This window comes from Mesobacillus subterraneus, from assembly GCF_000934845.1.
Lineage (GTDB): Bacteria > Bacillota > Bacilli > Bacillales > Cytobacillaceae > Mesobacillus > Mesobacillus stamsii.
In genome coordinates, this window is sequence record NZ_JXIQ01000016.1 from 1 (window position 1) to 57,671 (window position 57,671).

Sequence of the window (57,671 nt, forward strand, 5' to 3'; positions counted from 1 at the left end):
TCATTGGGCTTTAGCCCTTCCCATTCCTTGAGGATGGGAGACTTCTTTCGGAAATCCGTTAAAAATAATAAGTTATCTATACAAATATTTGATTCAGATCTAATGCAAAATCGGGAAAAAGATTGACGGATACTGTATCATCTTTTATAAAGACTCCTTGAAACTTGTATTGAGCATCGTTTAAAAGATGTATTTCTACAGAATGGTTAACTGGATCAACAAGCCAGTATTCGTTTACACCCGCTTTTTCGTAAAGCTGATATTTCTTCCAACGGTCTAACTTAACAGATGAAGGTGAGAGGACTTCGATAATCATGTCCGGAGCCCCTTTACACCCCTTATCATCCAACTTTTCTTTATCGCAAACAATTGACAAATCGGGTTGAACAACGTTATTAATATCATCGTCCTGTTTGTTATCCGCTAAAAGCCGTACGTCGAAAGGCGCAAAAAAAACTTCGCATTCTCTTTCTCGCAGGAAAACTGAAAAGGCAGTAGATAATTCTCTGAGAACCTGTTGATGCCTGCGTGAAGGAGCAGGGGACATATTGAAAATTTCCCCATCTATTAACTCAAGCCTTTCGCCTTCATCCCATGTTAGGTAATCAGCATATGAATATTTCTGGTTTTCGCTCGGAATGGTCATTAATATCATTCCTTTCACCTTATACTTCACCATATTTTATCATAATCAAAAACAAAACACATCTTGCCCTCAAAATCACTTGGGGTGAATAGCTTCCAAAAACATCTTTTAGCTTTTGCCAATAGTAATGGAGTAATCCTCGTTGTCGTATCACACTCGGCGATGTGAGAGAAATGCATGGATTTGACGGAATTCTTGGCAGTGACTTCTTTCTTGCAAATGAAACGTTAGAGTGAAAGAAGGATTATTTATACAAAAGGGGGAAATAGTAAGATACTAATTTGTACGAGGGGGTGTGAAATTGATAAGGAACGATAGGGACATTATTTTACTGATACAAGAGGATAAGTGGATGATGGAAATATTAAGAATAACTAAATCATTGAATTTACCTGATTGGTGGGTATGTGCAGGTGTTGTACGATCAAAAATTTGGGATGTGCTACATGATTTTAGCGAGAGAACCCCTTTACCTGATGTAGATGTCGTTTTTTATGATCCTACAAATCTTAATGAAACATATGAAAAAGAATTAGAGAAAAAGTTGAAGTATCGTAGACTTGATATCCCATGGTCAGTGAAAATATAAAAGAAGTAACGGAAGCAATAAGGGCATTGGCGGAGGAATTAAATAAATGAAGGCTGTGTTTTCAAAATGATTAAAGCTGTTATCTTCGACTTAGATGGTACGTTGCTGAATAGAGATGCTTCTGTATTAAAATTTATAGAGAATCAATACGAAAGATTTAATGGAGGTCTTGACCATATTCCGAAAGAACTTTACATATCAAGATTTATAGAGTTGGATTGTCGGGGGTATGTCTGGAAGGATAAAGTGTATCAACAAATGGTTAATGAATTCAATATTGGTGAAATATCTTGGGAGAGGTTGCTACAGGATTATATATCAGAGTTTTATAATAGTTGTATTCCTTTTTCCAATCTAGTAAGTACGATAGAAAGTTTAAAGGAAAAATCAATCCGATTAGGGTTGATTACAAATGGAAAGGGACAGTTTCAAATGGATAATATTAGGGCCATGGAGATTGAAGATTATTTTGATACTATAGTCATTTCTGAATGGGAAGGCATTAAGAAACCTAACCCTGAAATTTTTCAAAAAGCATTAAGAGAACTTGGTGTTTCGGCTAATGAGAGTATGTATGTCGGCGACCATCCTGAAAATGATGTGATAGCTTCTATGACTATAGGGATGGTAGGGATTTGGAAAAAAGATAATCAATGGGATCAAGTGGAAGCTGATTTCATTATCGATGATTTAAAAGAGTTACTATTAATCATTGAAGAAGTGAATAAGCGCCTTTAGTTTTTCTTAGAATAAATTTTTTTAATATCAGAATTGCGGGAAAATTTTGCGTGAATCCCAATACTCTTAAACGAATCTTTTTTGTTGATAGACCAAAGGCGGAAAACGTCTCGGGGAGTTAGTGGCAAACAGCTTACCTAAGCCTTGGGCTATGTGCTAATGTGACAAGACTAGGTTTGGGTGTGTAGAGCGAAAAGTTGTCAAGAAAACCTCGTTATTTTGACAGGTTTGGGTGTGTAGAGCGGGAAGTTGTCAAGAAAGCCCTGTTATTTTGACAGGTTTTATGTTCTTATCAAAAAACCGATCCTGTGAGGGTTTAGGGTGAAATTATTTATTTGGATGGTGTAGGCTCGGTTGCTATCGGAATAGGTTTGAGCAAAGCGACAGGAGGCTCACCTGACGCCCCGCGGAAAGTGAGTGTCTGAAGTGGAAATCGATTATCAGCCAAAACCAAATTTATCAAGAACTTTCCAATTCTTTTCAATAAAAAATTAAAAAATGAAAGGTGATGTTATATGAATCCATTACTATATGATTTTCCAGAGGAATTTGAAACAGATAGATTGTTAATCCGAATACCGAGACCAGGTGATGGAAAGACAGTATATAATTCTTTAAAGACTTCTATTAACGAATTAAAACCTTGGATGCCATTTGCACAGAAGGAACAATCGGAAATGGAAGTCGAAATAAATATTAGAGAATCATATATTAAATTTTTAAAGAGGGAGGATCTACGTTTACTTGTTTTTTTAAAGGAAACAGGGCAATTTGTAGCTTCCAGTGGATTACATAGAATAGATTGGTCGATTTCAAAGTTTGAAATAGGTTACTGGATTGATACTCGTTTCAGCGGAAAAGGATATATGACAGAGGCAGTTCAAGGTATTATGGATTTTGCAATAAATGAGTTAAAGGCCCGAAGATTGGAAATACGTTGTGATTCAAAAAACATGAAGAGTCGAGCTATCCCAGAGAGAATCGGATTTACCTTGGAAGGCATTTTGAAAAATGAAGGATTGTCAGCTGAAACGAATGAATTAAGAGATACTTGTATATATGCCAAAGTAATATAAAATAATTGGTTTAATTGATATCAATGTTGAACTTGATCATTTTTATAACTAATAGAAATGATGGGTTAAGAAATGCATTTGATGCTGTGGAAAAAGATTTGTTGGAAAGGGGGATTAAACATATCCAAATCCTAAGTGTAAAAGAAACGATTATCCTAAAAGAAGTACCGCATGATAGGATAATTTAATTTCAATGTATTCACCGAGAATGAAATACTTATTTTCATTATCGGTGATGTATTTCTGGTCTACACATACATGAATGTTAAAATAATTTTTTTTAAAAATACCCTATTTTTTCAATAAAGTCTATTCTGATAGAAATAATTTGGTTTTATTATGTCATTTTTATAAGGTTTATGAAAAATATGTAGGTTTGAGTCCCTATTTTTTTCATTATGACTTTATACTTAATAATGGTGAATAAATGTCAAAACTTGATACGGAGATATCCGCGGGCAGTTCTCTGCCGAGAAGCCAGGTATCACAAACTTTGGCATCGCCAACTGAGGCTACCATGCCCGCTACTCCGTATGTTTCAAAGGTAGATCACATCACTTATGATTACAGACATTAGATCCTAACGTAGCTCTTGGTCTACTTTCACCTTGGTTTTTTATCAGCTACGTCTAACCGATTCAACATGCCTTTTTCTTATCCTGTTTCTTCGGGTTCTTATCTGTAGTGATTTCCTTCATCAAGTGATCTTTTAACTTAGAGGCTGTTTCAGCGCCCTTTTAAGCTGAGAAGTCTCTCTTGCCATTCTTGCCTCTTACAGATTTACAGATTTCATTCCTGTTTCCTCATAACGTTCCCCTGCAGCTGCGCCTTTTGGGGCAACTTCGTCTATCCGCTGCAAATCCTCGTTCGTTAATTTTATTTGCAGGGCACCAATGTTTTCCATCAAGTAGGAGACCCTTTTGGTTCCAGGGATAGGAACGATATCTTCTCCTTGGGCTAATAGCCAAGCAAGCGCCAATTGGGAGGTTGCACAGCCTTTTTCCTCAGCCATTTCCTTTATTTTTTGTACAAGATCAAGATTTTTTTGAAAATTTTCTCCTTGAAATCGAGGAGAGAATCGGCGATAATCGTCCGGTGCCAAGTCCTCAAACTTTTGGATTGCTCCCGTCAGAAACCCTCTTCCCAAAGGACTATATGGTACAAAACCCACTCCCAGTTCACGACAGGTCGGCAGGATTTCGTCCTCTACATCTCTACTCCAAAGGGAATATTCAGTTTGCAGCGCAGTAATCGGATGAACGGCATATGCTCGACGGAGGGTTTCCGGCTTTGCCTCTGACATCCCGAGGTAACGGACCTTTCCTTCCTTGACAAGATCTGCCATTGCCCCTATCGTTTCTTCAATCGGAACCCCAGGATCAACCCGATGCTGGTAATAGAGATCAATATGGTCCACACCTAAACGCTGAAGGCTGGCATCACAGGCTTTTTTTACATAATCGGGATGACCGTTGACGCCTAGGTAGGATCCGTCCTCTCCTCTGACACTTCCGAATTTTGTAGCTATTACGACTTGACTCCGCTTGCCGGCAATTGCGCGCCCTACTAATGATTCATTCTCACCAACCCCATACATATCTGCTGTATCGAGCAGCGTGATACCTTGCTCAAGTGCATGGTGGATAGTTTTGATGGATTCGTTGTCATCCCTACCGCTATAGAAGTCAGACATTCCCATACAACCTAGTCCTAGAGCAGACACTTCTAACCCGTCTTTACCTAGTTTTCTTTTATCCATTCCGATCACATCCTTTTGTTTTTAATAAACCAATTTTCAAATTCGCTTGCTACGATCCTCTCTCCCGTAATTCCATCCGATTGCCGGGAAGCTAAGAATACTACCGGCTCTGCCATAACCATCGGATCAAGCAGCTGGAACTTCATTTCGATTTCTCTGCGCGTTTTTTCAGGAATCATTCCAGTTGCAGTAGCGCCCCCCGGCAAAAGCATGTTCACATCAATATGATATTCCTTAAGGTCCTCCGCCATAATAAGTGACAAAGATTCGGTTGCTGCCCTCGATGGACCATAGGGAACAAACCCTTTTCTTTTCATAGTCTCATGATTCATTGTTATATTAATGATTTTTCCTTTTCCTTGTTCGACCATGAGGGGGGCAAATCCTCGGGAAACTAAAAAATATCCTGTCAAATTGGTATCGATAAGATCGCGAAATCGATCGGGCATAACATTAAAAAAGGGTTGCGGCTCCGTGAGAAAGTCAGGATTGACAGTTTTCATTCCAATGCCTGCATTATTAACTAGGACATCAAGCCGTCCCCATTCCTTCTTTACCCATTGTACCGCCTCGTCCACTGACTGCTCTTGGCGGACATCTAAAGGCAATCCAACAACAGAAAATCCTTGTTGCTGGAGCTTCTGAACAGCGTCCGTCAATTTGCTTCCAGCTCTTGACGCTAAAGCAACCATAGCACCAGCTTTAGCCAGACCTTCTGCCATCGCATAGCCCAAACCGCTTGACGCCCCGGTAACAACTGCATATGTTTCCTTAAGACTTATTTTCTCTAACAAGGTAACTCCTCCTTTTGATTAGAGACAAAGGGACAGTACTTCGACTCAACCCCAACCATAAATCCGTGTTCAACACTTATGGCGGGATTTTTAAAAAAGGAGCCAAGTTTACTGCATTTTACCTCCCTCATTAATGTACCATAGTTCTAACAAAACAAAAAAACTACAGCCCACTAGACTAAATCCATATGGCTCTGTAGAAGTCGCTGCCGCACATTGAGCTTAGACACAGATTGTTTTAAAAATGGTGTGTCTGTTAGGAAAAGCAAAATGAAGAGGCATTTAAATGGAAATAGTAAAGTAAGAAAATATAAAATTTTCATAATATTAATTGATTAATTGAAAATGATATGGTAGTATTTTTCTCGGAAGGGGGATGAAAGTGACGAAGAAATCGCTGAAGGAACGATTAATGGACACGGCCATAGTTTTATTTGAAAAATATGGTTATCACGGTGTTTCAGTGGATCAGATTGTTGCAGAATCTGGAAGCTCTAAAGGTGGATTTTACCACAATTTTAAATCAAAAGATGAATTACTTTATTACATCCACGATGTTTTTATCTCCTATGTTCTCGAAAAAGCAAACGAAATTCAAAATAGTAATCAATTCAATACACCTATTTCACGCTTAGGTGCCACCATTCAATCCTGGACGAAAGTATTTGATATTTATAAGCCTCATATTACAGTTTTCTATCAAGAAAGTACGTATTTGACAGGAGAATATTCAGAACGCATAAACGAAAAACGTGATGATTATCGCAAATGGATCGTAAAAATCATTGAAGAGGGTCAGGCTAGCGGCGACTTTCGAACGGAGGTACCAGCAACCATCACGGCAATGGCCATCATTGGCATGATTAACTGGACCTATAAATGGTTTAACCAAGACGGCCCGTTATCGATGGAATCTATCGCGCAAATTTTTAATGATTTGATGCTAAATTCCTTATTAACCGAACAGGGCATGCGACAGGAAGAAGCTCAAATGTTTTTACTCAAAAAACAGAATACTCCATTAACGGTTGATTGAGGTATTTCGCCAACCAAAAAGACCGACTAGTCCGTTCTAAAAAAGCTATTTCAAAAATAAACGATTACGCTGGAGGGAAAAACATGGATTTTGAATTAACGCAAGAGCAAAAAATGTTAAAAGAAATGGTGAGCGATTTTGCTGAGCGAGAGATTAAACCGTATGCCCGTGAAGTCGACGAAACCTCTAAAATGCGGTATGAAACCTTTCAAAAGTTAGGTGAGTTAGGACTGTTAGGCATTCCGTTTCCTGAAAAATACGGTGGTGGTGGTGGAGACACGCTCTCCTACATCATTGCTGTCGAAGAAATTGGGAAGGCTTGCGGTGGCACTGGGTTGAGCTATGCAGCCAACACTAGTTTAGGAGCGAGCCCAATCTATTATTTTGGAACAGAAGAGCAGAAGCAAGAATGGCTGGTACCTATGGCGAGTGGGAAAACACTGGGTGCATTTGGATTAACGGAGCCGAATGCCGGATCTGATGCAGGCGGGACAAGAACAAAAGCAGAGCTTAATGGAAATGAATGGGTTATCAATGGAGAGAAGTGCTGGATTACCAATGCTAGTTTTTCTAGAACAATAATTGTAACCGCTGTCACGGGGAAGCGAGAAAATGGAAGGAATATCGTATCAGCGATTATTGTTCCGCCTGACACACCTGGGGTAAAGATTTCTTGTAATTATGACAAGATGGGGGTACGCGGCTCGAATACATGTGAGATTATCCTTGAAAATGTCCGTGTTCCAAAAGAAAACTTGCTTGGGGATGAGAAAAAGGGCTTCAGTCAATTTTTATACACTTTAGACGGAGGAAGAATTTCCATTGCCGCCTTATCTGTTGGAATTGCACAGGCAGCTTACGAAAAAGCCCTTCAGTATTCTAAAGAACGCGTCCAGTTTGGTCAAAGTATTTCTAAGTTTCAAGCGATTCAATTTAAATTAGCCGATATGGCGATGGAACTTGAGTTAGCTAGAAACCAAGTTTACAAGGCAGCTTGGTTAAAAGACAGCGGAAAACCATTTGGAAAAGAAGCGGCAATTGCCAAACTATTCGCATCGGAAGCTGGGTTCCGCGTGTGTAACCAAGCGATTCAAATTCATGGAGGTTCCGGTTATATGAAAGAATACGATGTAGAAAGACATTTGCGTGATATTAAATTGATGGAAATTGGGGAAGGAACATCTGAGATCCAACGAATAGTAATTGCGAAACATCTCGGTTGTTAAATAACTAAAAAATATAAGGATAAAGGAGCATTCAAAATGGATTTAACTGGAATTTTGCAAGTTGTTTCAAATAGTAAACTAGTATACCCAAATGAAGAAAAAGTACGTTCCACCTCCATTGGAAGCACAGAAGCTTTTCAAGAACTCCTTCGTCAATCACAAGAAGATCCTGGAGCCTTTTGGGATAACGCAGCACGTGAACTGGAATGGTATGAACCTTGGAAGGAAACCATTAGTGGGCAGCTCCCTGATTTTCGCTTTTTTGTAGACGGGATTAGTAACCCCTCCATCAATTTACTTGACCGACATGTAAATAGTGGTGCAGGTAACCGCACGGCGCTTATTTGGGAAGGAGAAAACGGCGATACGAAGTTTTACACGTATAATATGCTTCTTGCTGAAGTAAATCGATTCTCGAATGTCCTTCGATCATTTGGTGTGAAAAAAGGTGATTGTGTAGCTATTTTTCTTCCAAATCTGGCCGAAGCAATTATTGCCGTATTAGCTTGTTTTCGTGTTGGTGCGATCTACAACTCCATTTTCTCAGGGTATTCGGAAAAATCATTGACAGATCGACTCATCAATTTTGAGCCTAAAGTAGTGGTAACTGCAGATGCAACAGAACGGCGCGGTAAAGTGATCCATTTAAAAGAAAAGGTGGATGCTGTTGTACCTACAGTACCATCAGTTGAAGCAGTAATTGTTGTTAATCGTTTGAGTACAGAGGTTCAAATGCAAGAAGGTCGAGATTACTGGTGGCACGAACTTACAAAAAAGGCAAGCATCGTTTGTGAACCTGAAAAATTAGAAGCTAATGAAAGCGGGATTGTATTTTATACAAGTGGTACGACAGGAAAACCTAAAGGTGTGGTCCATTCTGGAATGGCTTTTGTCATTCAAAATTATATATATGCAAAATATCATTTGGATCACCACGATGATGATGTTTTCTGGTGTACTGCTGATATCGGGTGGTTGACGATGCATATTTGGGGAATTACCGGTGCTTTAGCGAATGGGGTAACAACTGTTGTCTATGAGGGGGCAGTTGATTATCCAAATAAGACTCGTTTTTATCAAATAATAGAAAAATACCGGGTGAATAAGTTATTTACCGCCCCAACCGCACTCCGAATGTTAAAAAGCATCGGAGAAAAACCATTAGAGGAATTTGATTTATCTTGTCTTGATGTCATTGCTCTTGTGGGTGAACCTTTTGATACAGAAACATGGCATTGGACATATGAAGTGTTAGGAAAGAAAAAGGTATATATCAATAATACTTGGGGTCAAACCGAAACAGCAGGATCCCCTATCGCAGGAGCAGCCTGGCTGACGCCTATGAAACCAGGTTCATCAGGTATTCCATTTTTAGGCGCAGTGTTTGATGTTGTTGATAACGAAGGAAATCCAGTTAAACCTGGTCAATTAGGAAACTTAGTGATGAAAAAACCTTTTCCCATGCTGTGCCGTACCCTTTGGAAAGAACCAGAGCGATATTATGCCTCTTATTTTAGCCAAGTGAAGGGAAGTTATTATGCCAGCGATCTTGCCTTAATCGATGATGATGGTTATTTATGGGTAGTTGGTCGTTCTGATGATGCAATGAATGTGGCGGGACATCGGTTAAGCACGATGGAAATGGAAAGTGCTGTACTCGAATGTGAGGGTGTTTCTGAATGTGCTATCATCGGGATTCCTGATGAAATAAAAGGGGAAGTTCCTTTAGTATTTGTCCGTCTGGTTGATGGTTTTGAAGGTACGAAAGAATTAGAAAAACGGATAAATGACAATATTATAAAACAAATTGGTAAGATTGCCAGTCCAAAAACGATTATTTTTACCGATGTCTTACCGAAAACAGTCAGCGGAAAAATTATGCGCCGGTTATTAAAAGAAATCATTGTATCAGGAACAGTAGCTGGTGATATTACAGGACTGGAAGATCCGACAACCGTTGCCCAAATACAAAAGAAGATTGCTGAACGAAAATCTGTAAAATAAGAGTCATAGTAGCGAAAAGTTGCATAACGAATCAACATGCTTATATAAAGAGAAGAAAGGATGGAAAGCATGTTCAAAAAGGTTTTAATTGCAAATCGTGGTGAAATCGCTTTAAGAGTAATCCGCACTTGCAAAAAATTAGGGATTGAAGCAGTTGCAGTTTATTCGGAAGCCGATGCAAACTCCCTTTTTGTGCGGGAAGCGACTGAAGCCTATTGTATCGGAAAGCCTCCTGTAAACCAAAGCTATTTGAATGCTGATGAAATCATTCGTGTAGCACAAGAAAGTGGTGCAGAAGCGATTCACCCTGGCTATGGACTTTTATCGGAAAATGCTGAGTTTGCTAGAAAATGCAGCGAAAAAGGACTTGTATTCATTGGTCCTTCTCCAGAAATCATTGCCATGATGGGAAGCAAAATCGAAGCACGCAAAACAATGAAGGAAGCCGGTGTTCCGATTATTGAAGGGCTCAATACATCGCTTGAAAGTGAAAATGAAGCCGTTATGGCTGCAGAAAAAATTGGTTACCCGCTTATGTTGAAAGCATCCGCAGGTGGAGGCGGCATCGGTATGCAGTTAGTTCACTCCGAGCAAGAACTATTTAAGGCGTTTGCAGGCAATAAAAAACGTGCAGAGTCTTTCTTTGGAGATGGAGCGATGTTCCTTGAAAAATACATTCAAGAGCCACATCATATAGAGGTGCAAATTTTAGCTGATTCACATGGGAATGTTGTGCCGCTTTGGGAACGGGAGTGTTCCATACAGCGTCGAAATCAAAAAGTTGTCGAAGAAGCTCCATCGCCATTTATTAATGAAGAAACACGAAAAAATATGCTCGATGCTGCGGTGAAAGCTGCTCAATATATAGGCTATTCCAACGCAGGGACGATTGAATTTTTAGTCGATCGTCAGCAAAATTTTTATTTTCTGGAGATGAATACTAGATTACAAGTTGAACATCCGGTAACCGAAGAGATTACGGGACTTGACCTAGTTGAAGAACAATTGAAAGTAGCAGCAGGACAACGACTTTCTTTTAAAAGAGAGGATATTCAGCGAAAAGGACACGCAATTGAAGTACGGATTTATGCCGAAGATCCAAAAACCTTTTATCCATCACCAGGAAAAATAACGGAATTTCAATTGCCGCATGGGGAAGGTATTCGCAATGAATGCTCCATTGAAGCCGGTTCACAAGTGACGCCGTTTTACGACCCAATGATAGGCAAGTTAATCGCTTGGGGAACAACGCGTTCAGAGGCTTGTGCCAGAATAAAATCAGCGTTAGAAAACTATAAAATAGAGGGAATTAAAACGAATATTCCAATGCTTATCAAAACAGTAAGTCATGAGCAATTCTTATCAGGATATACGACAACTCAATTTGTAAACGAATATTATTTACCTCAATTATCATCAACAAAGTAAAGGAGAGAAAGAAAATGGCAAAAATTGCAGCAGGTATGGCTGGGAGTGTATGGAAGGTACTAGTAAAAGAAGGGGATCCAGTAAAAGCTGGTCAGGATGTAGTCATCCTTGAATCTATGAAAATGGAAATCCCTATTGCGGTCGATGTGGATGGAACGGTGACGAAAGTAAATGTGCAAGAAGGGGATTTTGTCAATGACAGCGATGCGGTCATCGAAATAGAGTAGGAGGTAAAGTGTTGAAGTTACCAAAAAAGGTCACAGTAAAAGAGGTTGGCCCAAGAGACGGACTTCAAAATGAAAAGGAACGAGTAGCAACGGAAGATAAAATTGCTTGGATTGATTCCCTTTCAGAAACAGGCGTTTCGTATATTGAAGTCAGCTCATTTGTCCATCCAAAGTGGATCCCGCAGTTAGCGGATGCAGCGGAAGTTTTAAAGACGATTAAAAGGAGGAAGGGTGTCACTTATGCTGCCCTTGTTCCAAATATAAGGGGTTTGGATCGAGCGCTGGAAGTAGATGTAGATGAAGTGAGTATTTTTATGTCGGCAAGTGAAGGGCATAATCGCAGTAATATTAATAAATCGATTGAAGAAACGTATCCCATCCTCGGAGAAGTTGTAAAAGAAGCCAAACAAGCTGGGAAAAGAGTAAGGGGATATGTATCGACCGTAATTGCTTGCCCTTATGATGGGCCAGTCTCTCCATCGAAAGTAAGAACAGTGGCTGATCAATTGTTTTCAATGGGAATTGATGAATTATCGTTAGGTGAAACGATTGGGGTTGCTGTTCCGACTCAAGTGGAACAACTGCTTGACGAACTTCTGCTACATTTTGATTCAGAAAAGCTGGCAATGCATTTCCATGATACACGAGGAACAGCCTTAGCTAATATTGTGAAATCGCTTGAAATGGGCATTACCATTTTTGATAGCTCATTAGGAGGATTAGGGGGTTGTCCGTATGCAAAGGGTGCCTCGGGAAATGTGGCAACCGATGATTTGGTCTATATGCTTCACGAATTAGGAATTGAAACTGGAATTGATTTTCAGTCCTTAATGAAGTCGGGCCAACTGATAGAGACAGCGCTTGGAAAGCAGTTGAAAAGCCGACAAATGGATATTTTGCGAGCAGAAGGAAGGGGCGAATATCTTGAATGAACCAGTCCGCCAAACCGTCCAAATAGAAAAACGGAATGATGGGATTGCGATTGTCACATTGAATCGGCCTGAAGCAGCAAATGCCTTTTCTAAACAAATGCTGTATGACCTCCATGATGCGGTTTATCACATTAAAAATGACGCGAACGTTAGAGTTGTGATTCTAACAGGTTCTGGAGAAAAAGCTTTTTGTGCAGGTGCAGATTTAAAAGAGCGTAAAGGGATGTCAGATTCCGAAGTAAAACAAACGGTCCGCTTAATTGGTGGCACTATTAAAGAGATTGAAGACTTGCCTCAGCCGGTCATTGCCGCTATAAATGGCGTCGCCTTTGGCGGGGGTCTCGAGCTAGCCCTAGCATGTGATTTGCGAATCGGTGCAATCGAGGCAATGCTCGGTCTTACTGAGACTTCGCTTGCGATTATTCCTGGAGCTGGGGGAACACAGCGGCTACCACGTTTAATTGGTCTAGGGAAAGCGAAAGAACTGATTTTCACTGCTAAACGATTAACAGCGGAGGAAGCAGCTACCATCGGTCTGTTTGAATACACTGTTCCTCGCTCAGATTTATTAGAAAAAGCATTCGAACTTGCTGAATCAATGTTGAAAAATGGCCCGCTCGCCTTAATTCAGGCAAAGATCGCTATGAATAGAGGGGTTGAAGTGGACTTAGCGACGGGGCTTAAAATGGAAGAATTGGCTTATGATGCACTCATTCCAACGGCGGATCGCTTAGAGGGATTGAACGCTTTTGCTGAAAAACGTTCTCCACAGTATAAAGGACAATAAATGGATCTGAAGGGTGTCTGAGCTGGAAAAAAGGAGGGGCTGCAATGAACGAGACAAATATAAAATCGGATTACCAAATAAAACAAGAAGAAGTAATTAAGGGTGGTCAAGAAAAATATCATCAAAAAAACTTAGAACAAGGGAAGCTTTTCGTTCGTGACCGTCTGAATTTATTACTTGACAATGGCCTTCAGGCAGAGGACGGAATGTTTGCGAATGTTCTTGCCGGAGATCTTCCGGCAGATGGAGTAGTAACGGGAATTGGAAAAATTCATGGCCGAACGGTTTGCGTGATGGCCAATGATTCTACTGTTAAAGCTGGATCTTGGGGAAAGCGCACGGTAGAGAAAATCATTCGGATTCAGGAAACAGCTGAAAAAATGCGTTGTCCGATGTTTTACCTCGTTGATTCTGCGGGTGCGAGGATTACGGACCAATTAGAAATGTTCCCAGGCCGTAGAGGGGCTGGTCGGATTTTCTATAACCAAGTAAAAATGTCAGGCAAAGTTCCGCAAGTTTGTTTATTATTTGGTCCATCTGCCGCGGGTGGTGCGTATATTCCTGCTTTTTGCGACATCGTTGTGATGGTCGAAGGGAACGCCTCCATGTATTTAGGGTCACCACGAATGGCGGAAATGGTCATTGGCGAAAAAGTGACCCTTGAACAAATGGGTGGCGCGAAAATGCATTGTTCTGTTTCTGGCTGTGGAGATGTATTGGCCAAAACAGAAGAAGAAGCCATCACTTATGCTCGCAACTATTTAACGTATTTTCCAAACAATTTTACGGAAAAGCCTGTTAAAGCAGAAGCAAAGGCACCAGCTTCTTTTGAAAAATCAATGGAAGATATTATTCCAATGAACCAAAATGCGCCTTTCGATATGTATCAATTAATTGAGAGAGTAGTTGATGAAGATTCTATTTGTGAAATTAAGAAGCTATTTGCCCCAGAGCTGATTACCACACTAGCACGTCTTAATGGGCAGCCGATCGGAATTATCGCGAATCAACCACGTGTAAAAGGGGGGGTTTTATTCCATGATAGTGCCGACAAAGCCGCCAAGTTTATCAACCTTTGTGATGCTTTCCATATTCCATTATTATTTTTAGCGGATGTTCCTGGCTTCATGATTGGGACAAATGTTGAAAAAGCTGGAATCATTCGGCATGGGGCAAAAATGATTTTTGCCATGAGCGAAGCAACTGTGCCAAAAATGACGGTGATCGTTCGAAAGGCATATGGGGCAGGTTTGTATGCGATGGCCGGCCCTGCATTTGAGCCAGATTGTTGTATTGCTCTTCCGACTGCAGCAATTGCTGTGATGGGTCCAGAAGCTGCGGTAAATGCAGTTTATGCCAATAAAATTGCTGCGCTGCCAGAAGCAGAGCGTGCAGCCTTCATAGCGGAAAAACGGGAGGAATTTCGTGAAGATATCGATATTTATCGACTTGCTTCTGAATTAATCATCGATGACATCGTCGAGCCAAATCGTCTGCGCGCAGAATTAGCTGCTCGTTTAGAGGTTTATATGTCTAAGTATCTTGTATTTACTGAACGGAAACATGGGGTATATCCTGTTTAATCAAAAGTGTATAGCATTTCAACATAAAAGTTTTTAATAGTTTAAAAGGACTTTCCTTCGGTAGGAAGGTCCTTTTTCGTAATATCAGAATTTATATGTTGACCCTTTTTTGTGAAGCCGCAGCACAAACCATTTTTAGCTTTAGAAGAAGCAATGAGCCGTATCGGTGCCCAAAAAAACCGCAAATCGAGAAAAGAGGACACGAATAAGCCGTATCGGTGCTAAAAATGCCTCAGAACTAGCAAGCACCAATGAGTGCTATAAAAAATGCCCTTTCACACGCCAACACTTGCCTCTTGCTGGAAATAAATCAGAATTTCCCTGATTTGAATATGGAATATAGCAGCCAAAGAAACATCAATAGGGCTACTCCAAATCCAATTTCAATAGCCGGTATGTTCCAGAGAAGGAGCGATTGCCTACTTAATGCAGAGCCAATAATTAGTCCAACCATAATAATACTAAAAGCAAGTAAGACAATGCTAAAAGATAATCGATTGCTAATACGATCTAATTTGGTTAAGAACAGATCAAGTTCGGGAATTGTAATTTCCATGCGCATTTTCCCTTTTTTTAGTACGGTTGTATATTGTTGGATCGATTTTGGCAATTCCGTAAGTATTTCCGCATATTCAAACATATGGTTTAAAACTTTTCCGGCTACCTTTCTTGGGTGATAACGTTCTTTTAGCAGCTGCCGGCCAAAAGGTTCAGCCATTTTTATGATACTAAGTTCGGGATCTAACTGTTCGACTGTCCCTTCGATGGTAAGAAGTGTTTTTCCTAATAAGATTAGATCTGCTGGAATCTGAATATGGTGTTGGTAGGCTATCGAAAAAAGATCATTTACCGCCTCACCAAGACTGACCTGACTTAAAGGGACATCGTAATATTTCTCCTTTAGTTGATCTACATCCGATCTTAATCGCTGCATATTGACATCATCAGGCACCAATCCCATTCGGGTAATCGCTTTAATTACTCCGTCCGTGTTTTGACGCATCATCGAAATGACCAAAGAAGCAAAGTGAGATTTTAGTTCCGTAGTAAGGCGTCCAACCATACCAAAATCCATAAAAACGATGACTTCTCCTGGTAATGCTATGATATTCCCTGGGTGGGGATCTCCATGAAAAAAGCCTTCGATCAAAATTTGATGGAAAATAGCATGAACTAACCGTTCAGCCAAGATTTTATGGTTATATTCTTCATCTTCATTTTTTTGTATTTCATTCAATTTTTTTCCTTCAATGTATTCCATTGTCAGCACTTTTGGCGTTGAATAATTCCAATATACTTTAGGGATACGGATTTTCGGATCGTTTTCAAATTGTTTATCGATCTTTTCCGCATTTCGTCCTTCAATGGTATAATTCAGCTCAGCTCGAAGAGACATGGAAAATTCTTCAACCATATCCCGTAGCTGATATTGAGCCGCCCATTTCAACCGTAGTTCAGCTAGCAACGCTAACTCTTGAAGGATTTCTAAATCGGTTTCAATAATTTTTTTGATATTAGGACGTTGGATCTTTACAGCGACTCGCTCCCCAGAATTCAAAACCGCGAAATGGACTTGTCCAATAGAAGCAGCCGCAAGGGGGGACTCGTGAAATTCTTCAAATACAGAGTCAATCGCCACACCTAATTCTTGTTCGATAATGGTTTTTACCTCTTGAAATGAAAAGGGAGGTACACGATCTTGGAGTTTTTCCAGCTCATGAATGATGTCAGCAGGAATTAAATCCGGACGTGTACTCGCAATCTGTCCTATTTTAACAAAAGTTGGCCCCAATTCCTCTAAGAACAATCGAATTCGTTCACCCAACGTTTTTGAATGAATCTCTGGATAGTCTTCGACAAATAATCGTTTAGGCAAGGAAAGAAGTTCAAGAAGTCCTAATTCCTTGATCAAAAAACCGAATCCATTGCGGGAAAATGCCGCTACGATATCTCGATAGCGCTGAAAATGTCGAATTCTTTTTTCAAAAATAGGAGACACTCCTTCCATAACAACTAGGTTTTTATTTCAATCCGGTTTATTTTCTCGATTTTCTAATTGATCCAACCGTTGTTCCAATCGCTTAATATCATCTTTGGAAGCTAGATTTAATTCACCAAACAATTCTTTGATTCTTTTGCTTACAATTTGATCCAACTCTTTTTGCGTTTCATTTCCTTTTTGTACTAATTGGTCAACTAATTCTTTTGACTCCTCACGGCTCAATTCCCCTTTTTTCACCAACTCATCTACCATTTTTTCAGCCTGCTCTTTACTCGCCACTACAAGTCCTAATCCTAATGCCATTCCTTTTTTGATCATGTTTTTCATTATAGTGATCCTCCTCATAAGATTAGTGTTTTTCTTTATTGATTAACGAAATCACGTCCATCATTTTATGTTCCGCATCCCGTTCGCCAGCTTCTATGCATTCTTTAATTTTTGTAATATCGAATGCTTGAAAATTCCCTACTTGGGGACGAAAGACTACATCTGCAAAACGAAGATTTTCCCGTCTCATTTCAACCATCATTAGGGATAAGGAACGGTTTATTACATCAAACATATTACGTGGTTCTCGCTCTTCGTGTTCCCTTTCCACATCTACAGCCATTACAATATCCACACCTTCATTTCGGGCTATATCTGCTGGCAAATTATTCAAAATACCTCCATCCACCAATACCTTGCCATCATAATTGACAGGAGCAAAGAACCCAGGCACGGAAGTTGTTGCCCGAATGGCTAAACTCAAACTACCTTGATCAAAAATAAATACCTTCCCCTTTTTTAAATCTACGGCTACTGCTCGGAATGGAATAGGAAGCTCTTCTATTCTGATATCTTCTCCTTTTTGTTCCAGAAATTGAAGCAACAACGCATATACTTTATTCCCTGCAATAAGTCCTCGTTTTCCAATCCCTATATCAACAATACGGTAAGATGGGGTCGAAAGAACAAAATCCTCAATTTCTTCGATATCAAAGCCAGCGGCAACTAACCCACCAATAGCCCCTCCCATACTAGTTCCTGCAATAAAATCAATGGGAATTTGATGTTTTTTTAAAACTTTTAATACACCAATATGGGCAAGACCTCGCACGGCACCTCCACCTAAAGCTAAACCCACTTTCATTATTTTTTTCCTCCTAATTAATGATCGTAGGAAGAACACAGATCGATCTTCTACAAAAAAGGTAACCGAAATTTTCCTTGTGGGTGCTTTCCTCCCTTAAATAACTTAGGTTCTCTTTTCATTTGTTTTTTTATACTATAACCTGCCATTTTTTAGTCATACCAGAACACACAAAACCAATAAGAGACCAAAAAAGTGGACAATGCGAACGATTAAACACTTAATTTTTGTGAAATTATTCACAAACGATTGTTTTTAGCATTATACTGGTTTGCTCTAATAACTGAAAAGTTTAACTATATGATAACATATTTTTAAGAACAGCCAATGGAGATTGAGTCATGTTTTTTTGACAGTCTGCTATTTTGGTTTATCATATAAGGAAGGGATACCCCTTCTAGATGTTATTATTCTTCATACATTTTCATAGTACCAAAAAATGAGTTTTCAAAGGTTGTCAAGTAAGATAATGGGTAGCCTTTAAAAATTTTTAAATGGACGGGTCCAGGAGTTCAACAAGAATTTTAGGGGAAGCCCTCTATTAGCAAATAGGGACTTGTGATGGGAGTTGTGCAACTTTGAAAAAACATATGTTGTTAATTACCACTGTGGCTTTTGGAGTCTTGTTAAATCCTTTAAATTCTTCTATGATCGCCGTAGGACTCTCTAGAATTCAACAAGATTTTCAACTTTCTTATTCCGATGCATCTTGGCTCATTTCTACATACTATTTATCAAGTGCAGTTGCGCAACCAGTAATGGGAAAATTAAGTGATCTATTTGGGAAAAAGCGCTTGTTTATGCTAGGTCTAATATTAATTGTCATTGCGTCTGTCCTGGCCCCTTTTTCTCCAGGATTCGGCTGGTTGCTTGGTTTTCGAATGATCCAAGCGATAGGCAGTTCTACATTGTTTCCGGCTGGAATGGGAATCATTCGCCATGTGATTACCGAAAACCAAGCAAAAGCGTTAGGGACACTCTCAATCTTTTCATCTGTTTCAGCAGCGTTTGGGCAATCTATTGGTGGATTCTTGATACATTTTGGAGATTGGCCAGCGATTTTTTTGATCAACTTTCCATTTATCATCGTGTCTTTTCTATTAGCGATTAAGGTTCTCCCAAAGGACCCTGTCCGTGAGAAACAACAAATCAAGCTAGATTACATTGGAATTTTACTATTTACAGGAATGATTGTTAGTTGGTTGTTATTCTTGCTTGGACTAGAAACTGCCTTTAGCTGGTGGAAATTAGCTCTAAGTATCCTGTTATCAATTGTATTTTATTTATTTGAAGCTAAAAACAAAGAGCCGTTTGTGGATGTCTTGGCTTTACAGAAAAATAAGAACGTAACGTTCGTTTATTTGCAATTTATTTTAATCAACATTGTTTTTTACTCCGTCTTTTTCGGTGTCCCGACCTTCTTGCAGGACAAAATGCATCTTGAATCGAATATCACCGGAATTTTAATGTTGGCTGTAGCAGGTTTTGGTGTCATCATTGCCCCACTTGCAGGAAAATGGATTGATGCTAATGGTTCGAAACCAATTTTATTAGTTGGTTCCGTGAGTATTATTTTAGGAACCTTAATGTTACTTACGATTCGTCCTGATTCGAGCTATGTCTGGATTTTCTTTGCCCTTTCTATTCTCGGAGTGAGTAACGGTTTTAATAATATTGGGATGCAAACAGCCTTATACAGTTTTGTAACTCAAGAAGAAACAGGAACAGCGTCCGGACTATTTATGACTTCCCGCTATATTGGAACCATTCTATCTTCCAGTTTGTTAGGGATTTTGTTTGGAAAAGAAGTAACAACGAGTCACTTTCATATGATTGGGGTTGTTGGCGCAATTGTAGGAATCGCAGTCCTCTTATTAACGATAAGGATGCCTAATAAAAAGAAGGCTAATTCGACTGCGTGATTGGATCCTATTAAAATACTCAACTGAAGTTTTAGCTATTGATTTAATATGATAGAATGGTGAAAGACGCTAGGAGCCGATTCGGAAGTTTGTTTTGGTTTTTTGCTGAAATCGTAAAAGGGGAGCTTGTGAAATCAGGCTGAGAGGATAGCTAGTTTGCTGTCGACCATTTGACCTGATCTGGGTAATGCCAGCGGAGGGAATATGTCTTATTACATATTCTACCTCTCACGCTTATTATAAAGCGTGATTTTTTTTTAAAAAAAGAGGGGGAAGTATATTGGGAAATGAAAAAATTGAAATTGGTATTGATGAAAAATTGCCTATTAGGCAAGGAATATTGTATGGATTACAGCATGTATTTGTTTCTAATGTTTGGCTTGACCCAATCTTTGTCGCAGCGATGATTGGCCTGCCATTGACACTTTCGGCAAATATTGTTAATGCCGTATTTATCTCAGCAGGGCTTGTGACCATTGTCCAAGCAACGAAACTTGTCCGATTGCCGATTATTCAAGGTCCATCTGCGGCATTTGACTCGATTATGATCGCTGCGGGGAAAGCAAATGGACTTGCCGCAGCAAGCGGCGGAATATTCTTAAGCGCAATCATTGTCTTTTTCTTATCGATTACTGGATTAATCGGCAAATTAAAAGCATTGTTTACCCCAGTTATTACGGGCACAGTAATCTTTGTAGTGGGGATTTCATTGTCGGGTTTTACGTTATATGAGTTTTTAGGGGGCACACTTGGAATGGAGACCTTTGCGACAATTGAGACGCTATCGATGTCTATTCCAACAGCGATGATCGTTATTTTTTTATCACTTTTTGGCAAAGGTAAGTGGAAATCATTCTCATTTCTTATTGGACTAGTGATCGGGGATATCATTGCTTTTACCCTCGGAAAAACGAATTTTTCCATGATTGCAGATAAAGGCTGGTTCGGTATGCCGCATTTTTTGCCATATGGTAGCTTAGCATTTGAATGGGGAACATTTTTGACGTTTTTTACCGCCTATATCGTTGCGATTATTGAGACAATGGGAGTATATGAAGCGTCTGCTGACATGCTAAAAATAAACTTAGATTCAAAGCGAATCCGCAATGGCTTTGCTGGAGAATCAGCAGGTTCCCTTGTGTCCTCTTTAATAGGAGGATTTCCTACAACTGCCTACGGGCAAAACGTTGGGTTATTACGGCTTACTGGTGTCGGATCGAGGCAACCAGTTTTAATAGCTGGAATTATTTTCCTTATTTTAGGTTTTGTGCCAAAGGCTGGCGCTTTGCTTGCGTTGACACCAGATGCAGTTGTCGGTGGGATTTTCTTGCCAGCTGCCGCAAGCCTTGTGTTTACGGGAATCTCTATTCTTGGAAAAACAGAAAAAACAGAAACCAACTATATGATTATCGGGTTATCATTGCTTTTAGCAATTAGTTTACCAACATATTTTAAAGATCTTACAGGTACTGCGGGAACATTTTTTTCGAATAGTATTTTTATTGCAGCTATTTCATCCATTGTATTGCAACTCGTTTTAATAAATTTGCCAATGCATTTTAAAAAAGGAGTGAGTAGATGAGACAGGATTCAATTATCATGGCCAACCAAATACTCTCATTCATTGAAGGAAATAGCGAAACTAATTTTAACGGATTGGCAGTAACTTTGTTTCAATATCAATTTCAACATAATCTTCCATATAAAAAATTTTGCCAGACGAAGAGGAAAACGCCATTGACTGTAAAAAAGTGGGATGAAATTCCTCCAATGCCGATCCAAGGGTACAAAGAGTTAATGCTTGCTTGCGAGCCGCCCGAGGAAGCGGCAGCCGTTTTTATGACAAGTGGGACAACGAATCCGGAGACCAAAGGGAAAAATTATCATCCGACACTTGCTGTTTGGGACGGTTCAATGAATGCTCCGTTTAAAAAGTTTGTCTTACCGGATGTTGATAAAATGATGATTTTTGTTTTATCGCCAGCTGCTGATCTGAATGAACATTCATCCCTTTCTCGTTATTTATCAAATGCGGTAACATACTTTGGCACAGAAAACAGCCGTTTCTTTTTTACTGAAGCTGGGTTGGAAATGAAAACAGTCGCTTCTGCATTGCGTGAGTGCGAGGATCGCGGAGAAGCAGTGATGTTAATGGGAGCGACGTTTGCCTATGTTCATTTATTGGATTATTTTCTAGAAAAAAACCTTCGCTTTCACCTGGCAGCTGGTAGCCGGATTTTTGATACTGGCGGCTTTAAAGGGCAAACACGTGAAATTGAAATGGATAAATTATACGGGATGTTTGCTGAAATTTTCAATGTTAAGCGAAATATGTGTATCAATATGTACGGGATGACCGAATTAAGTTCGCAAGTCTATGACCAAACCATTCTTTCCACATATGAAAGTGGGCAGACCATTTTTGATAAAACGGGGCCCGCTTGGTTGAAAACGATGATTCTTGACACAGACACATTAGAACCTGTGCCAAATGGCAAGTCGGGAGTAATTGCTCACTACGACTTGGCCAATTGGAATTCATGCCTAGCGATATTAACAGAAGATATCGGTTATCGCACCGAACATGGTTTTGTTATACTTGGAAGGGTGCAAGGTTCGGAAGCAAGAGGCTGTTCCATTGCTATTGATCAGCTAATGCAGTCGAACGAGTGATTAGCAAAGGAGCGACATGAATCATGCAAATTTTGCAGGCATATTGGATCCCAAAGGCTGTTGATGTTCCAATTGTTCGTGAACAGTTGATCGGTTCCGCTTACCAACTGGAGTACCCTGTAGTAACTAGTGAAAAGATTCGAGAAATCACTGCTCTAATTCAGCAAAATCGGGTAGATTATTTACAGCGCCTTACAACTGGTGATATCGTCAACAAGATTGATCAAGCCATTCAAAAATGGCTTAACCCTGGTTATCCGCTTCGGATACAGGCAGAAGCTCTGCTTCCAATAATCACTGGGTATGATCCGGAAATGGTTCGGCTTGAATTGAAAAAATATATGAGGACCTTTCGGAAAAAAGAATTACTGCGCTTTTTAGATGAAGAATTTGACCAAGCGGCGATGCTGGATGAATTTCGTCCACGAAAAAGTGGTGGATTAAGCCGAGTCTATGGCCCACGGTCGATTTTTCATGTTTTTTCCGGAAATGTTCCTGGTGTGCAAATATGGAGTTTGATTATGGGCCTCTTGCTTAAATCAGCTAATCTTGGCAAAACATCTACAGCAGAACCTCTGTTGCCAGTTTTATTTACTCAATCGCTTGCCGAGGTAGATCCGCAATTGGCCGAAACGATAGCGATCCTTCCGTGGAAAGGTGGGATGACGGAACTTGAGAAAGCAGCAGTAAATAGCGCTGAGGCTGTGGTCGTTTATGGATCGGAAAATACAGTAAAAGCAGTCCGGAAAATCGTGCCTTTGTCAAAAACGTTTATAACATATGGGCATAAAATCAGTCTCGCTATTATTGGCAAAGAAGCGCTTAGACCAGACTGCTTCTATGAAACAGTACATAAATTTGCCGAAGATATATCCATTTATGATCAGCAGAGCTGTCTATCACCGCAGGCGGTTCTTGTTGAAGCTGGCAGTGCAATCAGTCCAAAGCAATTTGCACAATTGCTTGCAGCAGAACTTGCTCGTTACGCCCAAAAAAGACCGAGAGCAACGCTTTCTGACGAAGAAACGATGTCGATCCAAAATTTGCGACACCAAACTGAACTGGAAGCAATTAAGAATGAAAATATAGCCATCTATGCAAGCAAGCAAGATACATCGTGGACAGTTATTTATCATCATCAACCTGGTTTTGATGGCTCACCATTGAATCGATTTATTCATGTTTTTTATTCAGAAAAATTAGAAACGGATCTAGGTAAAATGCAACCGTTTGAAAACTATTTACAATCTTGTGGACTTGCAGTCTCGCCCGAGAGGCTTTTCCCGATTGCTGAGCGTTTGGGTGAACTTGGAATGAATCGACTCACGCAAGTTGGAAAAATGAACAGTGCCAAGCCAGGATGGCATCATGACGGGCGGTTCAATTTACTGGATTTTGTGCGTTTTACCGACATAGAACGTGGACTTGAAGATACTTTAGAGCGATTTGACCCTGATGTAGAGTAGAAGTGAATGATTTTAAGACTTGTTGTTCAATTAGCTGTGAAATAGTGAAAGGAGAAACTAGTATGATGGTTAAAAATAAAGTTGCCTTAGTTACAGGTGCAAGCAGGGGTATCGGAGCAGCGATAGCGAAGAAGTTGGCTAGAGAAGGGGCATTTGTTGGCGTGAATTTTTTTAAAAATCAACAGCTAGCAGAAAACGTAGTTAACGAAATTAAAACATTTTCCGGTCAGGCAGAAGCCTTTCAGGCAGATGTCCGAAACCCAGAACAAGTGCAAGCAATGGTAGCGCAATTGGCAGACAGTTTTGGCGGGATTGATATAGTTGTCAACAATGCCTTAAGCCATTATACGTTTAATCCGAAAACAAGGAAAACAGCGTGGGAAACGAATTGGGACGACTACCAACAGCAATTGGATGGCAGTGTTAAAGGAGCTTACAACATATGTCAATCAGCAATGCCTTTTATGAAAGAACAAATGTCAGGAAGACTAATCAATATTGTCAGTAATTTAATCGATTTCCCTGTCATTCCGTATCATGACTATACTACTGCTAAGATGGCACTATTAGGCTTTACCCGATCATTAGCAGCTGACCTTGGCTCTTTCGGGATTACTGTGAATGCAGTTTCTCCTGGGCTTACTTACCCAACGGATTCTAGCGTGGAAACAACGGAAGATGTTCGCGAATCAATTATTCAGCTGACGCCAATGAGACGTTTGGCAACTCCTGACGACATTGCTAACGCCGTTGTTTTTCTTGCTTCTGAAGGTTCGTCGTTTATAACCGGACAATGTTTAAACATAGATGGTGGATTAGTGATGAGGTAGCTCTAACAAATCACTAGCCGCTAGCATAAATAAGCTTGCGGCTTAAATTTTTTCGTGTTCCTTTTGTTGTATAATTCGCTTTTCATTCAAAGGGGTAGTCTACCATTTTCTGAAAATATGGAACCCACCCTTTAAATCCCAATAGATGGATAAGGTTTAAAAGTTCTTTAGTTGTATTGGCCGTCTTTCCAAAGAATCGTAGTACCATCCTCTAAACTTCTTTGTACATCGATAATTCGTTGATTGGACGAACCTCTGAATAAGATGCGTAAGTCCTTTTTTGCTACTTCAAACCGCCCATCAACAATTACATCAAGATAAGGTAATATCTCTTTTTTAGTCTCAGGCAACTCTTCAAATATATAACCAGTATATAACCATATATTCTTGTTTGTTTGCGCTTTTATTTCCTTAACTAGCCTCAACGTATCCTCATATTGAAAAGTAAGACTATCTCCACCACTTATTGTTACATCTGAGATAGTATTTTCTTCGATAATGTCTATTAATTCATTTATACGGAACTGCATCCCATGGTTTACATTCCAAGAGGAGGGATTATGACATCCCTCACAATAATGTATACAACCTGAGACATAAATGACAGTACGAATACCGTTTCCATTATCTGTTGAATCAGTGTCGATTTTCATAATTCTCATTTCTGATACCCATGTTTTACTCTGTTTTTTTCTTCATTCCATTTTGAACTGTTCCATTTGTCCATGCTTCCTACCAAGTATCCAGTTATTCTTCTTATGCGTTCAATGTTATGTTCCTCGTAATTATTACACTTAGGGCACTCATTATAAATTACACCATTGAACCCGCATTGAAGGCAGCGATCAACTGGTACATTAAAACTGCCATAACCAATCCCATTTTCTTTCATAGCAACAACATAAGTTTCTAGAGCATCAATATTCTTTGAAGCATCTTCAGTTAATTCAATATATGTAATGTGACCGGCGTTTGTTAAAGCATGATAAGGTGCTTCCTTCTTAATTTTATTGATTGCATTAATCCTATACTCAACTGGAACATGATTACTATTCGTAAACCATTCCTTGTCTGTTACTCCTTTTATGATCCCATGCTTTTTGCGAGCAAGTCTTAAAGCTTTGCCTGCATAGGATTCAGCAGGTGTTGCTAGCAAGGTATAATTTAATTTTGTCATCTCTGTAAAATGGTCCATCTTTTCCTTCATAAAAGAAACAATTTTTAACCCTAGTTCCTGAGCATCATCGCTTTCCCCATGATGTTTCCCTGTCAGGGCAACTAATGCCTCAGCTAAACCAACATACCCAACGGACAATGTACCTTGACGAAGAACCTCTTTTAGAGAGGCATCTTTATTTAGTTTTTCTGAATCCCTCCAAATGCCTTGACCATATAAGAATTTGAAATTTACAGGTGTCTTGTTCGATTGATATAAGAATCTTTCAAATAATTGTTGACTTGCTAAGTCCACATAATGCTCTAGCTTCTTGAAAAATTCTTCTAAGCCATCACTTTCTAACGCAATTAAGGGCAGGTTAATAGAAGTGAACGATAGGTTTCCTCTGCCCACCGGAGTGGACTTACCATTCACATTGGCTAATACTCTTGTTCTACAACCCATTGTTGCAATATGAGTTTCAGGGTCGCCTTCTTTATAGTAGGGTAAATTAAAAGGAGCATCCACAAATACATAATTTGGAAAAAGTCGTTTTGCTGTTGTTTGAAGTGACAATCTGAATAGATCGTAATTGGCATCACCTTGATTAAGATTAATACCATCTTTTACTTTAAAAATTTGAATTGGGAAAATCGGTGTTTCGCCACTCCCTAATCCTTTTTGAGTAGCAAGGAGCATATTCCTAACAAGCATTCTACCCTCCCTTGAAGTATCTAACCCATAATTAATACTAATAAAAGGGACTTGCCCACCACCCCGACTATGCATGGAATTACTATTATGAATAAACGCTTCACAAGCCTGATAAACCTCTCGATCTGTTAGTTCCCATGCTTTTTCTTCAATGTCACAGCCGGCTTGAACGTCTTCTAATAATTGAACATTTTTCTTGTACGTCTTATATACATAAGGGGCTAAATCAAAATCGAAGTTACTCATCGCTTGACCACCGTGTTGTTGATTTTGATTAGATTGAAAAATAATAGAGACTAATGCCATGGCAGAAACAATGCTTTTTGGTTCGCGCATATGTCCATGACCAGTATCAAAGCCATTTTTTAATACTTTTCCTAATGCGATTTGAACGCATGTTGTTGTTCCAGTTACATAATAATCCAAGTCATGAATATGTATATAACCATTCTCATAAGCTAGTTTTACTTCTTCAGATAATAAATGTTCAATTGCGTAAAACTTTGCACTAGTAGAGGCAAAGAGTCCCATCATTCCCATAGGGCTTTTGCCATCGACATTTGCGTTTTCTTGTATTAAGTCTTGATTCTTACTGCCTGTAATTTCCTTGAATACTTCTAATAGATTTAAAGGGTTTTGCTTCGTTTCCATTCTTTTTCTCCTCCTAAATAACTATTATCACTTATACTTGATTTTTCCTAAATATTATCGAATTTTTAAATCGTAAAGTTTCATGTAACCCCTTCTTTCCTTAATATAAAAAAGCTGCCTATTCAGTAATAGGCAGCATAAAATGGAAACGTTCAGAATTTAAGAAAGTGAACCGTCTCCATTTCTTACTCCCCGAAGAAATGTTTAAATTTGTTTTATATAGGCAGGTCTCCTGGCTTAGCTTCATTCTCCGATTCCCTTCCCATGCGATTGCATAGTGGCATTGAATCATCGTCAGCTTTACAGTTGCGGGGACAGCGTCGGAATTGCACCTAACTTCCCTATTAAACTACATATAGTAGTACCTATATATAACTAAACACCATATATTGTTGTAGATAAATTGAGTTTATCATTCTTCTAATAAAAAGTAAATCTATCATATACTCAGAAAATAATTCGAGGATTTACGGAGGTAACGTCAAATCTTTTGAGAGGAAAACAACTTTTAATCAAACGTTTTCGAGGTGGCAAACGGGGAAAGATGTTTCAAAAGTATTATCATCGATATAAAGTGGAAAAGGGAGTAAGCTGTTTAGATTTCCTTATCAATAAAATTATGGAATAATTAAGGAATAAGGGAAGGACAGGTTCTACGGTGATATTGAAATCGAGAAAAAACTTTTTTGTCTCCTTCATAATTCAAGAAATAGGGTGCTATATAAAAACATGATCATCTATATACTATTTACTTTTATTGGGATTATTGGACTTGGGTATGCGGTTGTGAAGATTCATCCGACTTTTGGCGGAAAGCAGTCAAAAGAGAAGATGGAATTATTCGCACAGTCTCCGCAATATCAAAATGGAAAATTCGTTAATCTGAACACAAACGAGTGGAATACGAGTTTTGGGTCGATGCTTTCCATGATAAGGGAATTTTTAAAGAGTAAGGTCGAAAGAAAACCTCGGACTCCCCTTTCGATCGTACCCTATTCTCCAAGAATAGATCGTGCTGATTCAGCAAGAGTTACCTGGTTTGGTCACTCGGCTTTCATGCTTGAGGTAGAGGGGAAAACGATTCTGTTTGATCCAATGTTTGGGAAAGCGCCAACACCGTTTCCAATCAAGAACCAGCGGTACAGCAGAAAGCTTCCTTTCAAAATCGAGGATCTGCCAGCAATCGATGCTGTGGTACTGTCGCATGACCATTATGATCATCTTGATTATGGTTCAATCATGAATATGAAAGAAAAGGTAAAACAGTTCATCACTCCTCTCGGTGTTGGAAGCCATTTGGCAAGATGGGGAATTCCAGAAGAAAAGATCAGTGAACACGATTGGTGGAATGAATATACTTTCGAAGGCCTTAAGCTCGCGTGCACCCCGGCTCGCCATTTTTCTGGCCGCGGACTTGCCGACCGTAACTCAACGCTTTGGTGTTCTTGGGTCATCATTGCCCGGGATACAAAAATATATTTCAGTGGCGATGGCGGTTATGGTTCGCATTTTAAAGAGATTGGCGAGAAATATGGCCCGTTTGACCTGACGCTGATGGAATGCGGCCAATATGACGTACGCTGGGCAGATATTCATATGCTTCCTGAAGAAACGGTACAAGCACATCAGGATGTGAAAGGAAAGCTTCTCATTCCAGTGCATTGGGGAGCATTTACTCTGTCGCTCCATGCCTGGCATGATCCAATTGAACGGGCAGTCCGGGCTGCAGAGGAATCTGGAGTCGAGATTGCGACTCCGAGAATTGGGGAAACCGTCATCGTAGGTGAAGACCAGATTCCGGACCTTGCCTGGTGGAGGACAGAATCCTATAGAGTTTTTAATGATGAAACGTAATAAAAACCGCACGGATCAAATCCGTGCGGTTTCTTTTCTTATATCAACTTCTCGAGATTTACTCGTTTATGGATCGCGAGCATTACGGGAATACCGATAGCCATTACGATAAATTCACCCGCGGCTGTTGTTAGCCATGTGAACCAGAACGGCAGCTGGAATGCGAGATTCAATTCAATCGCAATCAGGAACATCGTGAAGGTGAATAACACTGTGTTTACAATCATTCGCCCGATAATACTTTTAATGTATTTAGCGGATAAGATCGTAACCAATAAAGAAATTACTGACTGGCCAACTCCAAACACAAGGTCATAGGCGACCATCGGGGAAAAGAGCAGGTTTGTTAAAAACACGCCTAATACAATCCCAAAGAAATACTTTTTGTTAAAAACAATCAGGTGGTTGAACATTTCCGAAATTCGAAATTGTACATTGGTAAAACCGAATGGCTGGATGACAGCTGATACAGCGATATACAAAGCTGCCAGAATCCCGTTACGGACAATCGTTCTTGTGTTCATTATTCATCTCTCCTAGTTTTTTTACGTGGGATGGTTACGAACCACGATATTTAAACACCAATTATATATTATATAGGATAATAGACCCTGTCACAACAGAATTTTTCAGAATAAAAGAGTAAAGGAATTACTTTTTAACAGAAAGAAAAATCTATCAGGAAAAGCAATCTTAGTAAAAAAAATATTTATTTTTACTCGGCAATTAAGTATGATAAAAATAGAATTAAAATCCGATAAAGGCAAACTCAGGGGAACCTGAGGACGCAAAACTACAGGGGCTAAAGTCTTGACCAGCCAGCCAGTTGCCGAAGCTTCACATAGTCATCTTATGTGTGCTGATCTTCGGACAGCACTTTTTTTGATTTTAATTCCAATATACTATGGGGGGAATTGGAATGAATAAATTAGTCGCATCAACCATTTTAATAGGATTGCTTGCTTTTGGTACGGGTGTGTCGGCGCAGGGTGTCGTAGAAACGGCTGATCCTGGGACGACACCTGACGAGTTTTTATTTACGTTTGATCAATTACTGGAAGAATTGCAGCTTTTCCTTACCTTTGATAATGAAAAGGAAGCTCAGCTTCTGCTTGACTTTGCAAATGAGAGACTTGCTGAGGCATCCGTTATGTCGCAAGAAAACAAGAGAGAACTCGTTCAAGAGACGTTTAAGGATTATTTGATAACGCTTAAGAAAGCGCAAGAGAAGGTCACAGAGGTTATTGTTGAAAAAGAGACCGATGCCACTGGGGAAGCTCGATTGGCAGAAGAGTTGGAAAAAGCAGCTAATCTTGAGGAAGGGATTACTGAAGAACTTGAAGATGGACTAAAGGAATCAGTTACAGAGGAAACAGAGCAAACAAAAATTGTCGCGAACGTAGTAAAAGAGCTTGATCGTGAAATGGTCTCCAAACTGCGCGAACAAAACTTAGGCTATGGACAAATCGCACAAATCTTTTGGCTTGCAAAAACAGCTGGCAAGACAGTAGAAGAGGTTGCCGTGGTATTTACTGAGGAAAATGCTGGATTTGGTCAGGCAGCAAAGCAACTTAAAGTCCATCCTTCGCAAATGAATGGACTCGTATCAGGCAATAAAAAATCTTCTGATGAAGAAGAAATGGATACCGATAAAATAGACGAGAGATCAGTTGATGAAGGGTCTGATGCAGCAACACAGGCTGAAGAAGCGGATACTACAAAAGAACCAGATTTGACTGTACAGCAAGTTAGTACTGGAGTGGCTTCAATCGCAAGTACGGTGATGAGTACGAATGCTTCCGATACAGAAGAAAAAAAGGCAGATACAGAATTGAAAGCGAAGGCAGACACTGTGAAGGTTGCTAAAAAGGAAATGGAAACAGAAAAGAAAGCTGTAGAACAAAAACGTGAAGTGAGAGAGAAGAACGAAGAAAATCAAAAAGAACAAGTGATCCAAGCAGAAGAGAAGCAAGAAGAGAAAACAACAGAAAAAGAACAAGCCAAGACGAAAGAAAGGAAAGAGAATAAAGAGAATAAAGAGAAGCATGATGAAGAAGAATCAGAAGAAGACGACCTCAACGACGAGGAAAGCCAGGATAAGTAAAACAAAAAACAGATAGTAAGGTTTGTAGGGTAAAAACTTGTACTACATTCCTATTATGCGATATGATGATTAATAACAGTCCCTAATAGAATACTTAAGTTTGGATTGATAGGTGATCATTGTCATAGAACATATGGAGGAATCGGAATGACCACAGAACTGCAAACCATAGGTGAAGCAATAGTTAACAGAAAAAATCAAATTGCGAAGGCAGTGCATGAAGACAGGTTTTCGGACGGTGTCTTAACGGAAGCACAGAAACATGATTTTGAGAAAGTTGAGCAGCAAATACTTGAAGTCAGGGCCAACTTTATTGAACTGTTCGGTGAAGCCTTGATCGAGCACGAAGACCCTAAAGGGGTTTTCGATAAGCTGACAACATGGGGAAAAGAAACGGGTGAATATATTTATAATCTTGGTGCCTCTCTTGATGAAGCACTAAAGGATTCTACCTATTATCGTGAACATATTTGGCATGCGATTAGAGAAGTGGCTAAGGACATGTCCACTGCTGTCTTCTTTGATGTTTTGGATATTATTGACCCGTTGATGGACCATGCAATATACAGCTTTAGTCTCACATTTGTTGAAGCACATCAAAAGAGTCTAGAAAATGCCAAAACAGCATTGCTTGAACTTTCCGTACCGGTTGTTCCGTTAATGCCTGGGGTCGGTGTCCTGCCTCTAGTTGGGAATGTGGATACAGAAAGAGCGCGGTTATTGATGGAAGAAACGCTAAGCCAAGCGGTTAAGCTAAAGCTGACCCATCTTATCTTTGATGTATCCGGCGTTATGATTGTAGATACGATGGTTGCCGATCAGCTATTTAAAGTCACTAGCGCTCTTTCGCTTGTTGGTGTAAAAACCATTATGACCGGCATCCGTCCAGAGGTGGCTCATACGATGGTGACACTCGGACTGAATCTGGAAGGAATCATGGTGAAATCTAATCTACACCAGGCTTTTAAGGAAATTCAGCACTTACAAAAAGCATATTAATTGGAAAAAAAGCTGCCATGGCAGCTTTTTTGGCTTATAGAACAGGGACTTGATTTGCCGAGTCGGATTTCGTGTATTTTGCTGGATTAACACCTATACTATAATGTGATTTGATTAAGAGGAGGATTCATAATGCAAATTGAAATGTGGACAGACTTTGCTTGACCATTTTGCTATATTGGCAAAAGGCGTCTGGATGACGCTATTAAACAGATTGACCACCCAATTGAGGTAACATACCGCTGCTACGAGCTAGATCCAAACAAGGAGCGAGGTATAGATCTCAATATGTATGAATCTCTCTCCAAAAAATATGGGATGAGCATCGCCCAGGCAAAGGCGAGTACGCAAAATATCGTGCAGATGGCGAAGGAATCTGGTCTGGAATATAATTTTGATACGTTGATTTTAACAAATACATTCGATGCCCATCGCTTAGCAATGTTCGCGAAAAGCCATGGATTAATGGCTGAGATGACGGAAAGGCTGTTGCGTGCCTATTTTACGGATTCAAAGGATATTGGAGACCACGAAACATTGGTGGACTTAGCCGGAGAAGTTGGACTGAATCGCGAAGCTGTAGAGAAAATGCTCGCAAGTAATGAAATGGCAGAAGAAGTTCGTGCTGATGAAAGCACTGCCCAACAGTATGGGATCACAGGTGTGCCATTCTTCCTGATCAATAAGAAGTATGCTATTACTGGTGCCCAGTCTACTGAAACGATCGTCCAGACGTTGAAAAAAGTCATCGCTGAGAGTGAAATCACTATTTTGAACAATGATGATGGAATGATTTGTGACGACGATGGTTGTGAAATTCCAAAAAAGAACTAGTCGGAAGTGTTTCATTATAACCTCGATAACAGACAGAAAGACGAGGATGGATATATATTGAAAATAAGCTGCCTGATTTTTGCAGGCAGCTTTTATCCAAACTGATTAGCTTATCTTCTTTTCGAGATCGGCGATGGCTCTTGCATTTCGTGACCTGATGAAGAAGGCTGTCGTGATGGTAATGGCCAATACTCCAAAAGTGACGCTCATCTAGCATCAAGCAGGAATCCGGTAAGGAGCAGCACTGCCTGAAAGATAAATCGGTCCATCATGTTTCTGAACGAGAAGAAGCGGCCATGGAAATCCTTTGGCACCCTCGTTTGGAAGATTGTCGCAGCAGTCGGGAAAAAACTCCAACGGAAAAACCGAATATCAGGAAGGAGACAATTGTCAGCACTGGCTGATCGGCAAAATACAACATCAACTGTGAAAACCCGATTAGCATCGAACTGGAAAACAGAATTTTATAAGGGGAGTATTTATGGCTGATTCGTTTGATCAGAAACGCTCCGGTCATGAACGCAAATCCTTCGGCAGTATAGATCCAGCCTTTGATCGCGGAACTTTCTTGAAGTTCACTGATATTGATGATGACAAGATTAAAGCCTCCTAAGAATAGGAGTGGAACTAATGTCAAAACCAAGGTCATCATGACAATTGGCAATTTTAAGATAACAGGGAAGACATCTTTGAATCCCTGCTTCTAGTTTTCCGTGACTGTCATGTGCGTATTCTTTTCTTCAAATTGTAATAACCATGTAAGACCAAAAAGGATAAGATAGGCAGCCATTGATTGAGATAAACAGAATTCAATGGCATGGCCACCAGGAGGATTCCAGCTGCTGCAGTCCCAATGATCTGTGATACTGTAGATACATTCATATAGACGCCGTTCAACTGCAATAAATCCTTTTCCTCTATTTACAAAAATTCGTGAAGCTAAATAAAAAAGACGATAAGCGACCGGTATCGTCAGGGTGGTATGTTTGTTTTGAAAAGTTGTTGAATCCAGTCATCGTAAAAAATGAAGCTAGGATTTCTTCTATTTCAAAGTTTGATCATGACCTCGGTACCATCTTGCAATCTTGCATCAACAAGCAATGTTCCTTTATGTCTGCTTAATTCGCGGATAAGTTCATTCAGAAGCTGCCTGTTTAGTAGAGTAGTGAAAAGTGCGGCTGGAATTTGATATTGTTTATTATTCTGATTTGCCCATTTATGCATCTGGATTTGGAACTTTTTCGATCCAATAATCGTACTGCCAGCTTTTAAGATGGTGTAAGGGACAGGAAGCGAGAATGCAACTTTATTGGTTTTTATTTTTATTTTTAACATCTTTTTTACTCAATGACGACTTTCACTGTATCGCCATTTGCCGATTGGATATCGACAATGTTCCCATCGAGCTCGTTTTCAATTGCATCGATCAGCAGATTGATATCAAGGTCTTTGACGTATTGCTGGGATTGAGGGATTCCGGCCGCTATGCTGTATCCAGTTTTGAGAAGTGCCTTTACTAATTTGATCGGCACGTTGACGTTTACATTGTCATTTTCCTTGGATACAATGCGGATTTTTAAGGTTTTATCTAAGTAATTATTAGGTTTTCTTGCAAAGACAGTAGATTCTTTTTCCTTGAGTACAGCAATTAGCTGTGCCCCTTTATCTGAATCAATTTTTCCTTCTTGAACCATCGTTAAAATTTTTGAAATTTCTTCTCTCATTAAAAACGCCTCCCTATTCCCCTTTTAAAAGTTTGATTGCATCCTCTGGTGAAATTTCACCCTTCTCCAGCATAGCAACGATTTTCTTTTCGTCCAGTTCATTCTTCTTTTGAGTGTCATATCCAAGTGCAGTGATAATATCGTTCAGTTTCCCCCTGACAGTCGGGTAAGATATTCCAAGCTCTTTTTCCACTTCTTTAATATTTCCCCGGGAAACGAGAAAGATCTCGATGAACTGAAGCTGGTCCCTGGTTAAAGAAGCAAGCCTTGATAGTTCAAATTCATTTTCAATTGTTGTATCACAATGATTGCATTGCAGTTTGGTAATTTTAAGGGTCTGGCTGCAAACGGGACATTTCGTTAAGACAGGATAAGCCATGACTGCCTCCTTTCTATATTAATGATATTAAATGTTAAAATTAAAAAAGTAAAGATAAATTTATAAAATAATAAATAATATTAATACTTATATTAATTTTTAGTGAAAAAACGAATAATACGCAACCTTTCATTGGATATAAAATTAAAATACTGATTTTTCTATGATTTCTGGTAATATAATATTGAAGTGTTTGTTTCGATTTTTTCTAAGAAGGTGGTGTTCATTCGTGAAAGTATTAATTTCAGGCTTTGAGCCGTTTGGGAAGATGAGTATAAATCCAACTGAAAAATTGCTGTTGGAAGCAGAGGGGTTTTCGCTGGAGAATGTGGAAATTGAAACGATTTTGCTGCCGGTTCAGTATGACAAATGTGCAGAAGAACTGATCAAAAAAATGGCGGAAGCCCAGCCCGATGTAGTGATTGCCTGTGGACTTGCTGCAGGCAGGACGGCAATCACCCCTGAGCGGATTGGAATCAATATAAAGGATACTGGTTCAGGCGATCCTTATCCTGATAATCGGGGAAATACTCCAATGGATGAGGTGATTGATGAGCAAAGTCCAGATGGCTTATTCTCAACATTGCCGAATCGATTAATCGAAAAGAAGCTGAAGGATCTGCAGATCCCGGCCGCCATTTCGAATAGTGCGGGTACATTTATCTGCAACAACACATTGTACGCCGTTTTGAATTATATCCGTAAACATAACCTGGCAATCAGCGCTGGATTTATCCATTTTCCGGCTTCGACAGAAATGTCTGCCCGTAATCCTTCTTTGCCATCCTTGCCACAGGAAGTGATGACACAGGCCTTGAAGGTAATTATCGAGACTTGTGCCCATCATCACTACCATTGCTTCGGTTCGTAATTCAAGTCGCTGAAAAGCTGCTGCTTCTCCTTTTTGCTCAGGTCACGCCATTGGCCGATCGGCAAATTGCCTAGATGGATGTTCATGATCCGAATGCGCTGCAGTCTGAGGACTTCGTAGCCAAGCGTTTCACACATGCGGCGGATCTGCCTGTTCAATCCTTGTGTGAGAGTGATATGAAATTCGTATTTTGATTGCTGGACGACTTTTGCAGGCAATGTTTTTGTTCCAAGAATCCTGACACCTTCAGACATCGCCTTGACAAATTCGGGAGTAATCGGCTTGTCCACGGTTACAATATATTCTTTTTCATGCTTGTTCTCCGCCCTGAGGATTTCATTAACGATGTCGCCGTCGTTTGTAAGCAGGATCAGACCTTCTGAATCTTTATCAAGCCTACCAATGTTGAAAATCCTTAGCGGGTGGTTGACAAGATCAACGATGTTGCCCTTCACATTTCTTTCCGTCGTACTTGTGATGCCGACTGGTTTATTCAAGGCGATATATACATAGTTCTGCGACATCCTGATTTCTTCGCCATTAAGCTTGACGACATCACCTGGTTCAACCTGGCTGCCGATTTTTGCGATAGTGCCGTTAATTGTCACGCGTCCTTCTTCAATGAGACGGTCAGCGCCACGTCTGGATGTTTTTCCTGTTTCGCTGATGAATTTATTGATACGCAGGTTAATCCCACCCTTAAACAACTTGAATTATACAATTAAGAATATGCCACTCACAGATTATTTTCAAGCTTGGTCTCTATGAGCTGCAGCGGCTACGAAAAAAATGTTCAGGTTTAGTGGGAAAAGGGGAAAAGCTGTTCGAACTAGGGCGAACTTCGGACAGGTTTTGGGGGAAAAGAGGAAAAGTAGTCCGAACTAAGGCGAACTTCGGACAGGTTTTGGGGGAAAAGAGGAAAAGTAGTCCGAACTAGAGCGAACTTCGGACTACTTTTGCCGGAAAAGGGGAAAAGCAATCCGAACTGGAGCAAACTTCGGACTGGTTTTGCTGGAAAAGGCGAAAAGTAGTCCGAACTGAAGCTAGTTTCGGACTGCTTTTTTAAGAATTATATCTTGTTGCGTTCGTTTTAAGGTTTTATTAATCATTTCATGAGTGGAGCATTTTATCGTAAATATCAACATTCGCATAGACAGCGGACAGTGTAGGTGCCGCTATTTGAAGGTCCGCTGCTTTCTTCAGCAAAAAGCCGAATAAGTGGTCTCCTTCTGTCGGGAGAGATTTTTCCATATCACGCTGAAGGGAGGATTTCATGCCGTCGCCAATATCGTTCAGCCTGTTCCATGTCGCATCCATAGCTCCTTCGGAAAGCGGGGCACCGATCGCTGTCATAATCTCGACAGTCTCATGCAGTAGGCGCTTGAGCGTATCGGCCCCCTGTGCTTGATCCCGAATGGGACCGATCGGAGACCTGAACAGGGAGGTGATGCCGCTTAATGGTGTGATGAATAGGTATTTTTGCCACATTTCCTGTTCGATTTTTTCCGAAAGACGGAAATTAGCCTTCGTACCTTCAAAAGTGGCTTGGAGCTGTAGAATTCTTTCTGAACGCTCGCCATTTCGTTCTCCAAAAATCAAATCCTGAACAGGGCTTGTTTGAATTACTTTTCCATTTTCATCCAGTGTTGTTTCGATAAAACAAAGTCCCCCGATCACCTTTTTCGATCCGAAAGCTTCGGATAAAGCATCGAGATGGGCTATCCCATTCAACAATGGAAGAATCATCGTCTTGTCGCCAACATAGGGACGGATGCTTTCAATAGCTCCATCGAGATGATAGGACTTAGTAGAAACGAGAATCACATCATATGGCTCTGGATGCGATCCCGATACAATTGTCTGTGGATCTGAAACATGCAAATCGCCATGGATGCTTGTAACAACGAGACCGTGCTCCTTAAGCTGCTTCTGTCTTTTTTCCCGCACAAGAAATGTCACGTTTGCTTCCATTTCCAGGAGCCTTCCGCCAAAATAACCGCCGATTGCGCCTGCACCAACAATTAATATTTTCAAATCTTTCAACCTCCTGAATATGCCAATTCCCTGATCTTGAATTAAGCCTTTGCTTCAAAAAGTGATGCGATTTCCACAATGGTTTCAACAGATTTGAGCATGTTATCCACAGAGATATATTCGAACCTTCCGTGAAAATTCTCGCCACCGGTAAAAATATTTGGTGTTGGCAAGCCCATATAGCTAAGCTGCGAACCGTCGGTGCCGCCGCGGATTGGTTTGACAATCGGTTTGATCCCGCGGTTCTCCATTGCCTCATACGCGATATCAACGATTTCTTTTACTGGCTCTATTTTATCCTTCATATTATAGTACTGGTCGTTCATTTCAAGCTTAACACGAGTTTCGCCGTAAGTAAGCATCAGTTCATTGGTGATTTTCTGCATCAACTCTTTGCGTGCCTGGAAGCTGTCACGATCAAAATCACGGATGATATAGGTCAGTGTTGTTTCCTCGACATCTCCATTAATCGAGATGAGGTGGAAGAAACCTTCATATCCTTCAGTATGTTCAGGCGCTTCTTCGCTAGGAAGTTTGCTGTTGAATTCCATAGCGATTTTGGCTGAGTTCACCATTTTGCCTTTTGCCGTGCCTGGGTGGACGTTCTGTCCTTTAAAAGTTAGCTTAGCACTGGCGGCATTAAAGCTTTCATACTCTAGCTCGCCAAGTGGACCGCCGTCCACCGTGTAAGCAAATTCAGCATGAAACGCTTCTACATCAAATTTATGAGGCCCTCTGCCAATTTCCTCATCGGGAGTGAAAGCAACACGAATTTTGCCATGCTTGATTTCTGGGTGCTTGATCAAATAAGCCATTGCCGTCATGATTTCAGCAATTCCTGCTTTGTTGTCAGCCCCGAGAAGAGTTGTTCCATCTGTTGTTATCAAAGTATGGCCTTTATATTGAGGCAGTTCAGGAAAATCTGCTGATGACAGAATGATATTCTGCTCCTTATTCAGGATGATTGGATTGCCATCAAAGTTTTCGATAACTTGAGGATGAACATTTTTTCCGGTAAAATCAGTAGCCGTATCAAGGTGCGCCAGGAAGCCGATTGTTGGAACTTCTTTAGCAGTATTGGCGGGGAGTGTCGCCATCACATAACCATTTTCATCAATCGTGACGTCCTCCATGCCGATTGACTTTAGTTCTTCAACAAGCATATTAGCAAGGGTAAGCTGTCCTTCAGTCGACGGAGTTGACTCACTGTTTCCATTCGATTGGGTATCGATTTTTACATAAGAAGTAAATCTTTCTATTAACTCGATTTTCATTGCTTTCATCTCCTATCCGTATGTATATTTTCATAGTAGCATAAATAACGAAAAACTCCACTTTAAAAAGAATGAAAATTCCATTTTTTGTTGTATAATACAAGAAAGGGGGCTGGACAGTGTGAGTTATGTTTTCACGTTTATTGTACTGTTTGTTGTGTTTTATTTGATTATGAAGGTCACCCGCTCAAGAAATTTCCCAAGCAATGATTACACTCCATTTGACAATTTAACCGAAGGGAAGAAGAAAGATGATTGATCTTGGCGTTGTGATTGTTTTGATGCTGTCACTCTGGTCCATTACGGTTACCCTAAAAAAATTGACTGCAAGTATTCTCCAAAAGCAGGATCAGCAACTCAAGCTTCTGGAAGAAATCAAGGATAAATTGAAAAATATTAGTTGATGAGCTCGACCCTTTACATATAAAGCAGAAAGAGTTACGATTAAAGGAACTGAATATTCCATGTTCTACTAGGGGCGCCCTGTTGCGGGCTGAGAGGAAGATGCTAAGTCTTTTAACCCTTCGGACCTGATCTGGGTAATACCAGCGTAGGAAAGTAGCGTGAGAGATGTTTTCTTACTTTGCTTTTAAGCCAGGTCCATTAGTTGGAGCTGGCTTTTTATATTTAGGCTAAAATTTTAGGGGGGTAAACGAATGGAAATCAAACATCAAGTTGTGTTAGTAACTGGAGGCAGCCGTGGGCTTGGTGCCGAAACAGTTAAAGCTTTTGCAAGAGAAGGTGCGAAAGTTATTATTAACTATTTTCAAAACGAAGAAAAGGCAAGGGAGCTGGCAGAAACGATTGGGGAAAATGCACTCGCTGTCAGGGCGGATGTCAGAGATCCAGCGCAAGTTCAAAGCATGTTCCGGATGGCACAAGAGCATTATCGAATACCAGTAACAACGATCGTGAACAATGCGCTTGTCCACTTCAAATTTGACCCTGTAGCCAACAAGGATGCTTTTGCCGTTGGCTGGGAAGATTATCAACAGCAGTTTGAAGGAGCGGTCCGCGGTGCATTGAATACCATTCAAGCTGGGCTGCCAGATATGAAAGAAGCGAAATTTGGCAGAATCGTCAATATCGGCACGAATCTGTTCCAGAACCCGGTTGTCGCCTATCACGACTACACAACAAGCAAGGCGGCTTTGCTTGGGTTCACGAGAAATATGGCGAATGATCTTGGCAAGTACGGGGTAACTGTCAACATGGTTTCTGGAGGACTGCTAAAAATGACCGACGCAAGCTCTGCTACTTCGGATGAGGTATTCAAGTTGATCGAAGCATCAACACCGCTCCGAAAAGTTACTGATCCTGCTGAAGTTGCAGATTCGATTTTGTTTTTCGCTTCTCCATGGTCGCGTGCGGTTAATGGACAAAATCTGGTCGTAGATGGCGGCCTCGTAATGGATTAAAAATTGCAGCCTGAGGAGGAGTTTTTATGGAAAAACGAGAAATTGCTGGTTTGCTGGAAAAGGTGCGCAAGGAGAATCCGCTCATACATAACATCACCAATGTTGTGGTCACGAATTTTACTGCCAATGGGCTTCTTGCTTTGGGGGCATCGCCGGTGATGGCTTACGCACAGGAGGAAGTTGCCGAAATGGCAGGCATTGCGGGTAGCCTTGTGCTGAATATTGGGACATTGCTTCCTGAAATCGTCCAGTCGATGGTGATTGCCGGGAAGGCCGCAAATGAACAGGGAGTTCCTGTTATTTTTGATCCAGTCGGTGCCGGGGCAACTGCTTATCGAACTGAGACAGCAAGAAGGTTGATGGAAGAACTGGAGATTGCAATCATTAGAGGAAATGCTGCAGAAATTGCCAATGTTGCTGGTGAGAACTGGAGCATCCGCGGCGTTGATTCTGGGGAGATGGCCGGAGATGTTTTCAAGCTTGCCGTTTCCGCTGCTAAAAAGCTCGAGACCATCGTCGTGGTTACAGGCAAAGACGATATTGTTACGGATGGTCGTTCAGCATTTGTGATCCATAATGGGCATTCCATCCTGACCAGGGTGACGGGAACAGGCTGTCTGCTAACATCGGTCATTGGTGCTTTTGCGGCCGTTGAAAAAGATTTGCTTAAGGCTGCAGCAGCGGCGGTAACCACCTATGGAGTGGCAGCCGAAATTGCTGCAGAAAAATATGCAGGCCGCGGACCCGGGAGTTTCCAAACTGAATTTTTGAACCAGCTATACCTTATCAATGAAGAGGATATTAGCAGCAAAAGTAAGTATGAGAAGCAGGAGGCTGATTGATGTGAAAAGAGCGATGACAATTGCAGGTTCGGACAGCGGCGGTGGCGCCGGAATCCAGGCTGACTTGAAAACATTCCAGGAACTAAAGGTATTTGGCACGTCGGCATTGACGGCTGTTACCGCGCAAAATACGCTTGGTGTTCAGGGGGTTTTTCCAATGGAGCCAGAAGCGGTAGCCAGACAGATTCAGTCGGTGGGAGAGGACATTGGAACGGATGCCTTAAAAACGGGAATGCTTTTTAATGCGGGAATTATTCAAGCGGTATCGGAAAAAATAAAGCAATTCGGCTGGGAAAAGGTTGTTGTCGATCCTGTCATGATTGCGAAAGGAGGGGCCTCCCTGCTTCAGCAAGAGGCTGTTTCAGCCTTAAAAAACCAGCTGCTTCCGCTCTGTCTGATCATCACTCCCAATATTCCTGAAGCTGAGGTGCTGACAGGCATGTCCATTCGCAGTATGGACGACAAAAAGGAAGCGGCCAAACGAATCCATGCCCTTGGCGTAAAAAATATTGTGATAAAAGGAGGGCATGATAAGGAAACTAACGAATCTGTTGATATCCTTTTTGATGGCATGGAATTTGTATTCTTCTCCACGCCAAGAATTGAAACGAATAACACCCATGGTACAGGCTGCACTTTTTCAGCGGCAATTACCGCGCAGCTTGCAAAAGGGTCTTCGGTTCGTGAAGCGGTTTCCATTGCGAAGGATTTCATTCAGGCCGCCATTGCCAATCCGCTTGGCATCGGAAATGGGCATGGGCCGACAAATCATTGGGCTTTCAATAGCAAAACGGAAAGCGGGGTCATCTCATGGCAAGAGTAAGTCCTGACCAAATGAGAAGCTTGCTGAAGGTTTATTTTATCGAAGGCAGCACGAATTGTATCGAGGATCCTGTAAAAGTGCTGGAAGACGCGATTCGCGGAGGGATTACGATTTTTCAGTATCGAGAAAAAGGCGAAGGCAGCCTCGTGGATAAGGAAAAGCTTGCCCTAGGCAGAAGGCTGCAACAGGCTTGCAAGGAGAACGGAATCCCTTTCCTTGTAAACGACGATTTGGAACTAGCATTGGAGCTTGATGCAGATGGGGTCCATATCGGCCAGGAGGATGAAGATGCCGCACGGGTTCGAGAAAAAATTGGCGATAAGATTCTTGGGGTATCGGTACACAATCTAGAGGAAGCGGAAAAAGCGATACAATCAGGCGCTGATTATTTCGGAGTCGGTCCGATTTTTCCAACGGCAACTAAGAAGGATGCAGGAGCGGTCCAGGGAACAGCTATGATCGAAGAGTTAAAAGGCTTTGGCATACCAATTGTCGGAATCGGCGGGATAAATGCGCATAATGCAGAGATGGTAATGGAGGCTGGTGCAGATGGCGTTTCAGTGATCACAGCGATCAGCCATGCCAAGGATGTAAGGACAGCAGCAACGCAATTAAGCGAAAAAGTCAAGGGAGGCCAAGCATGAGACATACTCAAAAGCTTACCCTCACTGCAATGATGATGGCAATTGGAACATTGACAAGTCATATGCTGTTTATTCCGCTTGGAATCGTGAAGGTGTTTCCAGTGCAGCATTTCATCAATGTATTATCGGCTGTACTGCTGGGACCATATTATGCCGTTTTTCAGGCATTTGGCATTTCTTTGCTCAGGAATGTTATGGGAACCGGATCGATCTTTGCGTTTCCTGGCAGCATGATCGGTGCTTTTCTAGCTGCCTATTTGTATAAAAAAACGTCGAAAGTCGGCTTTGCATTCGCAGGAGAAGTAGTTGGCACCGGGATCATTGGCGCGATTGCCAGCTATCCGATTGCCACATTGTTTCTTGGCAGAGAGGCCGCGCTGTTTGGTATGGTACCGGCATTTTTCGCCAGCACACTTGTCGGTTCGGCACTTGGTTTTGTGCTTTTAAAAGTGTTTATGAAAAATGCAGCAGGATCGATGGGAGCTGAGCAGCAAACCGCTGTCAAAGAATAAAATCATCTGCCTCTTCGGCCACTGGTTGAAAAGGTATATTATTGTGAAAAATATATTTCGTGGTAAAATTGCATTGAAATTTTGAAAGAATAGTAATTTTCTAATAAAGAGGTGAGATGCGTACATCATCAAGATTCTTGAAACGAGGGCAGACAGTATGGATAAAACACAAGAGAATGAATTGCACCGAGGTTTAGAGCAAAGGCATGTTACACTGATGGCTTTAGGGGCAGCAATCGGAGTCGGACTGTTCTTGGGATCAGCGACTGCCATTCAGCTGGCGGGTCCAGGGATTCTGCTCGGATATGCGTTCAGCGGGATGATCATGTTTTTTATTATGAGAGCACTCGGAGAAATGGCAATCCAAAATCCGGTTGCCGGATCCTTCAGTAAATATGCCAGGGATTTTCTAGGGCCGCTGGCAGGGTTTATTACAGGATGGAATTATTGGTTTTTATGGATTGTAACCGGCATGGCGGAAATTACTGCAGTCGGGATATACATGGAATACTGGTTCCCAGATATTCCGCGCTGGATTTGGGCGCTGGCTGCGCTAGTGATCATGGCCTCCGTCAATTTCCTGGCGGTGAAAGCATATGGAGAACTTGAATTTTGGTTTGCGCTAATCAAAATTGTAACGATTTTAGCGATGATTGCCTCAGGAGTCGGCATGATTATTTGGGGATTCGGCAATGGTGGAATTCCAACTGGGATTCAAAATTTATGGGTGAATGGCGGCTTTTTTCCTAACGGGGTTCAAGGTGTGCTATTAGCACTGCAAATGGTCATGTTTGCCTACCTTGGAATCGAGATGATTGGCGTTACCGCTGGTGAAGTCAAGAACCCTGAGAAAACGCTTTCCAGAGCGATTGATTCAGTGTTCTGGCGCATTCTGATCTTCTATGTCGGGGCATTGTTTGTGATTATGTCCATTTTTCCATGGAATGAGATTGGAGAAAAGGGAAGTCCGTTTGTTCTTACTTTTGAACAATTAGGAATTCCTGCAGCAGCTGGCATTATCAATTTCGTCGTGCTGACTGCAGCATTATCATCCTGCAATAGCGGGATTTTTAGCACAGGTCGAATGCTGTTCAACCTTGCCAACCACGGAGAAGCGCCACAAAAATTTAGCAAGCTGACAAAGAACGGGGTTCCGGGATATGCTATTTTCGCATCAGCTGGGGTATTGCTGGTTGGAGTCGCCTTAAACTATGTCGTCCCCGCAAAAGTTTTTGCCTGGGTGACTAGTATTGCAACTTTTGGCGCGATTTGGACTTGGGCAATCATTCTCCTTTCGCAAATACGTTCCCGCAAAAACATGAGCAAAAATGAAGTGGACAAGCTGAAATATAAGCTGCCACTGTTTCCGTACACATCTTATTTATCTTTGGCATTTCTCGCTTTTGTTATCGTGTTGATGGCTTTCAGCCCTGACACAAGAATTGCGATTATCATCGGCCCGCTCTGGCTGGTGCTATTAATCGGCGTTTACTTCGCGAAAGGTTTTCATAAAAAAGAGCAAGAAAGGCAAAAGTAAAAATGCGCCATATTTGGCGCATTTTTTATATAACATAAAAATAGACACTGATAAAATGGGAAAGGGTTCCGAGCAAGATGAATATGTGAAATATTTCATGAAAACCAAGATACTTTGAGCGAAGGAAATTAGGTTTAAACGCATAAATAACGCCTCCGATGGTGTAGAAGATCCCACCAGCTACAAGCGCGTAAATCCCTCCAGGACTTACTATCGAGGAGAGAGGAGCGATTGCGAAAACCATTATCCAGCCCATAATGAGGTATATGGAGGTGGAAAGCCATCTCGGACTCCTGAACCAGATCATTTTGAACAAAATCCCAGACAAAGCAGCAACAGTGATGATGCCAAAAAGCAGCCAGCCAGTTGTTCCATTTAAGCTGATCAGGCAAAAAGGGGCATAGGTTCCGGCAATTAGTACAAAAATCATCGAATGGTCTAATTTTCGAAGAAAGGCAATGATGCTTGGTCTGCTAATGACCATATGGTAGGTGGCTGATGCCGTATACAAAAGGATCATGCTCAATCCAAAAATGGTTACGGATGTGATCGTTTGTGGCGAACCGGTTGTGATAGAAGCCTTGATGACGAGTGCAAGTAGCCCAGCGAAGGATAGCAAAGCACCGGCCAGATGAGTAAGTCCATTGATTGGTTCGCGGATGTAGCTATTCATAGTATAACCTCCATATCGCTTTAAGTAGTTTTAATAACTACTTATAATAATATTACCATAACGACAAGTAGTCAAGGTTTACGTCTATCTTTTTTTGCCTTATAATAATAATAAAAAATACGAGGGATTTAAATTGAATCATTTAGCCAGCCTGCTTGCCGAGCTTGATCTTAGCAGCCGTATCGCGCTTGAAGACATTCCGGAAATTGATTTATATATGGATCAAGTCATACAGTTGTTTGAAAAAAAATACGGCAGTTCAACAAGAAATAAAGAAGATAAAGTCCTGACGAAAACAATGATCAACAACTATGCGAAGGGAAAGTTATTCTTTCCAGTTAAAAATAAAAAGTATTCAAGGGAACAGCTGATCCTGATCAGTTTGATATACCAGCTAAAAGGCGGCCTGTCCATCCAGGATATCAAACAGACACTTGAAGGCATCAACCAGCGGACTGAGTCTGGACAATTCGAATTGAACAAGTTTTATCAAAGCTATTTAAAGCTGCATGAAAAGAATATCGAGATTTTTAACGAGGACGTTCTAAAAACGGAACAAGATGTTAAACACGAAGTAAAGATGCTCGAGGCGGATGAACCAGAAGAACTAGAAACAATATTATTGATCGTATCATTGATCAATATCAGCAATTTTTATAGAAAAACAGCTGAGAAGCTAGTCGATCAGCTTGCAGCCAAAAAAGTAAAAAAGGACTGAACTGTTTTGTACTTGACTATAAAAGAAGCGGCAGAATACTTATCGATCCCTGAGGCACAGGTGGAGAACCTAATCTTTCAGCGGAAAATCAGAGCCATCCACGATGGGGAGCAATATTTACTCAATAAAGACCAATTCAATACCCATCTGAAGCAGATGGAGACATATAAAAAGTTGGTACAAGAGATCATGAATGAACCAGTGCCTGATGACATCGACATCAAGGATGAAGATTAAAAAACGCGAAAGGTAGATTCCTCTCGCGTTTTTCCTTTAGTCGTTTTTCACTTTTTCTCCATGCTTGATTGGCAATTGGACAGTAACCTCTGTCCCTTTTTCCGGCTCGCTGCTGAATTTAATGGTCCCGTTATGGGTTTGGACAATTTTGAAGCTGACGGTCATTCCAAGTCCAGTTCCTTTTTCCTTAGAGGAATAAAACGGCTCGCCGATTCTTTCAATCAATTCTTTCGAAATCCCGATGCCATAGTCCTTGACCTTGATGACGACATGAGTATCAAACCTCTCCAGAGTGATCAAGACCGCATCTCCACCAGTAGAAGCTTCAATTGCATTTTTGACAATGTTGATGAATAGCTGTTTGAGTTGGTTCGGTTCACATTCAATCAAGACAGGATCGTCTTTTAACTCAAATTCCATTTGAATATTATGGAGGCTTGCCTCTGTTTTTAACAAGGAAATGACATCGTGAAGAATCATCTGCAAATCTGCTTCTGTATATTTGATTTGCTGCGGTTTCGCCAACAGGAGTAGTTCACTGACAATGTAATTGATCCGGTTCAGTTCATCGATCATTATTTGATAGTAAAGCTGGTGCTTCTCATCCTCCATTTGAAGCAATTGAACGAGTCCTTTTAAGGAAGTGAGCGGATTGCGGATTTCGTGAGCAACGCTTGCGGATAACTCGCCTACGACAGACAGCTTGTCCGTACGGCGCAAGCGCTCCTCTGTTTCGCGAAGCTCTGTGACATCCCGGGAATTGCAGATGATCCCTGCAATTTTTTCGTTGACGATAATTGGAAGAGAAGTGCTTTGGAAAATGAGCGTTTTCCCAGTTTCATGCTTGAACTCATGCTCAAACATTTGCGGGCTGCGGTTTTCAACTACACTCGCTACCTTTTCCAAAACCTTCTGTCTATAGGAAGTTGGAATCAAGTCTGCATATTTTCCCCCGGTATATTCATCCTGGCTGAATCCAGTTATTTTTTCGAACTGAGGATTCATATTGGTGATTGTTCCATTCAAATCTAGCATCGAAACGATATCTGGACTGTATTCAAACAAGGACCGGTATTGCTGCCGGCTTTCTTCAAGCAGAGTTTCAACATTTTTTCGTTCGGTAATGTCCCGGCCAATAATAACAAGCCCCTGACGGCTGCCATCATCATGAAAGAGAGGGACTTTAATTGTATCAAATGTTTTGACGGATCCATCTGGCTGGGGCAAAATTTCCTCGATATGAGTGATTCCACCTGCTTTCCAGGCCGCTTCATCGGAAATCTCGCAATATGTTAGCACATCGCTGAAATGGCTGCTATACTCTGCCAGGTCTGAATCCGTTTTGCCTCTATAGTCTACGTTCTCTATGTTAAATAGTTTTAATCCAAAATCATTGGCCTGGATCCACCGGCCTTCTCCATCTTTGAAAATAACGAAATCCACCATTGAATTGATCAGAGTAGAAAGTCGCTTTTCTTCTTCTTTTGAAGCGCTAAGTTCTTCCATTTTCGAGATGAAATAATAGAAAAACCATCCTGCAAGCAAAACGTAAAGAAACTCCTTCAAGTGCTCGATCATCTCAACAAAATCTGAAGGGGCGTATAAACTGAGCAGATAGTTTGTCCCATAAATCCAGACTATGCTGAGAATGAAAAACATAAGAACATATTGCTGTTTTTTCATATTTGACTCCTAAATAAGCAGAAAAGTCTGCATGATTTCAAAAAATGTTGCCAATCTATCATAGCACAATTTCTTCTATTTTTATGAATAAAAATGAACCAAAGCCTTTTCTAGTTTGGAGGAAAAGAAACAAAAAAATACCACTTATTTTATAAGTGGTGTAGCGTTTTTCAGGAAATTCTTCTCTGCTTTCGAATCTGATCATCCCAAGCACCGCCATTTAGCATGGATGCTAATCAATATCCGGCTTAAATCCAATCAATTTCGCTTTTTTATCAGCCTGAGGATTGGTGTCTGGGAAAGAAATGACGGATGTGATATAGTCCCAGCGCAGAAATAGATGGGTAGTGCACGTCTCTTCTATCTGGTCTTCAGAAGGAATAGGAGTGCCATCTTCCTTTTGGACCGGCGTCCGTGTATGGCACGGGTTTTCGACCCAAATCCCCATATTTTCGCTATGGACGAGTTTTACAAGATACCACTCATCCGGCTGATAGATCCCGGTAATATCGCCAACAAAAAAACCTCCCTGGAATCGTACACCCATGGGAGGCCAAATTATCAACAGATTAAAGTTTAAACGAGCTCTTAAGCGATACAATTCGATTAAAGACTTTCTTATCTGCTGTGGTGTGCTTCGGATCGACGTTGAAGTAGCCGTGACGGAAGAACTGGAATTTGTCTTGCTTTTGTGCGTCCCTCATGTTGGGCTCGATAAAGCCGTTCAGGATTTCCAAAGATTTTTCATTTACCTGATCAAGGAAGGAAATGTTCTCGCCTTCTTCTGCTTCATCATCAAGGATCAGTGGCTCATACAGGCGGAATTCTGCAGGAAGGGCATGTGTTGCTTCCACCCAGTGCAGTGTCCCTTTAACTTTTCGGCCAGTGAAACCGGATCCGCTCTTGGTCTCAGGGTCGTAAGTGCAGTGAAGCTCGACGACTTCGCCATTTTCGTTCTTGATGACGTCATTGCATTTGATGAAATAAGCATGCTTCAGACGGACCTCGTTGCCAGGGAAGAGTCGGAAGTACTTGGCAGGCGGATTTTCCATAAAATCATCCTGCTCCACATAAATCTCGCGGGAGAATGGAATCATGCGTGTGCCCATTTCTGGATTTTCCGGGTTGATATCGGCATCAAGCCATTCAACTTCACCTTCAGGATAGTTAGTAATAACAACTTTTAAAGGACGAAGTATAGCCATCGTTCGAGGTGCCTTCAGCTTTAGATCTTCACGGACAAAATGCTCCAGCATTTGGGCGTCAACTGTAGAATACCCTTTGGAAACTCCAGCCGCTTTTATGAATTCACGGATTGCTTCTGGTGTGAAACCGCGCCTTCTCAAACCGGAGATTGTTGGCAGACGTGGGTCATCCCAGCCATCGACAAACTTTTCTTCCACCAGCTGCCTCAGTTTGCGCTTGCTCATAACGGTGTTTGTCAAGTTCAGGCGACCGAACTCAATTTGGCGTGGAGTTGCTTCCATTTCGGTTTCACGGACAACCCAATCGTAAAGTGGCCGCTGGTCCTCAAACTCGGTAGTGCACAAGCTGTAGGTAACGCCTTCGATAGCATCCTCAATCGGATGGGCAAATGCGTACATTGGATAGATACACCACTTATCCCCAGTATTATGATGGGTCGCATGCGAAATTCGATAGATAACTGGATCGCGCAGGTTGATATTCGGTGAAGACATGTCAATCTTGGCACGCAATACTTTTTCCCCATTGGCAAATTCGCCATTCTTCATGCGTTCAAACAGTTCAAGATTCTCTTCCACTGAACGATCGCGATAGGGACTTTCCTTGCCAGGCTCCGAAAGGGTCCCGCGGTATTCGCGGATTTCATCGGCCGATAAATCATCGACATATGCCAAACCTTTTTTAATCAAAAGGACAGCACGGTCATACATTTCATCGAAGTAGTCAGATGCAAAGAACAAGCCTTCCCATTCATACCCAAGCCATTCGACGTCTTCCTTGATAGCATCGACGTATTCCTGGTCTTCTTTCAGCGGATTCGTATCATCGAAACGAAGGTTTGTCCTGCCGCCGAACTCATCTGCGAGCCCAAAATTAATGACAATCGATTTTGCGTGTCCGATATGTAGGTATCCGTTTGGTTCTGGAGGGAATCGGGTCACGACTTTATCCCGCTTGCCGCTCTTCAAATCTTCCTTAATAATCGTTCTTAAAAAATTCGAGTTCTCTTCCAATTGAATCAGCCTTTCCTTTGATCAGTCCTTATACTTATTTTAATGATTACCATACTATATTTCCACTGAACTATATAGTAATAAGAAAAAAGCGGAAAAACAAGAGGTGATCGAAAAAAGGTTCATCTGGATAAGGCAGCTGAAACTTATTTTGCTAAAAGCTTCTTGATGACCTCATTGGTGAGATTTGGGACAATTCGAACAGAAAAGTCAATTTCCATCCTTTCATACCGTTTATGGGCATCCAGCCCGTATGGCCCAATGTTAACGACTGGGATATTCAGTTCGCGTATTTCTTGATAGTCAACAAAAAACTTTGTTCCCCAGCTAGGATTATTACGAGCGGCAGCATCCAACGCTTCATCATCATCGCTCAAACCGACAAAGCTCATATCAGATATATATGGAAAGAAATTGCGAATGACAATTGGTTCTTCGTATTTCGGCTGAACTGTTTGCACAGCGTATTCCAAAGCTTCAATCAATCTTTGTTCTCCAGCTGTCTCTCCAGTCATTTCAATTCTTGGTGAGTAGAGGGAGGAGTAGAAAACGATCACTGCCGGGCTTTTGTCAGGCATCCATTTCCATGCCTCCTCCACCACTCTCGCAGCATACATTCTCAGGTCAAGTGTTCCATCTAGAAGCAGGTTTTCCTTGAATTCTACCATATGGGCTGTGTATTCCGAATTATGCACCTTGATCAGTTCCGTTTCCATCTCTTCGAATGTCATTACCCATGGCTGCCAAGGAAGTTGCCTGCAAGGCTCGCCGCTGATTTTACAAAAATGTTTGTAGCGGTCCTCGAACAGCTTCAACCCGTTAGCAAAAGCGATCCGTGCTTGCTCTTTCATTTTTTCGAGAACATCCTTTGGAGTCCAGGAATGAATAAAGAAATTGTAATATACATACGCCGCCAGCGCCGTCTGCACAGTGTAGTTCGGCTTAAGGTCCATCTGCTTTAAAGAGACTGGCGGCATCGTCGTTTCCCCAAAAGCTTCGTTGCAAAGCTCAGGATTATAATCAATTTGTCGCGTAAGTTCTGCTGCAATCAAATTTGGATCCAAGCCCTCGAATGCTGAGCCAACATGTGTTTCAGCACCTGTGATGAAAAAGGAAGGGAGAAGTTTTCCAACTGTCCCCTTATAAATATAGCGACTGCTGTCCCCGGGAAATCTAGGGGAAACGAAATCGCTGTTCACAAGCGCGATATACTCAAAATGATGTTCTTCCTTCCAGTTATGAAGATCCTTAACCGCGGAGAGAATCCCGTTCGAGCTGTCCTCTTCGTCACATTCTGCCAAAAAGATAAGATTTCCTTCAAGTTCATCTGGATGCTCGGAATAATACTTCAGCAAATAAAGATTCGAGGCAACTCCGCTTTTCATATCCAGTATTCCGCGACCAAACATCCAATCACCTGATTCAGCCTGTTCCTTCACAAGTGGAGGCAATTTTTCCTTTTTTAACTCAAGAAGAAGCTCATCCGGATGGAACGCAAAGCCAGCAAGCTGTGTAAAATCTTCTATCCCGACCGTGTCCAGATGTCCCATTAGTATCACCGTACGGTTGCTGCTGGCTTTTGTCCCTTTTACAAAAGCCAGTACATTGTACCGTTCGAGCTCATCATTCAGAGTTTGCGATTTGATGACATTGGTAGGATTCTCTTTAAAATAAGGAAACGATGCAATCATCGTATAAAGTGCCTGAGCAATTTCAATTTCTCCATTCGTATTGACGATGCTTCCGATATTCACAAGCTGTTTTGTATAAAATAGTACCTCATTCTGACAATCAAGCATCAAAGCATCTCCTTTCAGAAAATTCGCGTTTCCCTTAAAACTAAACCATATTTACTCGAAATACAAGATTTGGAGGAGTAGCTTATGTAAAAAGTACTAATTAACATAATGTTCACTATTTCACAATATGTTCAAAGCTTCTCGACTCTTTTGTGACCTTTCGTTCTCTGTGCAGAAAACTAGCGAAAAAAGGGTAAAATGGAAGTGTAAAAAGAAAGGAGCGAATATCATGCCAAAAGAAATCATTAAAGCCACAGCTTCATTGCAAGAAGGAGTAAAGGTGGATGTTCAGGCAAGAAACTTTCACATCACCATCGATGAGCCTGAAAAGTTAGGTGGGACCAACGAGGGGATGAACCCAGTTGAAATGCTTCTTGGTGCATTGGGTGCATGTCAAACAATCGTTGCGCGCGTATACAGCCATAAATTCAAAGTGGAACTAGAGGAGTTTCGCGTTGAAATAGAAGGAGATATTGATACTGATGGGTTTATGAATAAGTCCGATGTACGCCGTGGCTATTCGGATATTCGCTACACCTACTATATAAAGTCACCATCTCCAGAAGAAAACATCAGGGAATTAGCAGATTTCATTGCTAAAACCTGCCCTGTAGATGATACGATTTCTAATCCAGTCCATGTATCAAGAACAAATATTGTTATTGAAAAATCAGTTTAAGTCAGCCGTTTCATGGCTGGCTTTTTCTTTTATTGCTAATATACTCGTTTTTGATTTAAACTGATAAAGAAATTAATAACGTTCGGATTGGTATGTGAGGATCATTATGGATAATCAGGATCAAACATTTGAAGTGATGCGGGCCTGTTTGCTGGCAGGGAAAATTATGCTCCGCAGCGGCGCGGAAACGTATCGCGTCGAGGATACGATGTCGCGGATGGCTTCTGCGCTTGGCATCGCCAAGACCCACAGTTATGTGACTCCGACTGGAATTATTTTTTCCGTGGAAGGTGTCGGGCCAGAGAGGACGAAGCTTGTAAGGATCTCAGACAGGACGACTGATCTCAGAAAAGTAGCCATGGTCAATGCTGTTTCACGAAAAATCAGCAGCGGCGAGGTAGGGCTTGCCCAGGCGTGCAGGCTTCTTGAGGAGATTGAAGAAGCGAATCTAGCTTACTCGTTTCAGATCCAAATTATCGCAGCTGCGATTGCAAGCGGCTGTTTTACAATTATGTTCCTAGGTAGCTGGCTTGATTTCCTACCCTCGATGACCGCAGGGGGAATCGGTTTTTTCCTGGTCGTTTATTTTCACAGAATTGTACCTGTAAAATTCTTTGCTGAATTTCTGTCGTCCTTCTTTATCGGGATGATCGCCTTTTTGTTTGTGAAATTCGGGCTCGGCCAGGAGCTTGATAAAATCATCATCGGTTCCGTGATGCCACTTGTGCCGGGGCTGCTAATTACAAATGCGGTCAGGGATCTGATGGCAGGCCATTTGGTTTCTGGGTTGTCAAAAGGAGCAGAAGCACTATTAACGGCGTTTGCGATCGGCTCAGGGATAGCGGCAATTCTATCTTTCTTTTAGACGGGAGAAAAAGCGATGGTTTATATCGAACAGCTAGTTACTAGTTTTATTGCTTCGGCAGCCTTCGGGATCATTTTTAACGCACCGAGAGAGTCCTTGGTGAAGTGCGGAATATCCGGGACGGTCGGCTGGATAGTTTATTTTTCACTGGATAAAAACGGATCCGGCACTGTTTTTGCGACATTGATGGCCTCCTTTTTAATTGCAGTCGTCAGCCAGTTGTTTGCGAAGGCATACCGAATGCCGAGCATCATCTTTAGCGTCGCCGGAATTATCCCGCTTGTGCCTGGCGGACTGGCGTATGATGCGATGAGGAATTTTGTGGAGAATGACTATGGAGCTGCCGTTTCGCTCGCTGCGAAAGCATCCATGATATCTGGAGCAATTGCCGTTGGACTTGTTTTTTCTGAAGTAATCAACCAGGTGATCAGAAGGTCCAGCCTGGGGCCGGTAAAATAATGATTAACCTCCTTTATTTAAGGGGGATTTTTTATATGTTTAAGAGTTATTGTTGAAGTTGAAAGCATTTGTTTTGTTAAAAATAAACCATTTAAGGTTCAAAAATTAGATTGTGCAAATTAATGTCTAATTTTTGAACAATTTTGTTTTTTATATAAAAAAATGAAAAAATATGTTGTAAACGATTTCATTAAAATTTATAATAAATTTATTGTAACGTTTCAACGCATTTTTTTAGATTTTATTGTAACGTTTCAATAGCCATGAAGTATATTTTTTTATCTATCTATTGAAACGTTTCAAAATAAAGGGGGATAGCATTTGGCTACTTTGAAGGACGTTGCGAAACTTGCGGGTGTAAGCGTATCCACTGCCTCGTACTCTATCAATGGAAGTAATTTGATAACGGAAGAAACAAAAAGCAAGGTTCTTCATGCGGCAAAAGAAATTGGATATAGGCCCAATGGACTTGCCAAGAACCTGAAAGAACAAAAAACTAATATTATTGGACTTTTCCTGAGCGGTTTCACTGGTCCCTTCTTCAACGACATGATGGAAGGCATACAGGATGTCGTGATGAAAATGGGATATGAAATGGTTGTCTGTGCTTCGGTGGATAAACATAGGCTCCTTGTTGAGCGTTATGTGGATGGTGCGATTATTTTGAACTATCACATGGATGATGAACTACTTGGTTCTCTAGCAAGTGAAAAGCTACCTATAGTAGTGCTGGACAGAAATTTCAAAAACCCTTTTATCAAGAATATCCTTTTACCCAATCAGTTAGGATCTGCATTGTCAGTGCGTCATTTGATAGAAAAAGGTCACACTCGAATCGGATATATTGCTGGTTCTGAAGAATCATACGATGGTGAATCGCGATTGAAAGGATTTTTAAGTGAGCTACAAAATCATGGCGTTGCATTTTTAGATACCGACCTTATAAGGGCCGATTTTACTGAACTTAGTGGCTACCTAGAAATGAGTCGATTTTTGAACAGACAGAATAATGATTTACCTAGTGCAATGGTCTGCGCGAATGATGAGATGGCTATGGGAACTGCCAGAGCTATACAGGAAACTGGTTTGCAAATACCCGGAGACATAGCTTTGGTAGGCTTTGATGATATCTATGTTTCAAAATACTTCACTCCATCTCTATCAACTATTGAAGTGCCTAGGAAACAGTGGGGTACATTAGCAGCTACGACACTGTTCAAAATGCTTGACGGTCAATTAGATTTTGAACCTGAGCCATTAACAGTCAAGTTGAAGGTAAGAAATTCTAGTTAGAGGTGAAAGATGATACAAATCAAAAATGAAAAAATCATTATCAACGGTAAAGCAACTTTGCTTTTTGGAGGGGAGCTTCACTACTTCCGGATCCCAAGGGCTGAGTGGAGAGAAAGAATCCGACAGATAAAGGAAGCCGGAATTAACATGATCAGCACATATGTGCCATGGATATTTCATGAAACCGAAGAAGGAATCATCGATCTAACTGGGATGACAAGAGGAGAAAGAGACCTAAAAGGCTTTCTTGAAATAGTAGCAGAAGAAGGAATGTATTGCCTTGTCCGTCCAGGACCATATGTAATGGCAGAAATTGTAGACCACGGAGTGCCGACGTGGTTCATTGACACCTATCCGGAGGCGGTTGCGAAAACCAATACTGGTGAGATACACCCAACACGGGTTGTAAGCTACATGCATCCTGTTTTTCTTAAAAAAACTGAAAAATGGTACAAAGCAGTATGTCAAGTTATAGAGCCGTTCCAGGAAACATACGGAGGTCCTGTCGTATTGTTCCAACTTGACAATGAAGTAGGAATGTTCCATTGGGTCACAAATCAGCCAGATTACAACCAGGAAACCCTGAAACTGTTCAAACAATACTTAGCAAATAAGTACACAGAAGATGAACTTGAAGCAACTTTCCAGGTCCCCTATGGGAATATCGAAGAACTGGCAACTTTAAAAATTAAAAAACCTGAATCGAAGTATGCTTATGCACTTAGAAATGAATTCAGCCTGTTTCTACGAAAGTATTATCAAGAATTTTTGGAATTATTGAAATTTTTAGCTGTAAATAATGGAATTACGGTTCCATTTGTAGTCAATATTCATGGCTTTCACTCAATCGACCTATTAAAGAGGGGTACCATGTACCCAATTGGCATTTCACAACTTCTAGAGGCTGCAAAGATTGAAAATGTATTAATGGCAGGAGACTATTATATAGGCAATATCGAATTCGATAACTACATTGATATTGTTTTGGCAAATGCCTTTACAAAAGCCATTCAATGGAAGGAGCAGCCGTTATTTTCAGCTGAATTCCAGGGTGGGAACAGCCATGCATTGCCTCGCTTGCAGCCTACTGCATTTGATTTGACGACAAGATTATGTATTGCAGATGGAATGAATGGAGTCAACTATTATATGTTTGCAGGCGGAGAAAACTATGAAAATATCGGTCTTCTAGGGCGCCGACATGAATGGCAAGCACCGTTAAGTTCAAAAGGGAAGAAACTTCCTCACTATTATGTGATTCAGCATCTTGGCAAAATGTTTAACGTCTACAGTCAGCAACTTCTTGAAACAAAACCTGTCTATGATACACATCTAGGATTCTATCCTGATTACTACATGACAGAATTTTCCGATGAACATACAAAGGTGCAGGTAGATGAAATTCAGTATGCACGTGAGAAGTATCTTTATAACGGTATAGCCAAAGGGTTACGGATTAATAATTTTATTTTTGAAGGTCGAAATGTAATGGATGCCATGGAACTAGATCCGGAAACCGTACCTACCTTATGGATGTTTTCCACGAAATGGATGGATGCTGACATTCAGCAAAAGCTTGTAAACTACCTTGAAAATGGCGGTACTCTTATTCTTTTCCCTGAAATTCCGGACAGATCCATGAAAAATGATCAATGCACCATTTTGAAAGATTACATTGATGTAAAGATTAGTGGAGAAAAGCGGGATTGTTTTGTGACAATTGGCAGTTTTGACAGCGTCAAGGTCAATTTCATGCAAACATACAATGTCGATGACAAAGTGTTTGGATGGACAGAGGATGAATCAAGGGAACCTGTAGCTTTTGA

57 protein-coding genes and 5 riboswitches (1 of these 62 running past the window's edge) are annotated in these 57,671 nt (G+C 41.0%); of the genes, 36 read left to right on the forward strand and 21 right to left on the reverse strand.

Annotated features, from left to right (window positions below; translation table 11 throughout):
* Window positions 1–76 precede the first annotated feature (76 nt).
* Window positions 77–655, reverse strand: a complete 579-nt coding sequence (locus UB32_RS02170) for a Uma2 family endonuclease (RefSeq protein ID WP_307192611.1) — start codon at window positions 653–655, stop codon at window positions 77–79.
* Between the two features lie 343 nt (window positions 656–998).
* Between UB32_RS02170 and UB32_RS02175 the strand changes: the two genes are divergently transcribed.
* The 3 genes from UB32_RS02175 to UB32_RS02185 all read left to right on the forward strand — a co-directional run bounded on the left by UB32_RS02175 (window position 999) and on the right by UB32_RS02185 (window position 3,049).
* A complete protein-coding gene (locus UB32_RS02175; protein ID WP_084221692.1) occupies window positions 999–1,235 on the forward strand; it encodes a nucleotidyltransferase family protein in 237 nt (78 codons plus the stop codon).
* 66 nt (window positions 1,236–1,301) lie between these two features.
* Window positions 1,302–1,973: an HAD family hydrolase gene (locus UB32_RS02180; protein WP_044390833.1), complete on the forward strand. Its 672-nt coding sequence runs from the start codon at window positions 1,302–1,304 to the stop codon at window positions 1,971–1,973.
* Between the two features lie 515 nt (window positions 1,974–2,488).
* Entirely contained in the window at window positions 2,489–3,049 is a 561-nt protein-coding gene (locus UB32_RS02185; protein WP_044390835.1) for a GNAT family N-acetyltransferase, read from the forward strand.
* 772 nt (window positions 3,050–3,821) lie between these two features.
* On the opposite strand, the gene UB32_RS02190 is transcribed toward UB32_RS02185, so the two are convergent.
* Together UB32_RS02190 and UB32_RS02195 are read right to left on the reverse strand one after the other, a co-directional pair.
* A complete protein-coding gene (locus UB32_RS02190) occupies window positions 3,822–4,808 on the reverse strand; it encodes an aldo/keto reductase (RefSeq protein ID WP_044390838.1) in 987 nt (328 codons plus the stop codon).
* A gap of 5 nt (window positions 4,809–4,813) precedes the next feature.
* Window positions 4,814–5,602: an SDR family NAD(P)-dependent oxidoreductase gene (locus UB32_RS02195; protein ID WP_044390840.1), complete on the reverse strand. Its 789-nt coding sequence runs from the start codon at window positions 5,600–5,602 to the stop codon at window positions 4,814–4,816.
* A 382-nt stretch (window positions 5,603–5,984) separates the two neighbouring features.
* Between UB32_RS02195 and UB32_RS02200 the strand changes: the two genes are divergently transcribed.
* From UB32_RS02200 to UB32_RS02235, 8 genes are all read left to right on the forward strand, one after another.
* Window positions 5,985–6,638, forward strand: a complete 654-nt coding sequence (locus tag UB32_RS02200) for a TetR/AcrR family transcriptional regulator (protein WP_044390842.1) — start codon at window positions 5,985–5,987, stop codon at window positions 6,636–6,638.
* An 83-nt stretch (window positions 6,639–6,721) separates the two neighbouring features.
* A complete protein-coding gene (locus UB32_RS02205; RefSeq protein ID WP_044390844.1) occupies window positions 6,722–7,864 on the forward strand; it encodes an acyl-CoA dehydrogenase in 1,143 nt (380 codons plus the stop codon).
* 36 nt (window positions 7,865–7,900) lie between these two features.
* Complete coding sequence (locus tag UB32_RS02210; protein WP_044390846.1) at window positions 7,901–9,868, forward strand: acetate--CoA ligase; 1,968 nt, start codon at window positions 7,901–7,903, stop codon at window positions 9,866–9,868.
* 69 nt (window positions 9,869–9,937) lie between these two features.
* A complete protein-coding gene (locus UB32_RS02215) occupies window positions 9,938–11,296 on the forward strand; it encodes an acetyl-CoA carboxylase biotin carboxylase subunit (protein WP_044390976.1) in 1,359 nt (452 codons plus the stop codon).
* Window positions 11,297–11,310: 14 nt separating this feature from the next.
* Window positions 11,311–11,523 (forward strand): acetyl-CoA carboxylase biotin carboxyl carrier protein subunit, encoded by a 213-nt coding sequence (locus UB32_RS02220; RefSeq protein ID WP_044390847.1) that lies wholly within the window; start codon window positions 11,311–11,313, stop codon window positions 11,521–11,523.
* 11 nt (window positions 11,524–11,534) lie between these two features.
* Window positions 11,535–12,455, forward strand: a complete 921-nt coding sequence (locus UB32_RS02225) for a hydroxymethylglutaryl-CoA lyase (protein WP_198528146.1) — start codon at window positions 11,535–11,537, stop codon at window positions 12,453–12,455.
* Window positions 12,448–13,242: an enoyl-CoA hydratase gene (locus UB32_RS02230; protein WP_084221685.1), complete on the forward strand. Its 795-nt coding sequence runs from the start codon at window positions 12,448–12,450 to the stop codon at window positions 13,240–13,242. The genes UB32_RS02225 and UB32_RS02230 overlap by 8 nt, the downstream gene beginning before the upstream one ends.
* Before the next feature lie 44 nt (window positions 13,243–13,286).
* Window positions 13,287–14,825: an acyl-CoA carboxylase subunit beta gene (locus UB32_RS02235; RefSeq protein ID WP_044390850.1), complete on the forward strand. Its 1,539-nt coding sequence runs from the start codon at window positions 13,287–13,289 to the stop codon at window positions 14,823–14,825.
* A gap of 310 nt (window positions 14,826–15,135) precedes the next feature.
* Here UB32_RS02235 and UB32_RS02240 read toward each other — a convergent pair whose 3' ends face one another.
* From UB32_RS02240 to UB32_RS02250, 3 genes are read right to left on the reverse strand one after another with little or no spacing between them, the layout of a single operon-like run.
* Window positions 15,136–16,833 (reverse strand): ABC1 kinase family protein, encoded by a 1,698-nt coding sequence (locus tag UB32_RS02240; protein WP_044390852.1) that lies wholly within the window; start codon window positions 16,831–16,833, stop codon window positions 15,136–15,138.
* Between the two features lie 18 nt (window positions 16,834–16,851).
* Window positions 16,852–17,154 carry a phasin family protein gene (locus UB32_RS02245; protein ID WP_044390854.1) on the reverse strand — a complete coding sequence of 101 codons (303 nt, stop codon included), beginning with the start codon at window positions 17,152–17,154 and terminating at the stop codon, window positions 16,852–16,854.
* Window positions 17,155–17,176: 22 nt separating this feature from the next.
* On the reverse strand, window positions 17,177–17,959 hold the full coding sequence (locus UB32_RS02250; RefSeq protein ID WP_044390856.1) for a patatin-like phospholipase family protein: 783 nt from the start codon (window positions 17,957–17,959) through the stop codon (window positions 17,177–17,179).
* 578 nt (window positions 17,960–18,537) lie between these two features.
* Here UB32_RS02250 and UB32_RS02255 point away from each other — a divergent pair.
* From UB32_RS02255 to UB32_RS02275, 5 genes are all read left to right on the forward strand, one after another.
* Complete coding sequence (locus UB32_RS02255) at window positions 18,538–19,881, forward strand: MFS transporter (RefSeq protein ID WP_241768409.1); 1,344 nt, start codon at window positions 18,538–18,540, stop codon at window positions 19,879–19,881.
* A 108-nt stretch (window positions 19,882–19,989) separates the two neighbouring features.
* A riboswitch (TPP riboswitch) is annotated at window positions 19,990–20,101 on the forward strand.
* Window positions 20,102–20,161: 60 nt separating this feature from the next.
* Window positions 20,162–21,463: a solute carrier family 23 protein gene (locus UB32_RS02260; RefSeq protein WP_241768410.1), complete on the forward strand. Its 1,302-nt coding sequence runs from the start codon at window positions 20,162–20,164 to the stop codon at window positions 21,461–21,463.
* Window positions 21,460–22,554, forward strand: a complete 1,095-nt coding sequence (locus tag UB32_RS02265) for a CoF synthetase (RefSeq protein WP_052806923.1) — start codon at window positions 21,460–21,462, stop codon at window positions 22,552–22,554. The genes UB32_RS02260 and UB32_RS02265 overlap by 4 nt, the downstream gene beginning before the upstream one ends.
* Window positions 22,555–22,577: 23 nt before the next feature.
* Window positions 22,578–24,020 carry an acyl-CoA reductase gene (locus tag UB32_RS02270; protein WP_044390858.1) on the forward strand — a complete coding sequence of 481 codons (1,443 nt, stop codon included), beginning with the start codon at window positions 22,578–22,580 and terminating at the stop codon, window positions 24,018–24,020.
* Window positions 24,021–24,082: 62 nt separating this feature from the next.
* Window positions 24,083–24,850: a 3-oxoacyl-ACP reductase gene (locus UB32_RS02275; protein ID WP_044390859.1), complete on the forward strand. Its 768-nt coding sequence runs from the start codon at window positions 24,083–24,085 to the stop codon at window positions 24,848–24,850.
* Window positions 24,851–25,017: 167 nt separating this feature from the next.
* On the opposite strand, the gene nrdG is transcribed toward UB32_RS02275, so the two are convergent.
* Window positions 25,018–25,512 carry an anaerobic ribonucleoside-triphosphate reductase activating protein gene (gene nrdG / locus UB32_RS02280; RefSeq protein WP_044390860.1) on the reverse strand — a complete coding sequence of 165 codons (495 nt, stop codon included), beginning with the start codon at window positions 25,510–25,512 and terminating at the stop codon, window positions 25,018–25,020.
* Window positions 25,509–27,371 carry an anaerobic ribonucleoside triphosphate reductase gene (locus UB32_RS02285; protein ID WP_044390861.1) on the reverse strand — a complete coding sequence of 621 codons (1,863 nt, stop codon included), beginning with the start codon at window positions 27,369–27,371 and terminating at the stop codon, window positions 25,509–25,511. Before UB32_RS02285 ends, nrdG begins: the two co-directional genes overlap by 4 nt.
* Before the next feature lie 205 nt (window positions 27,372–27,576).
* A riboswitch (cobalamin riboswitch) is annotated at window positions 27,577–27,755 on the reverse strand.
* A gap of 345 nt (window positions 27,756–28,100) precedes the next feature.
* Between UB32_RS02285 and UB32_RS02290 the strand changes: the two genes are divergently transcribed.
* Window positions 28,101–29,225, forward strand: a complete 1,125-nt coding sequence (locus UB32_RS02290) for an MBL fold metallo-hydrolase (RefSeq protein WP_044390863.1) — start codon at window positions 28,101–28,103, stop codon at window positions 29,223–29,225.
* A gap of 38 nt (window positions 29,226–29,263) precedes the next feature.
* Here the strand turns inward: UB32_RS02290 and UB32_RS02295 are convergent, their stop codons facing one another.
* Window positions 29,264–29,749 carry a QueT transporter family protein gene (locus UB32_RS02295; RefSeq protein ID WP_044390864.1) on the reverse strand — a complete coding sequence of 162 codons (486 nt, stop codon included), beginning with the start codon at window positions 29,747–29,749 and terminating at the stop codon, window positions 29,264–29,266.
* Window positions 29,750–29,755: 6 nt separating this feature from the next.
* A riboswitch (PreQ1 riboswitch) is annotated at window positions 29,756–29,800 on the reverse strand.
* A gap of 177 nt (window positions 29,801–29,977) precedes the next feature.
* A riboswitch (cyclic di-GMP riboswitch) is annotated at window positions 29,978–30,059 on the forward strand.
* Between the two features lie 85 nt (window positions 30,060–30,144).
* Between UB32_RS02295 and UB32_RS18910 the strand changes: the two genes are divergently transcribed.
* From UB32_RS18910 to UB32_RS02310, 3 genes are all read left to right on the forward strand, one after another.
* Window positions 30,145–31,329: a DUF5667 domain-containing protein gene (locus tag UB32_RS18910; protein ID WP_052806924.1), complete on the forward strand. Its 1,185-nt coding sequence runs from the start codon at window positions 30,145–30,147 to the stop codon at window positions 31,327–31,329.
* A 147-nt stretch (window positions 31,330–31,476) separates the two neighbouring features.
* Window positions 31,477–32,328 carry an STAS domain-containing protein gene (locus UB32_RS02305; protein ID WP_044390866.1) on the forward strand — a complete coding sequence of 284 codons (852 nt, stop codon included), beginning with the start codon at window positions 31,477–31,479 and terminating at the stop codon, window positions 32,326–32,328.
* A 177-nt stretch (window positions 32,329–32,505) separates the two neighbouring features.
* On the forward strand, window positions 32,506–33,162 hold the full coding sequence (locus UB32_RS02310) for a DsbA family oxidoreductase (protein WP_277813871.1): 657 nt from the start codon (window positions 32,506–32,508) through the stop codon (window positions 33,160–33,162).
* Between the two features lie 268 nt (window positions 33,163–33,430).
* Here UB32_RS02310 and UB32_RS18915 read toward each other — a convergent pair whose 3' ends face one another.
* The 4 genes from UB32_RS18915 to UB32_RS02330 form a co-directional block, all read right to left on the reverse strand.
* The gene (locus tag UB32_RS18915) at window positions 33,431–33,799 is read right to left on the reverse strand and encodes a hypothetical protein (protein ID WP_241768411.1); all 369 of its coding nucleotides are present in this window, start codon (window positions 33,797–33,799) and stop codon (window positions 33,431–33,433) included.
* Between the two features lie 410 nt (window positions 33,800–34,209).
* On the reverse strand, window positions 34,210–34,497 hold the full coding sequence (locus UB32_RS02320) for a hypothetical protein (RefSeq protein ID WP_044390868.1): 288 nt from the start codon (window positions 34,495–34,497) through the stop codon (window positions 34,210–34,212).
* Window positions 34,498–34,502: 5 nt separating this feature from the next.
* Window positions 34,503–34,886, reverse strand: a complete 384-nt coding sequence (locus UB32_RS02325) for an SHOCT-like domain-containing protein (protein ID WP_044390869.1) — start codon at window positions 34,884–34,886, stop codon at window positions 34,503–34,505.
* Window positions 34,887–34,899: 13 nt separating this feature from the next.
* On the reverse strand, window positions 34,900–35,265 hold the full coding sequence (locus UB32_RS02330; RefSeq protein ID WP_044390871.1) for a DUF2089 domain-containing protein: 366 nt from the start codon (window positions 35,263–35,265) through the stop codon (window positions 34,900–34,902).
* 229 nt (window positions 35,266–35,494) lie between these two features.
* Between UB32_RS02330 and UB32_RS02335 the strand changes: the two genes are divergently transcribed.
* Window positions 35,495–36,136 carry a pyroglutamyl-peptidase I gene (locus UB32_RS02335; protein ID WP_044390873.1) on the forward strand — a complete coding sequence of 214 codons (642 nt, stop codon included), beginning with the start codon at window positions 35,495–35,497 and terminating at the stop codon, window positions 36,134–36,136.
* On the opposite strand, the gene rluF is transcribed toward UB32_RS02335, so the two are convergent.
* The 3 genes from rluF to pepT form a co-directional block, all read right to left on the reverse strand.
* A complete protein-coding gene (rluF, locus tag UB32_RS02340) occupies window positions 36,115–36,843 on the reverse strand; it encodes a 23S rRNA pseudouridine(2604) synthase RluF (protein ID WP_347230903.1) in 729 nt (242 codons plus the stop codon). The genes UB32_RS02335 and rluF overlap by 22 nt on opposite strands.
* Window positions 36,844–37,246: 403 nt before the next feature.
* On the reverse strand, window positions 37,247–38,170 hold the full coding sequence (locus tag UB32_RS02345) for a ketopantoate reductase family protein (protein WP_044390874.1): 924 nt from the start codon (window positions 38,168–38,170) through the stop codon (window positions 37,247–37,249).
* Window positions 38,171–38,211: 41 nt separating this feature from the next.
* Entirely contained in the window at window positions 38,212–39,444 is a 1,233-nt protein-coding gene (pepT, locus tag UB32_RS02350; protein ID WP_044390876.1) for a peptidase T, read from the reverse strand.
* Between the two features lie 121 nt (window positions 39,445–39,565).
* On the opposite strand from pepT, the gene UB32_RS19950 reads away from it, so the two are divergent.
* The 8 genes from UB32_RS19950 to UB32_RS02380 all read left to right on the forward strand — a co-directional run bounded on the left by UB32_RS19950 (window position 39,566) and on the right by UB32_RS02380 (window position 45,220).
* Entirely contained in the window at window positions 39,566–39,703 is a 138-nt protein-coding gene (locus UB32_RS19950; RefSeq protein WP_157841606.1) for a hypothetical protein, read from the forward strand.
* The gene (locus UB32_RS20140; RefSeq protein ID WP_198528147.1) at window positions 39,696–39,848 is read left to right on the forward strand and encodes a hypothetical protein; all 153 of its coding nucleotides are present in this window, start codon (window positions 39,696–39,698) and stop codon (window positions 39,846–39,848) included. Before UB32_RS19950 ends, UB32_RS20140 begins: the two co-directional genes overlap by 8 nt.
* A 60-nt stretch (window positions 39,849–39,908) precedes the next feature.
* Window positions 39,909–40,018, forward strand: a riboswitch (TPP riboswitch).
* Window positions 40,019–40,100: 82 nt separating this feature from the next.
* Window positions 40,101–40,862, forward strand: coding sequence for a 3-oxoacyl-ACP reductase (locus UB32_RS02355; protein WP_044390878.1), 762 nt, complete (start codon window positions 40,101–40,103; stop codon window positions 40,860–40,862).
* A gap of 26 nt (window positions 40,863–40,888) precedes the next feature.
* On the forward strand, window positions 40,889–41,704 hold the full coding sequence (gene thiM / locus UB32_RS02360; protein WP_044390880.1) for a hydroxyethylthiazole kinase: 816 nt from the start codon (window positions 40,889–40,891) through the stop codon (window positions 41,702–41,704).
* Complete coding sequence (gene thiD / locus UB32_RS02365; RefSeq protein ID WP_084221688.1) at window positions 41,682–42,527, forward strand: bifunctional hydroxymethylpyrimidine kinase/phosphomethylpyrimidine kinase; 846 nt, start codon at window positions 41,682–41,684, stop codon at window positions 42,525–42,527. Before thiM ends, thiD begins: the two co-directional genes overlap by 23 nt.
* The gene (gene thiE / locus UB32_RS02370) at window positions 42,515–43,171 is read left to right on the forward strand and encodes a thiamine phosphate synthase (protein WP_044390881.1); all 657 of its coding nucleotides are present in this window, start codon (window positions 42,515–42,517) and stop codon (window positions 43,169–43,171) included. Before thiD ends, thiE begins: the two co-directional genes overlap by 13 nt.
* A complete protein-coding gene (thiW, locus tag UB32_RS02375; RefSeq protein ID WP_044390883.1) occupies window positions 43,168–43,683 on the forward strand; it encodes an energy coupling factor transporter S component ThiW in 516 nt (171 codons plus the stop codon). Before thiE ends, thiW begins: the two co-directional genes overlap by 4 nt.
* A 157-nt stretch (window positions 43,684–43,840) precedes the next feature.
* Entirely contained in the window at window positions 43,841–45,220 is a 1,380-nt protein-coding gene (locus tag UB32_RS02380; protein WP_044390885.1) for an amino acid permease, read from the forward strand.
* A 25-nt stretch (window positions 45,221–45,245) separates the two neighbouring features.
* On the opposite strand, the gene trhA is transcribed toward UB32_RS02380, so the two are convergent.
* A complete protein-coding gene (gene trhA / locus UB32_RS02385; RefSeq protein ID WP_044390887.1) occupies window positions 45,246–45,893 on the reverse strand; it encodes a PAQR family membrane homeostasis protein TrhA in 648 nt (215 codons plus the stop codon).
* A 133-nt stretch (window positions 45,894–46,026) separates the two neighbouring features.
* Here trhA and UB32_RS02390 point away from each other — a divergent pair, with 133 nt between their 5' ends.
* Together UB32_RS02390 and UB32_RS02395 are read left to right on the forward strand one after the other, a co-directional pair.
* Complete coding sequence (locus tag UB32_RS02390) at window positions 46,027–46,611, forward strand: DUF1836 domain-containing protein (protein ID WP_044390889.1); 585 nt, start codon at window positions 46,027–46,029, stop codon at window positions 46,609–46,611.
* 6 nt (window positions 46,612–46,617) lie between these two features.
* Window positions 46,618–46,848, forward strand: a complete 231-nt coding sequence (locus UB32_RS02395) for an excisionase family DNA-binding protein (RefSeq protein ID WP_044390891.1) — start codon at window positions 46,618–46,620, stop codon at window positions 46,846–46,848.
* A 36-nt stretch (window positions 46,849–46,884) separates the two neighbouring features.
* On the opposite strand, the gene UB32_RS02400 is transcribed toward UB32_RS02395, so the two are convergent.
* The 4 genes from UB32_RS02400 to UB32_RS02415 form a co-directional block, all read right to left on the reverse strand.
* Window positions 46,885–48,531 (reverse strand): PAS domain-containing sensor histidine kinase, encoded by a 1,647-nt coding sequence (locus UB32_RS02400; RefSeq protein ID WP_044390893.1) that lies wholly within the window; start codon window positions 48,529–48,531, stop codon window positions 46,885–46,887.
* Window positions 48,532–48,763: 232 nt separating this feature from the next.
* Window positions 48,764–49,078 (reverse strand): hypothetical protein, encoded by a 315-nt coding sequence (locus UB32_RS02405; protein WP_044390895.1) that lies wholly within the window; start codon window positions 49,076–49,078, stop codon window positions 48,764–48,766.
* Window positions 49,079–49,100: 22 nt separating this feature from the next.
* Window positions 49,101–50,750 (reverse strand): glutamine--tRNA ligase/YqeY domain fusion protein, encoded by a 1,650-nt coding sequence (locus tag UB32_RS02410; RefSeq protein WP_044390897.1) that lies wholly within the window; start codon window positions 50,748–50,750, stop codon window positions 49,101–49,103.
* 146 nt (window positions 50,751–50,896) lie between these two features.
* Entirely contained in the window at window positions 50,897–52,549 is a 1,653-nt protein-coding gene (locus UB32_RS02415; RefSeq protein WP_044390899.1) for a M20/M25/M40 family metallo-hydrolase, read from the reverse strand.
* Between the two features lie 229 nt (window positions 52,550–52,778).
* Here UB32_RS02415 and UB32_RS02420 point away from each other — a divergent pair, with 229 nt between their 5' ends.
* The 5 genes from UB32_RS02420 to UB32_RS02440 all read left to right on the forward strand — a co-directional run.
* A complete protein-coding gene (locus UB32_RS02420) occupies window positions 52,779–53,228 on the forward strand; it encodes an OsmC family protein (protein WP_044390901.1) in 450 nt (149 codons plus the stop codon).
* Between the two features lie 106 nt (window positions 53,229–53,334).
* A complete protein-coding gene (locus UB32_RS02425; protein ID WP_044390902.1) occupies window positions 53,335–54,093 on the forward strand; it encodes a threonine/serine exporter family protein in 759 nt (252 codons plus the stop codon).
* Between the two features lie 15 nt (window positions 54,094–54,108).
* Window positions 54,109–54,552: a threonine/serine exporter family protein gene (locus UB32_RS02430; protein ID WP_044390903.1), complete on the forward strand. Its 444-nt coding sequence runs from the start codon at window positions 54,109–54,111 to the stop codon at window positions 54,550–54,552.
* Between the two features lie 321 nt (window positions 54,553–54,873).
* On the forward strand, window positions 54,874–55,845 hold the full coding sequence (locus UB32_RS02435) for a LacI family DNA-binding transcriptional regulator (protein ID WP_044390904.1): 972 nt from the start codon (window positions 54,874–54,876) through the stop codon (window positions 55,843–55,845).
* Window positions 55,846–55,854: 9 nt separating this feature from the next.
* A protein-coding gene (locus UB32_RS02440) for a beta-galactosidase (protein ID WP_044390905.1) crosses the window boundary here: on the forward strand, window positions 55,855–57,671 show its 5' portion. The gene runs 550 nt beyond the window's last position; only the first 1,817 of its 2,367 coding nucleotides appear in the window; the start codon lies at window positions 55,855–55,857; its stop codon lies beyond the right edge, outside the window.

Bases quoted from the DNA above. Each gene is read 5' to 3' on its own strand.
- UB32_RS02170 (WP_307192611.1), bottom strand. From the start codon at position 655: ATGATATTAATGACCATTCCGAGCGAAAACCAGAAATATTCATATGCT.
- UB32_RS02175 (WP_084221692.1), top strand. From the start codon at position 999: ATGATGGAAATATTAAGAATAACTAAATCATTGAATTTACCTGATTGG.
- UB32_RS02180 (WP_044390833.1), top strand. From the start codon at position 1,302: ATGATTAAAGCTGTTATCTTCGACTTAGATGGTACGTTGCTGAATAGA.
- UB32_RS02185 (WP_044390835.1), top strand. From the start codon at position 2,489: ATGAATCCATTACTATATGATTTTCCAGAGGAATTTGAAACAGATAGA.
- UB32_RS02190 (WP_044390838.1), bottom strand. From the start codon at position 4,808: ATGGATAAAAGAAAACTAGGTAAAGACGGGTTAGAAGTGTCTGCTCTA.
- UB32_RS02205 (WP_044390844.1), top strand. From the start codon at position 6,722: ATGGATTTTGAATTAACGCAAGAGCAAAAAATGTTAAAAGAAATGGTG.
- UB32_RS02210 (WP_044390846.1), top strand. From the start codon at position 7,901: ATGGATTTAACTGGAATTTTGCAAGTTGTTTCAAATAGTAAACTAGTA.
- UB32_RS02215 (WP_044390976.1), top strand. From the start codon at position 9,938: ATGTTCAAAAAGGTTTTAATTGCAAATCGTGGTGAAATCGCTTTAAGA.
- UB32_RS02220 (WP_044390847.1), top strand. From the start codon at position 11,311: ATGGCAAAAATTGCAGCAGGTATGGCTGGGAGTGTATGGAAGGTACTA.
- UB32_RS02235 (WP_044390850.1), top strand. From the start codon at position 13,287: ATGAACGAGACAAATATAAAATCGGATTACCAAATAAAACAAGAAGAA.
- UB32_RS02240 (WP_044390852.1), bottom strand. From the start codon at position 16,833: ATGGAAGGAGTGTCTCCTATTTTTGAAAAAAGAATTCGACATTTTCAG.
- UB32_RS02245 (WP_044390854.1), bottom strand. From the start codon at position 17,154: ATGAAAAACATGATCAAAAAAGGAATGGCATTAGGATTAGGACTTGTA.
- UB32_RS02250 (WP_044390856.1), bottom strand. From the start codon at position 17,959: ATGAAAGTGGGTTTAGCTTTAGGTGGAGGTGCCGTGCGAGGTCTTGCC.
- UB32_RS02265 (WP_052806923.1), top strand. From the start codon at position 21,460: ATGAGACAGGATTCAATTATCATGGCCAACCAAATACTCTCATTCATT.
- UB32_RS02270 (WP_044390858.1), top strand. From the start codon at position 22,578: ATGCAAATTTTGCAGGCATATTGGATCCCAAAGGCTGTTGATGTTCCA.
- UB32_RS02275 (WP_044390859.1), top strand. From the start codon at position 24,083: ATGATGGTTAAAAATAAAGTTGCCTTAGTTACAGGTGCAAGCAGGGGT.
- nrdG (WP_044390860.1), bottom strand. From the start codon at position 25,512: ATGAGAATTATGAAAATCGACACTGATTCAACAGATAATGGAAACGGT.
- UB32_RS02285 (WP_044390861.1), bottom strand. From the start codon at position 27,371: ATGGAAACGAAGCAAAACCCTTTAAATCTATTAGAAGTATTCAAGGAA.
- UB32_RS02290 (WP_044390863.1), top strand. From the start codon at position 28,101: ATGATCATCTATATACTATTTACTTTTATTGGGATTATTGGACTTGGG.
- UB32_RS02295 (WP_044390864.1), bottom strand. From the start codon at position 29,749: ATGAACACAAGAACGATTGTCCGTAACGGGATTCTGGCAGCTTTGTAT.
- UB32_RS18910 (WP_052806924.1), top strand. From the start codon at position 30,145: ATGAATAAATTAGTCGCATCAACCATTTTAATAGGATTGCTTGCTTTT.
- UB32_RS02305 (WP_044390866.1), top strand. From the start codon at position 31,477: ATGACCACAGAACTGCAAACCATAGGTGAAGCAATAGTTAACAGAAAA.
- UB32_RS02320 (WP_044390868.1), bottom strand. From the start codon at position 34,497: ATGTTAAAAATAAAAATAAAAACCAATAAAGTTGCATTCTCGCTTCCT.
- UB32_RS02325 (WP_044390869.1), bottom strand. From the start codon at position 34,886: ATGAGAGAAGAAATTTCAAAAATTTTAACGATGGTTCAAGAAGGAAAA.
- UB32_RS02330 (WP_044390871.1), bottom strand. From the start codon at position 35,265: ATGGCTTATCCTGTCTTAACGAAATGTCCCGTTTGCAGCCAGACCCTT.
- pepT (WP_044390876.1), bottom strand. From the start codon at position 39,444: ATGAAAATCGAGTTAATAGAAAGATTTACTTCTTATGTAAAAATCGAT.
- UB32_RS20140 (WP_198528147.1), top strand. From the start codon at position 39,696: ATGATTGATCTTGGCGTTGTGATTGTTTTGATGCTGTCACTCTGGTCC.
- UB32_RS02355 (WP_044390878.1), top strand. From the start codon at position 40,101: ATGGAAATCAAACATCAAGTTGTGTTAGTAACTGGAGGCAGCCGTGGG.
- thiM (WP_044390880.1), top strand. From the start codon at position 40,889: ATGGAAAAACGAGAAATTGCTGGTTTGCTGGAAAAGGTGCGCAAGGAG.
- thiD (WP_084221688.1), top strand. From the start codon at position 41,682: ATGAGAAGCAGGAGGCTGATTGATGTGAAAAGAGCGATGACAATTGCA.
- thiE (WP_044390881.1), top strand. From the start codon at position 42,515: ATGGCAAGAGTAAGTCCTGACCAAATGAGAAGCTTGCTGAAGGTTTAT.
- thiW (WP_044390883.1), top strand. From the start codon at position 43,168: ATGAGACATACTCAAAAGCTTACCCTCACTGCAATGATGATGGCAATT.
- UB32_RS02380 (WP_044390885.1), top strand. From the start codon at position 43,841: ATGGATAAAACACAAGAGAATGAATTGCACCGAGGTTTAGAGCAAAGG.
- trhA (WP_044390887.1), bottom strand. From the start codon at position 45,893: ATGAATAGCTACATCCGCGAACCAATCAATGGACTTACTCATCTGGCC.
- UB32_RS02400 (WP_044390893.1), bottom strand. From the start codon at position 48,531: ATGAAAAAACAGCAATATGTTCTTATGTTTTTCATTCTCAGCATAGTC.
- UB32_RS02405 (WP_044390895.1), bottom strand. From the start codon at position 49,078: ATGGGTGTACGATTCCAGGGAGGTTTTTTTGTTGGCGATATTACCGGG.
- UB32_RS02415 (WP_044390899.1), bottom strand. From the start codon at position 52,549: ATGCTTGATTGTCAGAATGAGGTACTATTTTATACAAAACAGCTTGTG.
- UB32_RS02420 (WP_044390901.1), top strand. From the start codon at position 52,779: ATGCCAAAAGAAATCATTAAAGCCACAGCTTCATTGCAAGAAGGAGTA.
- UB32_RS02425 (WP_044390902.1), top strand. From the start codon at position 53,335: ATGGATAATCAGGATCAAACATTTGAAGTGATGCGGGCCTGTTTGCTG.
- UB32_RS02430 (WP_044390903.1), top strand. From the start codon at position 54,109: ATGGTTTATATCGAACAGCTAGTTACTAGTTTTATTGCTTCGGCAGCC.